Consider the following 54,209-nt stretch of genomic DNA (forward strand, 5'->3'; position numbering starts at 1 on the left):
CTCGACAGCTCCACTCCACAACCGGAGGCCTTCGTCCTCTCACAGATTCAGACCGTGTCGTCGCACAAACTCGACCAACCTGGCTGGGCAGTACAGCTAGGCCTTCGTCAGGGTCGCCTCGGCGGCGGGACCGGGCAGGTCGGCCCCGGCCTCCGGCCGTTCCCGCAGCGACAGCACCACCCGCAGCACCCAGATCCACATCACGGCCGAGCCCAGCATGTGCGCGCCGACCAGGATCTCGGGCAGGTCCGTGAAGTACTGGACGTAACCGATGACGCCCTGGGCGAGCAGGATCAGGAACAGCTCGCGGGTGCGGTTCAGCGGGTTGCGCGGCGCGTCGACCGCCTTCAGGACGAACCACAGGGCGAAGGTCAGCGTCACCACGATCCACGCCAGCACGGCGTGCAGCTTGCTCACCGTCTCCCAGTCGACCGGCATCCGCTCGACCTCGCTGGAGTCACCCGCGTGCGGTCCGGCGCCGGTGACGACCGTGCCGACCAGGATGAGCAGGACGGCCGCCGCGACCAGGGACCACACCAGCTGCTGCACGGCCCTGCCGACCAGCGGCCGCGGCGCCCCGTCGCCCTCACGGGTGCGCTGCCACATCACCGTGGCGACCGCGATCAGCGCGGACGTCGCCACGAAGTGCGCCGCGACCGTGTACGGGTTGAGACCGACCAGCACCACGATGCCGCCGAGGATCGCGTTGCTCATCACGATCCAGAACTGTGCCCAGCCCAGCCGGACCAGGCCCCGCCGGTACGGCTTCTGCGCACGCGCGGCGATGATCGCCCAGCCGACGGCGGCGCACAGCACGTAGGTCAGCATGCGGTTGCCGAACTCGATGGCGCCGTGGAAGCCCATCTCGCTGGTGGCGGCGAGCGAGTCGTCCGTGCACTTGGGCCAGGTCGGGCAGCCCAGGCCCGAGCCGGTCAGCCGGACGGCGCCGCCGGTGACGACGATGATCACCGACATCAGCACAGCGGTCAGGGCCGCGCGCCGGACCGTCCGGGGTTCCGGGGTCCAGCGCTCGGCGATGAAGGCGAGCGGGTTGCGCAGGGCGGCCTGGGCGTCGGCGCGGGTCACGTGTGGCACGCGAACCATCGTAGGCCGCCGCTTGTGCATGCGTTCACGAGGGTCGGTCACAGGACACCCTCCCTACTCCCAGCGGAAGAACTTCCCGGCCGCCGCCAGACCCACGACCGCCCACACGGCCAGGATCGCCAGATCGCCCCACGGCATCCCGGCGCCGTGCTGGAGCACGTCCCGCAGCCCGTCGGACAGCGCCGAGATCGGCAGCAGGCCCAGCACGTCCTGCGCGCCGGAGGGGAACTTGTCGAGCGGCACGACGACCCCGCCGCCCACGAGGAGCAGCAGGAACACCAGGTTGGCGGCGGCCAGCGTCGCCTCGGCCTTCAGCGTCCCGGCCATCAGCAGGCCCAGGCCCGAGAAGGCGGCCGTGCCGAGGATCAGGAGCAGCAGGACGGCGACCGGGTTGCCCTGCGGCGACCAGCCGAGGGCGAAGGCGATCACCGTGAGCAGGGTCACCTGGAACACCTCGGTGACCAGCACCGAAACCGTCTTCGCCGTCATCAGGCCCCAGCGCGGCAGGGGCGAGGAGGCGAGCCGCTTCAGCACGCCGTAGCGGCGCTCGAAGCCGGTGGCGATGGCCTGCCCGGTGAACGCGGTCGACATCACCGCGAGCGCGAGGATGCCGGGCGCCAGGAAGTCGACCGCCTCGCCGGCGCCGGTGTCGACGATGTCCACGGTGCTGAACAGCACCAGGAGCAGGGTCGGGATGACGACGGTCAGCAGCAGCTGCTCGCCGTTGCGCAGCAGCATCTTCGTCTCGAGCGCGGCCTGGGCCGCGATCATGCGGGGGAGGGGCGCCGCGCCGGGTTTCGGCGTGTACGTCCCGGGGCCGGTGGCGGTCACGAGCGCAGCTCCTTGCCGGTGAGCTCCAAGAAGACGTCCTCCAGGGTGTGCCGCTCGACGGAGATCTTCTCCGGCATCACGCCGTGCTGGGCGCACCAGGAGGTGACCGTCGCGAGCAGCTGGGGGTCGACCTTGCCGGCGACCCGGTAGGAGCCGGGCGTCAGCTCGGCGGCCGAGCAGTCGGCGGGCAGTGCCTTCAGCAGTGAGCCCACGTCGAGGCCGGGCCGGCCCGTGAAGCGCAGCGTGTTCTCGGCGCCGCCGCGGCACAGCTCCTCGGGGGAGCCCTGGGCGATGACCCGGCCGGCGTCGATGATCGCCACGTCGTCCGCGAGCTGCTCGGCCTCGTCCATGTAGTGGGTGGTGAGGACGACGGACACGCCGTCGGCGCGCAGGTCCCGCACGAGGTCCCAGGTGGCGCGGCGGGCCTGCGGGTCGAGTCCGGCGGTCGGCTCGTCGAGGAAGACCAGTTCCGGCCGCCCGACCACGGCCATGGCCAGCGCCAGCCGCTGCTGCTGCCCGCCGGACAACCGCCGGTACGCCGTACGGCCGCAGGAGCCGAGGCCCAGGCGCTCGATCAGCGCGTCCACGTCCAGGGGGTGCGCGTGCAGCCTCGCCACGTGGCGGAGCATCTCGTCGGCCCGGGAGCCCGAGTAGACGCCGCCGGACTGGAGCATCACGCCGATGCGGGGCCGCAGGTCCCCGGACTGTCTCACCGGGTCGAGGCCCAGGACGCGCACCGTGCCGGAGTCCGGCTTCCGGTACCCCTCGCAGGTCTCGACCGTGGTCGTCTTGCCCGCCCCGTTGGGGCCGAGCACAGCGGTCACGCCCGGGTGGGCCACCAGGTCGAGCCCGTCCACCGCGGTCTTCGTGCCGTACCGCTTCACCAGGGCCTGGACCTGGATCACGGGCTCACTTCGCATGGGTCCAGAGTCTAGGTAGGCGGGTCGCGGCTCAGACCGGCGGGTGCGGGAATTCCTCATCACGGGGCCGGTGGACCGCCAGCCACCGCTCGGCGTAGGCCACCGCGTCCGCCACCGGGAACAGCCGCACCTCGGCCGCGCCGGCCTTCCCGCGGACGACGGGGCGGTCCCGTTCGAAGTCGTAGCCCAGCTCGTCGAAACGGTCCGAGCTGATCGACACCTCGGTCACGGTCTCCCAGCCGTCCGGCCCGGGCCTGCCGACGGCGACGTGCGGGGACGGTATCCGGTACTCGGCGAGGTGGAAGCTCGTGCAGGAGGCGTAGCCGGCGCCCAGCAGCAGCACCCGGGCGCCCATCGCCTCCAGCTTCGCCAGCGGGCTGCGCTCCCCGAGCCGGCAGTCGGGCGCGTGCCCGTCCAGGACCTCCGCCGCGCGGGGGCCGAGCGCCGCGAAGGAGGTCTGCGGATGCGCGCTGCGCAGGGCGCCGGGCCAGGTGCGCACGGTCTCCGGGACGACGCCGACGCCGCGGCTGGGCGTGATCAGCGGGTCGTAGGCGGGCATGGTGGCGCGGACGGCCGCCCACCACTCCCGGGGCACGGGCGGGTTGCTCCACAGGGCCGGGTCGGACAGGTCGCCGGTCTGGGTGGGGACCACGAGCGTCCCCTCCGGGCCGAGCGCGTCGAGCAGCCCTTGCACGACCGCGACGGCGCCGCCGTTGACCCATCCGAGGGCACGGAGCGAGGAGTGCACGAGGAGGGTCTCGCCGGGGCGCACGCCCAGCTCTTCGAGCTGCGTCCGAAGCGTCTCGCGGGTGACAAGAGGGCCGGTCGGAGGGGGTGTGGGCATGGTTGTGGAGTGTCCCCGATACGGCCGCCGACTGCCACCCGTTTGATCGATCAGAGATCGTTTCCGCAGGTCGGATTAGGTTTACCTAAGTGACGCAGGGCACCGTGGGCCGGCGTGAGCGCGGCTTGCCCGGTCCGGAGGAATTACGCAACAATGGCGTTGTGAAAAACGTCGGCGAGGCATCCCACGAGGAGCTGGCGACCGGGGAGCGGTCCACCCGCAACCGGGTCGCGCGGTCCATCCTGGACCACGGACCCTCGACCGTCGCCGAACTCGCCGAGCGGCTGGGCCTCACCCAGGCGGCCGTACGCCGGCACCTCGACGCCCTCACGGGTGACGGTGTCGTGGAAGCGCGTGAGCGGCGCGTGTACGGGGCGCGGACCCGCGGCCGGCCGGCCAAGGTGTTCGCCCTGACGGACTGCGGCCGGGACGCCTTCGACCAGTCGTACGACACGCTCGCCGCCGACGCCCTGCGCTGGATCGCCGACCGCGAGGGCGGCAACGAGGCGATCGCCGCGTTCGCCCGCGCCAGGATCGCCGCACAGGCCGGCGCCTACCGCCGCGCGGTCGAGGGCGCCGCGCCCGAGAAGCGGACCGAAGCGCTGGCCAAGGCCCTGAGCGCCGACGGGTACGCTGCTACGGCGCGCAGCGCGCCCCACCCGCAGCAGGGTGAGCAGCTCTGCCAGCACCACTGCCCGGTCGCCCACGTCGCCGAGCAGTTTCCGCAACTGTGCGAGGCGGAGACGGAATTTTTCGCCGAGCTGCTCGGTACGCATGTACAGCGACTCGCCACCATCGCGCACGGCGACGGCGTCTGCACGACGTTCATCCCCAAGATTTCCCACAACGCATCTGCAAGCACGGCCGGGAGGAACCCCGCATGACTCTCCCCACGGAGACTGCCCACCCCGAGCTGGAGGGCCTGGGCAAGTACGAGTACGGCTGGGCCGACTCCGACACGGCCGGCGCCTCCGCCAAGCGCGGCATCAACGAGGACGTCGTCCGGGACATCTCCGACAAGAAGAGCGAGCCGGAGTGGATGACCAAGCTCCGCCTCAAGGGCCTGCGCCTGTTCGAGAAGAAGCCCATGCCGAACTGGGGCTCGGACCTCTCCGGCATCGACTTCGACAACATCAAGTACTTCGTGCGCTCCACGGAGAAGCAGGCGGAGTCCTGGGAGGACCTGCCCGAGGACATCAAGAACACGTACGACAAGCTCGGCATCCCCGAGGCGGAGAAGCAGCGCCTCGTCGCCGGTGTCGCCGCGCAGTACGAGTCCGAGGTCGTCTACCACCAGATCCGTGAGGACCTGGAGGAGCAGGGCGTCATCTTCCTCGACACCGACACCGCGCTGAAGGAGCACCCGGAGCTCTTCAAGGAGTACTTCGGGACCGTCATCCCCGCCGGTGACAACAAGTTCGCGGCCCTGAACACCGCCGTGTGGTCGGGCGGCTCCTTCATCTACGTGCCGAAGGGCGTGCACGTGGAGATCCCGCTCCAGGCCTACTTCCGTATCAACACGGAGAACATGGGCCAGTTCGAGCGGACCCTGATCATCGTCGACGAGGGTGCCTACGTGCACTACGTCGAGGGCTGCACGGCCCCGATCTACAAGTCGGACTCCCTGCACTCCGCGGTCGTCGAGATCATCGTCAAGAAGAACGCCCGCTGCCGCTACACGACCATCCAGAACTGGTCGAACAACGTCTACAACCTGGTCACCAAGCGCGCCGTCGCCTACGAGGGCGCGACCATGGAGTGGATCGACGGCAACATCGGCTCCAAGGTGACGATGAAGTACCCGGCCGTCTACCTGATGGGCGAGCACGCCAAGGGCGAGACCCTGTCCATCGCCTTCGCGGGCGAGGGCCAGCACCAGGACGCCGGCGCGAAGATGGTCCACATGGCGCCGAACACCTCCTCCAACATCGTCTCCAAGTCGGTGGCGCGAGGCGGCGGCCGCACCTCCTACCGCGGTCTCATCGAGATCGGCGAGGGCGCCCCGGGCTCCAAGTCGAACGTCCTCTGCGACGCGCTGCTGGTGGACACCATCTCCCGCTCGGACACCTACCCCTACGTGGACGTCCGCGAGGACGACGTGTCCATGGGCCACGAGGCGACCGTCTCCAAGGTCTCCGAGGACCAGCTCTTCTACCTGATGAGCCGCGGCCTGAGCGAGGACGAGGCCATGGCGATGATCGTGCGCGGCTTCGTCGAGCCCATCGCCAAGGAGCTCCCGATGGAGTACGCGCTGGAGCTCAACCGGCTGATCGAGCTGCAGATGGAAGGCGCGGTCGGCTGACGCCCCCGACCGCCCGTCCCATCAAGCCCCTCCCGTAAGAAAGCGAGCACTACGACAGCCATGGCTGAGGCCCAGAACTCCCCCACTCTCGGCTCCGCTCGAGTGGGGGGACCCCCACCGGTGGGGTCCACCACCGCCGGCTCGATCGCGGTCGCCGCGGAGTCGACCGTCGCCACGCGCATGAGCGCGCCGCCGTCCTTCGACGTCGCGGACTTCCCGGTCCCGCACGGCCGGGAGGAGGAGTGGCGGTTCACCCCGCTGGAGCGCCTGCGCGGGCTGCACGACGGCACCGCGGTCACCACCGGCAACGGCGTGAAGGTCGAGGTCAAGGCCCCCGAGGGCGTCACCGTCGAGGCCGTCGGCCGTGACGACGCGCGCCTCGGCAAGGCCGGCACCCCGGTGGACCGCGTCGCCGCCCAGGCCTACTCGGCGTTCGAGAAGGCCTCGGTCGTGACCGTCCCCAAGGAGACCGTCCTCACCGAGCCCATCCGCATCGGGGTGCACGGCGAGGGCGGCACCGCCTTCGGCCACCAGGTGATCGAGCTGGGCGCCTTCGCCGAGGCCGTCGTGGTCATCGACCACACCGGTGACGCGGTGCTCGCCGCCAACGTCGACTATCTCCTGGGCGACGGCGCCAAGCTCACCGTCGTCTCCGTCCAGGACTGGGACGACAAGGCCGTCCACGTCGCGCAGCACAACGCGCTCGTCGGCCGCGACGCCTCCTTCAAGTCGGTCGTGGTCACCTTCGGCGGCGACGTCGTCCGGCTGCACCCGCGCGTGAGCTACGCGGGCCCCGGCGGCGAGGCCGAGCTGTTCGGCCTGTACTTCACCGACCAGGGTCAGCACCAGGAGCACCGCCTCCTGGTCGACCACAACGTCCCGCACTGCAAGTCCAACGTCGTCTACAAGGGCGCGCTCCAGGGCGAGGACGCGCACGCGGTGTGGATCGGTGACGTGCTCATCGAGGCCAAGGCCGAGGGCACGGACACGTACGAGATGAACCGCAACCTGGTCCTCACGGACGGGGCGCGCGTGGACTCCGTACCGAACCTCGAGATCGAGACCGGCGAGATCGTCGGCGCCGGCCACGCCTCGGCGACCGGCCGCTTCGACGACGAGCAGCTCTTCTACCTCATGGCCCGTGGCATCCCGGAGTTCGAGGCCCGGCGCCTCGTGGTCCGCGGCTTCTTCGCCGAGCTGGTCCAGCAGATCGGCCTCCCCGACATCGAGGAGCGCCTGATCGCCAAGATCGAGGAGGAGCTGGAGGCGGCGGTCGCATGACCTTCGTACGCGCCTGTGGACTGGGCGAGCTGGAGGAGGACACCCCGAAACGGGTGGAGCTCGACGGCACGCCCCTGTCCATCGTGCAGACCGGGGGCGAGGTGTTCGCGATCCACGACATCTGCTCGCACGCGAACGTCTCCCTGTCGGAGGGCGAGGTCGACGACTGCCACATCGAGTGCTGGCTGCACGGCTCGCGCTTCGACCTCCGCTCCGGCAAGCCCGACGCCCTCCCGGCGACGCGCCCCGTCCCCGTATACCCCGTAAAGATCGAAGGGGACGACGTGCTCGTCTCCCTCACCCAGGAGTCCTGAGGCACCCATGGCAACGCTTGAAATCCGAGACCTGCACGTCACCGTCGAGGCCGACAACGCCACGAAGGAGATCCTCAAGGGCGTCGACCTCACCGTGAAGCAGGGCGAGACGCACGCCATCATGGGCCCCAACGGCTCCGGCAAGTCGACCCTCGCCTACTCCCTCGCGGGTCACCCGAAGTACACGATCACCTCCGGCACGGTCACGCTCGACGGCGAGGACGTCCTGGAGATGTCCGTCGACGAGCGCGCCCGCGCCGGCCTGTTCCTCGCCATGCAGTACCCGGTCGAGGTCTCGGGTGTCTCCGTGTCGAACTTCCTGCGCACCTCCGCCACCGCCGTCCGCGGCGAGGCCCCCAAGCTGCGCACCTGGGTGAAGGAGGTCAAGGAGGCCATGGAGCGCCTCAACATGGACCCCTCCTTCGCCGAGCGCAACGTCAACGAGGGCTTCTCCGGCGGTGAGAAGAAGCGCCACGAGATCCTCCAGCTGGAGCTCCTCAAGCCGAAGATGGCGATCCTCGACGAGACCGACTCCGGTCTGGACGTCGACGCCCTGCGCGTGGTGTCGGAGGGTGTGAACCGCGTCCGCGAGACGGGCGAGGTCGGCACCCTGCTGATCACGCACTACACGCGCATCCTCCGCTACATCAAGCCCGACCACGTGCACGTCTTCTCCGGCGGCCGGATCGTCGAGTCCGGCGGTGCCGAGCTCGCCGACAAGCTGGAGAACGAGGGCTACGAGGCCTACGCGAAGCACGACGGGGCCGACACGAAGGGTGGCGCATCCGCGTGACATTGCTGCCGGGCCTCCTCGACACCGAGGCGATCCGCAAGGACTTCCCCATCCTGGACCGCCAGGTCCACGAAGGCCGGAAGCTCGTGTACCTGGACAACGCGGCGACCAGCCAGAAGCCGCGCCAGGTGCTGGACGCCCTGAGCGAGTACTACGAGCGCTACAACGCCAACGTCCACCGCGGTGTGCATGTGCTCGCCGAGGAGGCCACGGCGCTGTACGAGGGCGCGCGCGACAAGGTCGCCGAGTTCATCAACGCGCCCAGCCGCGACGAGGTGATCTTCACCAAGAACGCCTCGGAGTCGCTCAACCTCGTGGCGAACATGCTGGGCTGGGCCGACGAGCCCTACCGCGTGGACTCCGAGACCGAGATCGTCATCACGGAGATGGAGCACCACTCCAACATCGTGCCGTGGCAGCTGCTCGCGCAGCGCACGGGCGCGAAGCTGAAGTGGTTCGGCCTCACCGACGACGGCCGCCTCGACCTGTCGAACATCGAGCAGATCATCACCGAGAAGACGAAGATCGTCTCCTTCGTGCTGGTCTCCAACATCCTCGGCACCCAGAACCCCGTCGAGGCGATCGTGCGCCGCGCCCAGGAGGTCGGTGCGCTGGTGTGCGTCGACGCCTCCCAGGCCGCCCCGCACATGCCGCTGGACGTCCAGGCCCTGCAGGCCGACTTCGTGGCCTTCACCGGTCACAAGATGTGCGGCCCGACCGGCATCGGCGTCCTCTGGGGCCGCCAGGAGCTGCTGGAGGACCTGCCTCCGTTCCTCGGCGGCGGCGAGATGATCGAGACGGTGTCGATGCACTCCTCGACCTACGCCCCGGCGCCCCACAAGTTCGAGGCGGGCACGCCCCCGATCGCCCAGGCGGTCGGACTCGGCGCGGCGATCGACTACCTCGACTCGATCGGCATGGACAAGATCCTCGCCCACGAGCACGCACTCACCGAGTACGCGGTCAAGCGGCTGCTGGAAGTTCCCGACCTGCGCATCATCGGCCCCACCACGGCCGAGGAACGCGGCGCGGCGATCTCCTTCACCCTCGGGGACATCCACCCGCACGACGTGGGCCAGGTCCTCGACGAGCAGGGCATCGCGGTCCGGGTCGGCCACCACTGCGCGCGGCCGGTCTGCCTGCGCTACGGAATTCCTGCGACCACGCGAGCGTCGTTCTATCTGTACTCCACGCCGGCCGAGATCGACGCACTGGTCGACGGCCTGGAGCACGTACGGAACTTCTTCGGCTGAGGGGCGTGCTAGACGGTGAAACTGGACTCCATGTACCAGGAAGTCATCCTGGACCACTACAAGAACCCGCACGGGCGGGGCTTGCGGGATGGCGACGCCGAGGTGCACCACGTCAACCCGACGTGCGGTGACGAGATCACGCTGCGCGTGAAGTACGACGGCACCACGATCGAGGACGTCTCGTACGAGGGCCAGGGCTGTTCGATCAGCCAGGCGAGTGCGTCCGTACTGAACGACCTCCTCGTCGGCAAGGACCTCTCCGACGCGCGGAAGATCCAGGAGACCTTCCTGGAGCTGATGCAGTCCAAGGGGAAGCTCGAACCCGACGACGCGATGGAGGAGATCCTGGAGGACGCGGTCGCGTTCGCCGGGGTGTCCAAGTACCCGGCCCGGGTGAAGTGCGCCCTGCTGAGCTGGATGGCCTGGAAGGACGCGACGGCCCAGGTGCTGGGCGGAGCCGACGCCGAGAAGGAGACGACGGCATGAGCGAGACCGTTGAGATGAAGCCGGCCTCTGAGGAAGAGGTCCGTGAGGCGCTGTACGACGTCGTCGACCCCGAACTGGGCATCGACGTCGTCAACCTCGGCCTGATCTACGGCATCCACATCGACGAAGCGAACATCGCGACGCTCGACATGACCCTGACGTCGGCGGCCTGCCCGCTGACGGACGTCATCGAGGACCAGGCGAAGTCCGCCACGGACGGCCTCGTGAGCGAGCTGCGCATCAACTGGGTCTGGATGCCCCCGTGGGGCCCCGACAAGATCACGGACGACGGCCGCGAGCAGCTGCGTGCGCTCGGGTTCAACGTCTGAGATCCGCTGAACGCGCCTGAGGGGCGGCACCCGGTCCGGGTGCCGCCCCTCACGCATGCTCAGTCCCGTCCGGACACGATCTGGAACGACGCGTCCGCGCAGTACTGGTGACTGTTCTCGAAGGGGTCCAGGCGGAGCTGAAAGTTGCGGTGGCGCAGGAAGCGGCCCGGGTAGTTCACCGACTCCAGCGAGAGCGTTCCCGAACGGGACCAGACCCGGGGGCAGAACGTGGCGTCCTGCCGGAACAGGGACGAGCCGTCGTCGCCGTCGGCGACCAGGACGAAGCTGCGGTGGCGCAGGTAGCGGCCGTCCGCGGTGGTGAAGGAGTAGCAGGAGGAGTCCGAGAGACCGGCGACGCGCTGGAAGGTGGCGTCATCGCGCTGCCCGTCGGCGATCCGGTCCAGCCGTACATAGCCGTCGCTGACCCGCCAGTGGCGGTCGGGGAAGTTGACCGAGCGTATGGATATGCCGGTGGAGGCGGGGGGCTTCGGGTGCTTCGACGGGGCCGCGGAACCCTTCGGCGGCTTCGGGGCCTTCGCCGGGGGCTTCTTGGGGCTCGGTGAGGCGGTGGGAGTGCCGGTGGTGGGGGTGGGGGACGGCTCGGCGCGGTCCGCGCCGGGCTTCGCGGTACCGCCCTTGGAGGGGGTCGCGAAGGAGATCAGGCCACCCGGGGCCGAACTGCTCAGCGTGTTCGGCTCGGCCGCCCGCCGGTCCGGCTCCTTGGACTCGCTGTTCATCACGGTGACGGCCGTGACGCAGGCGGTGATCGTCGCCAGGGCCAGCGCACCCGCCAGCCAGAGGCGCCGTGTGCCCGGCGTGCGGGTGGTGTCCGGTGCCCAGCCGCTCTCCCAGGGATGGTCCTGGGGCGGCCGGGACTTGTCTGCTGCCATGCGCTGTTCCTCCGGCGGGGCACCCTTGACGGCGGCGCAGTTGTGGTGACCCGGTGTTCGACCGGTGACACCGTAGTGGACGTCCGAGGCGCCTGTGACGCGTTTGATGAGAGCGGTTTCTCTCCGTTGCCGGAGCGGTCTCCGCTTGTGATCAAGCTGTGGTTGTGTACGGGTGTACATAGTGTTGTGTACGCTCGTACATATGGGATATCTGCTGCTGGCCGGGGCCATAGCCGCCGAAGTCGGTGCGACCACCGCCATGAGGTACAGCGACGGCTTCAGCAGACTCGGACCGTCCTTGGTCACGGTCCTCGGATACGTCGTCTCCTTCGCACTGCTCGCGCAGACCCTCAAGACCGTGTCGGTCGGCACGGCGTACGCGATCTGGGCCGGCGTCGGCACCGCCGCCATCGCCACGATCGGGATCGCCTTCCTGGGGGAGGGGATGACCCTCGCCAAGGCCGCCGGCATCGCGCTGATCATCGCCGGGGTCGTGGTGCTGAACCTGGGCGGAGCCCACTGATGGCCCGGCGCCACGACCCCGAGCGGCGGCAGCGGATCATCGACGCGGCGATCCGGGTCGTCGGGGCGAAGGGGATCGCCGGGCTGAGCCACCGCAGCGCCGCCGCGGAGGCCGACGTGCCGCTCGGTTCGACGACGTACCACTTCAAGACCCTCGACGAACTGCTGGTCGCCGCGCTGCGGCAGGCCAACGAGGGCTTCGCCAAGGTGGTCGCCTCACGCGGCGGCCTGGAGGACCCCCGCACCGATCTCGCCTCCGAACTCGCCGCGTTGATGGGGGAGTGGCTCGCGGGCGACCGCACGGGGGTGGAGCTGGAGTACGAGCTGTACCTGGCCGCCCTGCGCCGCCCCGCGCTGCGCCCCGTCGCCGCCGAGTGGGCCGCCGGCGTCGCCGAGGTGCTGTCCCGGCGCACGGATCCGGCGACGGCCCGGGCACTGGTGGCGGTCGTCGACGGCATCTGCCTCCAGGTGCTGCTGACGGGGGTGCCGTATGACGAGGAGTATGCGCGGGAGGTGTTGAGGCGGGTGCTGGCGGGGGCGGGCGGGTGATGCGGTCGGGTGGGTGGTGCCGTCGGGCGGGTGGTGCCGTCGGGCGGGTGGTGCCGTCGGGCGGGTGATGCCGTCGGGCGGGTCGTGCCGTCGGGCGGGTGCCGGGACGGTGGCCGGTGGGGTGTCGGGCGGATACCGCCCGTCCCGTGAGATGCGCCCGCACCGGTTCGCCTCCACCGGTGTCCGCCGGTTAGGTTGCCCTCATGACCGACACGACTGCTCCTCGCACGACCGGCGCCGTGGCCGCCGGCCTCGCCACGATCGCCGCCGACGGCACCGTTCTCGACACCTGGTTCCCCGCGCCCGAACTGGCCGACCAGCCCGGCCCGTCCGGCACCGAGCGGCTGTCCGCCGACCGTGCCGCGGAGCTGCTCGGCGGCGGCGCGACCGCGGCGATCGGCCCCGACGCGCGCCGCGGCGTCGAGGTGGTCGCGGTCCGCACGGTCATCGCCTCGCTCGACGAGAAGCCGATCGACGCGCACGACGCCTACCTGCGCCTGCACCTGCTCTCCCACCGCCTGGTCAAGCCGCACGGCCAGAGCCTGGACGGCATCTTCGGCTTCCTCGCCAACGTCGCCTGGACCTCGCTCGGCCCGGTCGCCGTCGACGACCTGGAGAAGGTACGCCTGAACGCCCGCGCCGAGGGCCTGCACCTCCAGGTGACCTCCGTCGACAAGTTCCCGCGCATGACGGACTACGTGGCCCCCAAGGGCGTCCGGATCGCCGACGCCGACCGGGTCCGCCTCGGCGCCCACCTCGCCGAGGGCACCACCGTCATGCACGAGGGCTTCGTCAACTTCAACGCCGGCACGCTCGGCACGTCGATGGTCGAGGGCCGCATCTCCGCCGGTGTCGTGATCGGCGACGGCTCGGACATCGGCGGCGGCGCCTCCACGATGGGCACCCTCTCCGGCGGCGGCAACGTCATCATCTCCATCGGCGAGCGCTGCCTGATCGGCGCCGAGGCGGGCGTCGGCATCGCCCTCGGCGACGAGTGCGTCGTCGAGGCCGGCCTCTACGTGACCGCCGGCACCCGCGTCACCATGCCCGACGGCCAGATCGTCAAGGCCCGCGAGCTGTCCGGCGCCTCCAACATCCTCTTCCGCCGCAACTCGGTCACCGGCACGGTCGAGGCCCGCCCGAACAACGCGGTCTGGGGCGGACTGAACGAGATCCTCCACAGCCACAACTGAGCCCACGGCCCGAGCCACGACAGGCGGCCCCGGCATGATCCCGACGACGGCCCACACGACCGGCGGCCCCGGCATGATCCCCATGACGGCCCACACGACCGGCGGCCCGGCATGATCCCGTACGGATGACCCGGCGTGACCTCGCGGTGGTTTCGGCGGATGAACGAGTGGACGCAGTGTCCGATCATTTGCCGAACCGACGAAACGAGGACCGGGGCATGAGGAACGAGCGGGGGCGGGCCGGGGTGCGCTTGCTGGTGGGGGCCGTCGTGGCACTGGGGGTGTGCTGGCTGCCGGCCGGGGCCGCGCACGCCGACGAGACCACCACCGGCTCCCACAACGGTCACCGGGTCGGTCTGATCAACGTCAACGTCGGACAGATCGACGACCCGGCGGAGGACGTGCTGGAGCACACGCTGCTGTTCGGGGACGGTTACGCCTGGAACTGAACGGCCGGAGCGGACGGGACGGCACGCACCGCGGTTCTCCGCGGTGCGGGCCGTCCCGCTCTTGTTCTCCCCGGGCTTCTCCCCGGGCTCCGGGAGCCGGCGTTTCGTCGCGTGGTGATCACGTGCCGAGCAGGTCGGCGTGGAGTGAGAGCAGTGCCTCGGCCGTGCCGCGGTCGGCCGGCTGGAGAGGCCTGCGGACCGGGCCCGCCGGGAGGCCCAGGGCGTTCATGAGCGCCTTCGCCGTGACCGTGCCCGGCAGGCCCGCCGACATGACCGCCTCGATGAGCGGGGTGGCCCGCTGCTGGAGACGGGCCGCCCGGGCCGTGTCGCCCGCGTCGAACGCGTCCAGGACCGCGCGCAGATGGTTCGGGATCACGTTCGCGACCGTACTGACGTAGCCCGTGCCGCCCACGGCGTACAGCGCGAGGTTGTGCTCGTCGCAGCCCGCGTAGTACGCCAGGGCCGTGCGGGACAGCACCTTCTGGGCGCCCAGGAAGTCCTGGGAGCAGTCCTTGACCGCGATGATCCCGGGGTGCTCGGCCAGGCGGAGGAGCGTCTCCGGTGCGATACGGGTGCCGGTGCGGGCGGGCACGTCGTAGACCATGAGCGGGAGGCCGCCGGCGTCCGCGATCTCCCGGAAATGCGCCTCGATCGCCTCCTGCGGGGGTCTGCTGTAGTACGGCGCCACCACCAACAGGCCGTCCGCGCCCGCCTTTTCGGCTTCCCTGGCCAGCTCCGCGGTGTGGCGGGTGTCGGGGGTGCCGACCCCGGTGACGATCTTCGCCCGGTCGCCGATCGCCTCGCGGACGGCTCGGACGAGGTCGGACTTCTCGGCGTCCGAGGTGGTGGGGGACTCGCCCGTGGTGCCGGAGAGGACCAGGCCGTCGCAGCCGTTCGCCACGAGGTGGCGGGCGAGGTGCTGGGCGCCGTCGAGGTCCAGGGTGCCGGACGGGGTGAAGGGAGTGATCATGGCGCAGAGGGTGCGGCCCAGGGGCGGGGCGGCCGGGTGCGTGGTCATGGACGTAGTCTCGGCGGCGTATTTGTGTAGCTCCACTTAATTTTGCTACCGATTATTTGTAAGTGTTGCTTCAGTGTGGGGGGTGTCGGGGCTCAGGGTGTCGCGTTCGCGGCGGGGGCGTTCGGGTACCCGGTGTTCCTGACGTCGGGAGGAGGCACCGTGACCGGAACCATCGATCATCGGGCCGTGCACGACGAGCGCCGTTCCGTGGGCGAGCTCGTCGGGCAGGCCACGGAGCAGCTCTCCACGCTCATGCGGCAGGAAGTGGCTCTCGCCAAGGAGGAGCTCGCGGAGAAGGGGCGGCGTGCGGGGCGCGGCGGCGGGTTGCTCGGGGCGGCGGGCGCCGTCGCGTACGCCGGGCTGCTCGTGCTGTCCGGGGCCGGTGTCGCCGCGCTCTCGCTGGTCCTGCCGGTGTGGGCCGCGGCGCTGATCGTGACGGGAGTGCTGTTCGTGATCGCGGCCGTGCTGGCGGCGACCGGGCGGGCGCAGTTGAGGAAGGCCGCTCCGCCCACACCTGAGCAGGCTCTCGGCAGTGTCAGGGCGGACGTGGAGGAGATCAAGGAGAGGGCGCACCGATGACGGACGCGACGGGTGGGGCGAAGGGGCCCGATGAGCTGCGGCGGCAGATCGAGCGGACCCGTACGGAACTGGGCAACACGGTGGAGGAGTTGGCCGGCAGGGCGGACGTGAAGGGGCGTGCGCGGGCGCGGGCCGCTGATCTGCGGGACAAGGCCGGGGCGATGACGGTGCAGTTGCGCAGCACTGCGGCGCAGGCGGGGCACACCGTGCAGGACCGGGCGTCGCACGCGGGGCCGCGGCCGGTGCGGACCGTTGTGCAGGCCGGGATGCGGCACCCGAAGCCGGTGCTGGTGGCCGGGGCGGCGGGGGCCGTGGTGGCGGTCGGGGTGCTGCGGTGGAGGTACGTGCACGGGCATCACTGAGTGCCGCGGCTGCTGCTGGGCGGGGGTGCGCGTCTTCGCCTGCCGTCGGGCGGTGGGTCGGGGCCGTGTCGCGGGGTGTCCGTCCTCGGAACGGCGCGATGGGGTCTGACGCCGACCGACTGTTCGTCGACGCGCCAACCGCTGCGGGCGGACACCCCCCGACCCGTCCCCTTCTCGCCGTGCGCGGGTGCGAGTGCGTCGTGGCTCGCGCCCGCGCGCGTGTGAGTGCAAGGTGAGGTCGCTTGCCGTGAGGGTCTTCGGGAAGTGGGGCGCGGTAGTGCCCCCAGTGAGCAAGCGGGCAAGCGTCAGGGGCGCCCGTAGGGCGCCACAGGGCAGAGCTGCAAGACGTCTGGGGATGGGTGCCGGGCGGAGCCCGGCTACAGCGCGGAGCTACTTACCGCTTGCTCTCGCCGTTGCCCGCGACGGACTGCGTCTGTCCGTGCGCAGACTCCCCCAGGAGTCGAGCACGACAGTGCTCTGACTCTGGCCAAAACTTCTCAGCAGGTAGGGGCTCTTACTCTGGCCAAAACTTCTCAGGCGGCATCGTCGAGCCGGTCGTCAGCGCGCCCCAGCCAAGCCGCTCCGTCGCTCGGTCTCCGGGCTCCAGACTGAACGTGGTCTTCGCTCCGCGCTTGACGCCGATCGTCTCGACCGTCAGCCAGCCGGCGTCGACGAGCACCCGTACGCCTCGCTCGGTGTACGCGCGCTCTCTACCGGCGCTGTCCCGGACGCCCACCGCATCGGCCAGTGAGCGCCACGGCACAGTCACGCGGGAGTCGCCGCCGCAGAGCCGGGCAAGCTGCTTCGCCACCCGTTGGCCGCTGCGAGGTACGCACTGGATGACGTCGGCGTACCACTGGGCAGCCTGACCGTTCGGCGGGTAGTGCTCGGCCGCCAGGGCGTATCCGCGCTTCCGTAGCTTGGTCCGATTCTCCTCGATCTTGGGGAACAGGTCTTCCAGCACGGGTCACCGCACCGGCCGGGCGAGCTGTCAGGTGTCGTAATGGAGTTGCCGAAGTCAGCCCTCCTCTTGCAGGGAGCGGAGACCGGACTCGAACTCGGCTGCGGGTATCGAGCACTTCCGGGCCAGCTTCCGAGGGGAGAGCCGGAACGGCTCGCTCGCGGGGAGCGTGAGGTAGCGGGACGTGTAGCCGACCCAGGACAGGGCGGCGGGGTTGGTCTCGGGCACGGGTGTGCGACCTCCTTCTGTGGATGGGAGATCGCGCGTACGGTTCGCGCTCGGGGTGCCCTCGGCTTCCCCTGCCAGCCCTCCCTCGGGATGGCGGACTCTCGCGGTGTGCCCAGCTCAACCGCCGTCGAGCGGCGGGAGCTACGGTGCGCCCCGGATGGGGTGGTCGTTCCGGGAGATCGTTTTCCTCCGAGGTGAGCGGTGCTGTAGCCACGGCTCACGTTCAGAACTCCCAGATACATTGGGCTGGGGTGGGTAAACTCAGCTTGCTCAAAGGGGACATGTAGTTCGGGAGCGGATCGGCAACAAGGCAGTGCCATGGCCTTGCGAATGGGGTGCAAGCCCGTGGCTGCGCGACACGGTGCGCGCAATGCCGTGTCGGTCCCCCTCGAAAGGAGCTACATGGAACTGGCGGGCTGGGTAACCGTCGGAACGGCGGCCGTCGTTGGGTGTTTCACGGTTGTGGGACATCTCTTCGATCAGGTTCCGACGCTCTCCCAAAAGATGATCACTGCGATTCGCTCTCTTCGCGCGGTGCGCGACGAAGTGAAGGCCGACCGCAGGTGACCAACCGGCCGCGCCGGGCGACTTACCCATGCCGCCCGGCGCGGCCGAGCTTGGTGAAGGCCGAGCCGAACGCTGGCACTCGATCCCCACTGAACCGAGGGGGCCGTGACTCAGCTTCTCTCGTCCCACCACGGCGCACCGAGGGCGTTCCGGCGCTTCCCGCCGTGCCCCTTCGGACGATCCCGTGATGCCGGGCAGTGAAGCCAGGACGCACCTGCCCACAGTGGCGGATGATCGGGGTAGTCGCTTCCTGCTGCGCCCGGTCACCGGTTGTGACCCCGAGTTTCCGAGCGCTCTCGGAGGCGAGTTGCACGGAGACGGTCTGCGCGTCGGTGTCGACGGAGACAGCGACGATCTCCCGCTCCTCGCGCATGGTGTTGGTCGTGACGATCATGCCGGGCTTCAGGTCACGGGCGGAGAGCAGCTCCCACTCACCCTCGCCGTAGATGCGCTCGATGTGGCGGGCGGTCAGCTCCTTGCAGTCCATTAGGCGACGGCCGCCGAAGGTGAAGCCGAAACCGGCCCCCGTCCCGATCCACGCACTTGCGCGCCGAGGTGATGCGCTGTCCGTTGGCGTTGGTGGCGTAGTAGCTACCCGCCGAGTCCTTGTGCCAGGTGAGGTGGTCCACTGCCTTGCCCTCCGGTCCTGGTCAGAGCCCCTGTGGCTCCGATCTGTACTTGGACTGCCCCGCTGGGGCGGCACGGGTGGGCGTGGGGGTTCCCCCTGTGTGAGCGGAGCCGAGAGCTTGGGGGTGGCACCCCGTCACGCCGGGCTGCGGGCTCAACGGGGCTCGGTCGCGCGCCGGGTGCTTGACCTCAACCTTGGTCGAGGTTGAAAAGTGGGGTGTGTTCGCGACCGGCGCTACGACTGGAGTGTTCATGACCCGTCGAACCGAGCTGCACCCTGATCCGACCGACCCCCGCATCGGTGCTCCCTTCTTCAGCACATGGCGCGTGGGGACGCCCGAGCGGCAGCGGCAGGCGGTGGAGGCGATCGGGCGGGCCTGGGAGCGGAGGCCCTGGCCCGCCGGGGACCTGCTGGGTTATCACGTGTACGCGGGGCAGAACGGGTCCACCCTGATGCACTACTCGCAGTGGACCGCGGAGCAGGCCTACGAGTCGTTCGTGAAGGCCCACCGGCAGGAACGGGTCGACGAGATCGACACGGCCGTGCCGGGGATCGAGCGGGTGGGGCTCGGGCGGTACCGGCGTTACCGGAGCCGGGAGCGCGCCGTCGGGGACGCACGGGTGCCGGGTCTGATCGTCACCGTGCGGATCGACTTCGAGGACGGGGCGCGGGACCGCCGGGAGGAGTGGGTCGACCTCGTGCTCAAGGGGCTGGGCGACGATCCGGCGGGGCACGCCGGGCTGATGTCCGCGCACTTCCATCTCGGTACGGACGGCGGACACGTGCTGAACTACGCGGAATGGGAGAGCGCCGGGGCCTACGAGGCGGCGATGGCCGCGCCGTCGACGGACTCCTGGGAGCGGGTGCGGACGTATCCGGGCCTGGGGAAGGTCACCGGCAGCCGGTACGAGCACGCTCTGGGGCTGGTGCCGGACTGATCCGTGCGCGTGGGCCCGGCCGGAGGGACGTCCGGCCGGGCCCACGGGGTGTCACGGGCGGAAGCGCAGGACCTGCGGGTCGTGGTCGCTGATCTGGTCGTTGAACTCCGCGTTGACGTGCACGCTGTCGTACTCGATGTCGCAGTCGCGGCGGATCGACGGGCTGACCAGGATCTGGTCGAGGACCTGGCTGTTGCCCTGGTAGACGTACGAGTAACGCTCGCTGCGCGGGAGCGACTTGATCGCCGACCAGAGTTCGCCGCGGCCCTCCAGGAGCTTCGCGGTCTGCGAGAACTCGAAGTCGTTGATGTCGCCCAGCGCGATGACGTCCGCGTTCCTCTGCGTGTCGAGGATGTCCTTGGCGAAGGCGTTCACCAGCGTGGCCTGCTGGTGGCGCTGCGTCTCGGAGCTGCGGGACGGCGGCTGGTACTGGGAGGTCAGGCCCTGGTCGCCGCCCTTGGAGTTGAAGTGGTTGGCGATCACGAAGACCGTGCGGCCGCGGAAGACGAACTCGCCGGCCAGCGGCTTGCGGCTGTTCTTCCAGGCCTCGTCGGCGGGGGCGATGCGGCCGGGGCTGAGGGTGAGGTGGGCCTTGCCGCGGATCTTCGTCACGGCGGTGGCCGTCGTGGCGTCGCCGCCCGCGCGGTCCGCGAAGGAGACGCGCTCGGGGTTGAAGAGGAACACCTGGCGGATGTTGCCGCCCGGCTCGCCGCCGTCGGTGTTGTTCACCGGGTCGATCGAGCGCCAGTCGTACTTCGGGCCGCCGGCCGCGACGATCGCGTCGATCAGCTTGGTGAGGGTCTGGTCGGCGGCGACCGTGCCGTCGTTCGTCGCGCCGTTGTTGTCCTGGATCTCCTCCAGGGACACGATGTCCGGCGACTTCAGGTGGTTCACGATCGCGGCGGCGTGCGCGGCGAACGTGTCGTCGGACGGGTCGAGGTTCTCGACGTTGTAGGTGGCGACGGCGAGTTCGGAGGAACGCTGCTTGCGGGTCGTCTCGCGCTCCAGGCCCGCGCTCTTCAGCGTGCCGAGCTCGCTCGCTACGAGGGTGTAGCCACCGAACTGGTTGTAGTCCAGGGGGCCCGCGGTGGTGCCGGTGAGGGTGTCGCCCACGTTCGCCTTGGGGAAGTCCGCCGTCGCGCCGAGGGACTGGATCTGGAGGCGGCCCGTGTTCTGGTCGTCGTAGGAGCCGTAGACCGTGCCGCCGTGGCGGTTGCGGTTCTCGTGCGGCTTCACCGTCACCCACAGCTCGGTGTACGGGTCGGTGGCGCCGACGACGCGGGTGTCGGTGACCCGTACGGACATGCCCTCCAGCGCCTCGTAGTGGTCGAGCGCGTACGTCGAGGGCTTGAGGGGGAGCGCGTTGACCGAGCCGCCCGCGGCGGTGTCGCCGGTGGGCGCGTAGGCGGCGGGGACCGAGCGGGAGGTGATCGCCGTGGCGGCGGGGAGCGCGTTGCCGCTGGAGACGACCGTGGTCGCCGGCTTGGTGATCTCCGTCACCGACTGGTTGCCGGAGGTCGCTCCGCCGGGGACGTACTCCGTGACCGTGCCGCCGACCGTGACGGCGTCACCGACGGCGACCCCCTTCGGTGCCGAGCCGGTGAAGACGAAGACGCCTTCGCTGGTGGCCGGGTCGGCGTCCGGGTTCGGGTCCTGGATCCAGAAGCCGCGGGACGAGCCGTAGGTCCGGATGCCGGTGACGATTCCGGCCACATCCGTGACCTGCTTCCCGGCGTACGGGGACATCCGGGTGCTGCCCTGGATGTCGTGGATGCGGACCGACTCCGCGTGCGCGGGGCTGGTGAGGACGATCGTGGATGCCGCGGAGCACGCGGCGGCGACGGTGAGCGCGGCGAGACGCGCGGACGACTTGCTCGGCAACGGGATTCCCTCCGGGGACGTGACAGGGCGCCGGGACGAGGGCGGAGACGTGTGGAAAGGCTGGACTGTCGCTACCTGTGGGGCGGATGCGGTGACGCGCGTAGAACGGTCTGGACGGGTGGGCCTGGTGGGGCCGGCCCGGTGAACAACTGTCCGCCGACTTCTACGCGCGTCAATCTCCAGCCTGTGCATGTCACTTGTCAAGGTTTCGGCCATGGACGGCAGTCGACGGGGAGATGAAGTGGGCGGCATGGGTGGATATCCGTCTAGGCTGAGCGGTTGAGTCACATGAGGCGCGCTAGGAGAACCAGCCGATGTCAGACAGCTCCCCCCTGCCGCCGGTGCGGCTGCACCACGAAGCGGAGCTGGCGCGCGATGCGCTGTCCACGCCGTTGCTGTCCCGGGCCGCCCGGCTCGCCCGCTGGGCCGGGCCGGACACCCGCGTCGACGCCGGGGGAGGGCTCGTGGACGAGCAGCTGCCCGCGGCCGCCGAGGTGCTCGGGCTGACCGGGGAGGACGCCGCCGCCGACGCGAGCGAGGCCTGGCGGGTCGCCGTGGACGCCGGGCTCGTCGAGGTCGTCGACGAGCAGGAGGGCACGGTGACCGCCGGCGCGGACCTGGCCGTGCTCACGGGCGGTTCGCCGCAGGACGTGCTCGCCGTGTGGCTCGCCGCGCTGGAGACCGTGCTCACCGACGCGAGCGTCCCCGACCTGGACGGACTCGTCGACGAGGACGGCGAGGTCGATCTCTCCGCCCTCGACTGGGACCCCGAGGGCGAGGCCGAGTTCCTCGACGGCGTGCTGGGCAACCTCTATCTGCTGACGGCCGGCGAGGACGCGCCCGACGCCGCCCCGGTGCCGCTGCCCGCGCTGGCCGCCTCGGTGATCGTGCCCAGCGACATGGGCGAGCCCACCAACGACGTCCTGGAGCAGGTGTCCGACGCGATGATGCGGCTGGACGACCAGTTCCGGATGCTGGAGCCCGCCGGATTCGTCGAGTACCAGCCCGTGGACGAGGCGCTCATGGCCGACGCCGACGAGGAGCCCGCGGCACCCGTCGACGACACCGACGTCTCCCGCTACGGCATGGTCCGGCTCACCCCGCTCGGGCTGTACGGCATGCGCGCGCGGCTGCTGGAGGCCGGGTTCGACGCCCCGGCCGTCGGGGACCTCGCCGACAAGGGGGCCGACGCGCTGCTCGACGGCACGGCGCAGTTCCCGCCGGGTGCGGCGCAGGCCGAGACCGAGCAGTGGCTCCGGCGGCGGGAACCGCTCTCCGCGGCGCGGGAGTTGCTGGCGGCGGCCCGGGGCGCCGACGCCGGGGCGCCGTTGCGGCGGTTGCGGTGCCAGCAGGCCCTGTCGCTGGTCGGTGCTTCCGCCGAGCCCGCCCTGCGGGAGGTGCTCGACGATGCCGAGCTGGGCGGGCTCGCCCGGGTGTGGCTGACCGAGCACGGTGCGGCGGACGTGCCCGCGCCGTCCGAGGCGATGGTGTACTGGCTGACCATCGACACGGTGGCCGCGCAGCTCGCCGCGGAGGGGAACTCCGAGGAACTGCGGGCACTGGTGGAAGGGCTCGCGCGGCAGCACGGCGGGTTCTTCGAGGCCGTCTGGCGGGTCGACCACCCGGCGACCGCCGATGTGCTGGAGGCCATGGGGCGGCTGCATCCCGACAAGAAGGTGGCGAAGGAAGCGCGGAAGGCGGCGTTCAAGGCGCGATCCCAGCAGGGGGGTTGATCCCGTCTCGCGGGCGCGGGCGTCGTCTCGGCTTGTCGCGCAGTTCCCCGCGCCCCCGGGGTGTTGTTCAACTGGTGTTCACGGATGAGCGGGACGGTTTCGCCGAACGAGGTCCGCCACCTCCCACGGCATACTCACCGTCTCAGGAGACACACCATGTCGCTCACCCGCAGGGACTTCGCCAGAACCTCCGCGATCACCGGGGCCGGTGTCGCGCTGGCGGGCAGTGTCGGCGCCCTCGCCACCGCGCCGAACGCCCTCGCCTCCGACGACACCCTCAGCGCGGCGGACGGGGCGGCGGACGCGCGGCACGGAGTCGGCTACGGACCGCTCGTCGCGGACCCCGAGGGCATTCTCGCCCTGCCCGCCGGCTTCACCTACACGATCGTGACTTACAGCGGCCGCACCAAGCTGGAGTCCGGCGAGTTCACGCCCTCCAACCACGACGGAACCGCCACCTTCGACGGCCCCCGCGGCACCACCCTGCTCGTCAACAACCACGAGCTGAAGGGCCCGCGCGCCAACTGGCAGTACCCGGTCCCGCTCACCGAGGGCCTCGTCTACGACCCGGCCGCCGCCGGTGGCTGCACGGTCGTGGAGGTACGCCCCGGCGGACGCGTCGCCGAGTGGGTGGGCATCGCCGGCACCTCCACCAACTGCGCCGGCGGCCGCACCCCCTGGGGCACCTGGCTCACCTGCGAGGAGAACTCCGACAAGGCCGGCGTCAACGGCATGACCAAGGACCACGGCTATGTGTTCGAGGTCGACCCCTGCGACCGGCGCGCCAACCGCGACCCCAAGCCGCTGAAGTTCTTCGGCCGCTATGACCACGAGGCCGTCGTCATCGACCCCAAGCGCGGCCACGCCTACCTCACCGAGGACGCCGCCGGGCCCAACGGCCTGTTCTTCCGCTGGACCCCGCCGCGCGGCTTCGAGTACGGCCCCGGCAAGTTCCGGAAGCTCGCCGACGACGCCGGCGTCCTCCAGGCGCCCAAGTGCTTCGACTCGGGCGGCACGTTCGTCGACGACCTGTCCCGCGCCACGAAGATCGGCACCGTGTACGGCGTCGACTGGGTGGACGTCCCCGACCGCGACGCCCGCACCACCCCCGTGCGCAAGCAGTTCAAGGACGGCGAGGTCACCCGCGCCCGCAAGCTGGAGGGCATGTGGTGGGGCGACGGCGGCGCCTACATCGTGTCCTCCTTCGCCCGTGCGGAGAGCCCGGTCCAGCACGACGGCCAGGTCTGGTTCTACGACCCCAAGCGCCGCACGCTGACGCTGAAGGTCCTCCTCGGCGTGAACCCCGACCCGTCGAAGGACGGCGCGTTCGACGGCCCCGACAACATCACCGTCTCGCCGTACGGCGGCCTCGTCATCGCCGAGGACGGGGAAGGGGTTCAGCACCTGTTCGGCGCCACCGACAGCGGACGCACCTACCCGATCGCCCGCAACGAACTCAACATCGGCACCGAAGAGGAGCCGGAGTACAGCGAGTTCACCGGCGTCACCTTCTCTCCCGACGGCCGCACCCTCTACGCCAACATCCAGACGCCCGGCATCATGCTCGCCATCACCGGGCCCTGGAAGCGGCAGAAGCGGTCGTAAATTCGCTCGCAGTTCCCGAGTTGCGCCTCCTACAGTGAGATCACAACGTCACGCACCTCCCGGTGCGATGGCAGCGGCTACTTCTCTTCCAAAGAATCCGACGCCGCCGCCGACTTGATCTCGGGAGGCGCAGCATGTGGTGGGTGCCCGGTGCGAAGGCAACGGTTACTTCCTGGATCGGACGGTTGCGGGTTCGAGTCCCGTCAGCGACTTCGGGTCGCTGTAGCTCAATGGGTAGAGCATCTGAATGATTCCGTCGCCGACTTCTGTCCTCGGGCGCCCACTTCTTTTCCCGCATGCAGCGTCTTCCCCGAAACACGTATGAATTCGGGGGAATTCACCATGGCGCGATTCAATTCCAAAGCGGCCCGCGCGCGTCCCGTCTCGCGCGTGACGTCCACCGGGCGTGTGCTGCGCACCTACGAGGGCGGCCGGGGCCGTGAGCGGGACGTCCGCTCCGAGCTCTTCCTGCTCGCCGTCTCCCACTTCGTCTCTCAGCAGACCTTCTACGAGACCGGCGCCGACCGTGACGACCGGTTCCAGCGGCTCGTACGCGAACTCGCCGTCAGCGAACCGGAGTGGACGGCCGGCCTGCTCGGCTGGTTGCGCGGCCCGGGCAATCTGCGCACGGCCTCGGTCGTCGGCGCCGCCGAGTACGTCAGGGCCCGCCTGGACGCGGGCGTCATCGACGGCCCGTCCAACCGGCAGGTCATCGCCTCCGTCCTGCAGCGCCCCGACGAGCCCGGTGAACTGCTCGCGTACTGGACCGCGATGTACGGGCGGAACGTGCCGAAGCCGGTCAAGCGCGGTGTCGCCGACGCCGTGCGCCGCCTGTACCACGGCAGGGCGCTGCTGAAGTACGACACCGCGTCCAAGGGCTACCGCTTCGGCGACATCCTCAACCTCGTGCACGCGGCGCCCGACCCGGACAAGCCGTGGCAGGGCGAGCTGTTCCGGTACGCCCTCGATCGCCGGCACCACCCGGACACCGCCGTGCCGCCCGCGTCCGACCCCGTCCTCACCGCGCACGGCGCACTGATGGCGCTGCCGGTGGAGGACCGGCGTGCGGTCGTCACCGCCGAGGACGGCGCCGAGCGGCTGGCAGCGGCAGGGATGACCTGGGAGGCGCTGGCGGGCTGGCTGCAGGGACCGATGGACAAGGCGGCCTGGGAGGCCGTCATCCCCTCCATGGGGACCATGGCGCTCGTGCGCAACCTGCGGAACTTCGACGAGGCCGGGGTCTCGGACGAGGTGGCCGAGCGGGTCGCCGCGCGGATCAGCGACCCGGCCGAGGTCGCGCGCTCGCGGCAGTTCCCCTTCCGGTACCTGGCCGCCTACCAGCACGCGCCCTCGCTGCGCTGGTCGTACGCGCTGGAGCAGGCCCTCGGCCACTCGCTGGCCAACGTGCCCGCGCTGCCCGGCCGGACGCTGGTGCTCGTGGACCGCTCCGGCTCGATGTTCTGGTCGCGGCTGTCCGACCGCTCGGAGCTGACCCGGGCCGACGCGGCGGCGATCTTCGGCACGGCGCTCGCGCTGCGGGCCGAGCGCGCGGACCTGGTCGAGTTCGGCTCGACGAGCGGACGCGTGCCGTTCCGTGCCGGTGAGTCGGTGCTGAAGGTCCTCGGGCGCTTCGGCGACCTGGGCGGCACCGACACCACGGAGGCGGTGCGCCGGCACTACAAGAAGCACGACCGGGTGCTGATCGTCACCGACGAGCAGTACACACACGACCACCGGGGCGACCCGACCGAGCAGGTACCGGCCGACGTGCCGGTCTACACCTGGAACCTCGCGGGCTACCGGGCGGGCCACGGCCCGTCGGGCACCGGTAGCCGGCACACGTTCGGGGGGCTCTCGGACGCGGCGTTCCGGATGGTTCCGCTGATCGAGGCCTCCCGGGACGCCGACTGGCCCTGGGCGGCCTGAGCGACCGTGGCCCGCACCGCGTGGGGAGTGCGGGCCACGGTAACTGTGGTGGTTCGGCCTCGTGGGTGGAGCGGCCTGGTACGCGCATTCGCGGGCCGTGGTGCCGTGCGCGCACGTGGTGTCGTGCGCGCATCTTGTTGAGCGGTGTACTGACATCTAACATGTCAGTTCATGGAAGCCATCCGGCCCGTGCCCCGCACCCTGCTCCGGGACCGGGCGTACGCGGCGATCCGGGACGCCATCGTGGCCGGGGAGATCGAGCCCGGCGCGGTGGTGCGGGACGCCGACCTCGCGGAGCGGCTCGGGCTGTCCCGGGCACCGGTGCGGGACGCGTTCTCCCGGCTGGTGGACGAGGGGCTGCTGGAGAGCAAGCCCCAGAGCTACACCCGGGTGACCCCGCTGGTCGCCGCCGATGTCCGGGACGCCGCCGCCGTGGTCGGTGCCCTGCACGAACTCGCGACGCGAACGGCCGTCCCCCGGCTGGATGCCGCCGACCTCACGACCATGCGCGCCGCCAACGAGCGGTTCGCCGCCGCCGTCGCGGCAGGGGACGTGGACGCGGCGCTGCGGGCCGACGACGAACTGCACGACGTCCTCGTCCGGGCGAGCGGCAACCGCGCGGCCGCCGCCACCGTCGCCCGCTACACCCCGCTCATCCGCCGCCTGGAGCGGAGGCGCTTCGGCGAGGGCGGCAGCTGCCGGTCCGCCGGGCTGCACGAGCGGCTGATCGAGGCCTGCGCGGCCGGTGACGTGGACGGGGCGGTCCGTGTCACGGCGGAGATCTGGCGGGGGCTCGAAGAGCTCGCCGACTGAGGCCGGGCCCCGCCCCCGGCCCTCACCCCGACCCGACCCCGGGAGGACCCGTGCCCCTTTCCGCCTACGAGCGTTACCCCCTGCTCTTCGGGCCCTCGCCCGTCCACCGTCTCGAGCGGCTCACCGCACACCTCGGTGGGGCCTCCCTGTGGGCCAAGCGCGAGGACTGCAACTCCGGTGTCGCGTACGGCGGGAACAAGACCCGCAAACTGGAGTACCTGGTCGCCGACGCGCTCGCCCAGGGGTGCGACACCCTCGTGTCGATCGGTGGCGTGCAGTCCAACCACACCCGCCAGGTCGCGGCCGTCGCCGCCCGGGCCGGACTCAAGTGCGTCCTGGTGCAGGAGAGTTGGGTGGACTGGCCCGACGCCGTGTACGACAAGGTCGGCAACATCCTCGTCAGCAGGCTCGCCGGGGCCGATGTGCGGCTGGTGAAGGCCGGGTTCGGCATCGGGTTCAAGGAGAGCTGGGAGCAGGCGCTCAGGGAGGTCGAGGAGGGCGGCGGGAAGCCGTACGCCATTCCGGCCGGTGCCTCCGACCATCCCCTCGGCGGGCTCGGCTTCGCCGCCTGGGCGCACGAGGTGGTGCAGCAGGAGCGGGAGCTGGGCGTCTTCTTCGACACCGTCGTGGTGTGCTCGGTGACCGGGTCGACCCAGGCCGGCATGGTCGCCGGGTTCGCCGCGCTGGTGGAGGCGGGCGGACGGCCCCGGCGTGTGCTCGGCATCGACGCCTCCGCGAAACCGGCCACCACCCGGGCCCAGATCGCCCGGATCGCTCACCGCACCGGCGGCCTCATCGGTCTGAAGCGCGAGCTGGCCGAGTCCGACGTCGAACTCGACGAGCGGTACCACGCGGGCGTCTACGGCGTCCCCGACGAGACGACACTCGCGGCGATGCGGCTCGCGGCCCGGACGGAGGGGATGGTGACCGATCCCGTCTACGAGGGGAAGTCCATGGCCGGGATGATCGACCTGGTGTCGAACGGTGAGATCGGGCGTGATTCCACGGTGCTGTACGCCCATCTGGGCGGGCAGCCGGCGTTGAACGCGTACAGCGCGTTGTTCTGAGTACAAGCGCGTTGTTCTGAGTACAGCGCGTCGTTCTGAGTGCGGTGCGGTGCGGTGCGGTGCGGTGCGCGGCGGTGGCAGTGCTGGAACCGCCCGTGCGGGAATCATCCGGTGGGGTGCCGGGTTGTGCCGGACACCCTACGGCCTGGAGGTGCCGCATGTCCGACGAGCCCGCTGTCCGTGAACTCCGCCTGGTCGTGACCGCCGAGGACTACGACGCCGCGCTGCACTTCTACCGGGACGTGCTCGGTCTGCCCGAGCAGGGCGCGTTCGCGTCGGAGGGCGGGCGGGTCACGATCCTCGACGCCGGGCGGGCCACGCTGGAGCTGACCGATCCGAACCATGCCGCGTTCATCGACGAGGTCGAGGTGGGGCGGCGGGTGGCCGGGCACATCCGGGTCGCCTTCCAGGTGGACGACTCCGCCGCCACGACGGCGAAGCTGGCGGAAGCGGGGGCGGAGGTGGTGGCCGAGCCGACCCGGACACCTTGGAACTCCCTGAACGCACGCCTCGAAGCTCCGGGTGCGCTGCAGCTGACGCTGTTCACCGAGCTCGGCGGCTGAGGGTGTGCGTCTTCGCCTGACGCCGGGTGGGGGTCGGGGCCGCGTCGGGGGGTGTCCGTCCTCGGAACGGCGCGATGGACGTGCGTGCCGACTGACTGTTCGTTGACGCGCCAACCGCTGCGGGCCGACACCCCCCGACACGTCCCCTTGCGTCGCCGGCGGCTGCGGCTGCGTCGTGGCTCGCCCCTGGCTGCGGGCATGCGTGCCGCACCGGGGGCGATGCCCCTTGCCTCAGGCGCGCGGCAGCGTGCTGTTGCGCGCCGGATACAGTGCTGGACGTGCGGACGGACAATCAGCCTGCGGAGTCGGGTGCCGAGCGGCCCGACGGTGTCCGGCGCCGGGCCACGATCCATGATGTGGCCCGACTGGCCGGAGTGTCTCGGCAGACGGTCTCCCGGGCGGTCAACGACAAGGGTGAGATCGATCCCGGCACCAAGGAGCGGGTCCTGGAGGCGGCGCGGCTCCTGGACTACCGGCCCAGCCGGTTCGCGCGCGGGCTCGTGCAGAAGGGTGCCGTGACGGCCGGCCTGGTCATCCCGGACCTGCGCAACCCCTTCTTCCCCGAGGTGGCCGCCGGTGTGCTGGAGGCGGCTGAGGCGCGCGGCTGGCAGGTCGTCGTCTGGGACTCCCGGATCGACGAGGCCCGGGAGCGTGAGGCGCTCGACGTGCTCTCCCACCAGGCGGACGCGGTGGTGGGCTACTTCAAGGACCCGGACGACGTGCTCACCCGGCATCTCGGGGGCGTACCGCTGGTGTTGCTGGAGCGTGGCCCGCAGCAGACCCGGTTCGCCGCCGTCGGGATCGACGCCGGTGCCGGTGTCGAGCAGGGCATGAACCATCTGTTCCGGGCGGGGCACCGCCGGATCGGCATGCTGGACGGCGTGCACGGACCCGGGCCCCGCAGACAGGCCTTCCTGGAGCAGGCGCGGCGGCTCGGTCTGGCGGTCGACGAGGACTGGGTCGTGACGTGCCCCGAGCACAGTGTCGCGGGCGGCGAAGCCGGCACGGAACGGCTCCTGGCCCGGCGGCCCGAGGTCACCGCGGTCTTCGGCTTCAACGACCTCATCGCGATCGGGGCGATGCGCACCGCCCGCCGGCGGGGCCGCCACGTCCCGGACGACCTGGCCGTGCTCGGCTTCGACGGTCTCTCGCTGGGCGAGCTGGTCGAACCCGCCCTGACCACCCTGCACATCGACAAGCGGCAGCTGGGGCGGCTGGCCGTGGAACAGGTGGCCCGGCTGCGCGCGGGCGAGGAGCCGCTGCGCGGCGCGGACGCGTGGGTGACACCCGAACTCGTGGTGCGCGGCTCCGCCTGAGGGGCGGGTCCCCGCACGGGCCCGGGGCCGGCCCGCGCGGCTGGGTAGAGTGCGCGGTGGATTCCCGGTCGGTGAGGAGGGGGCGCGTGGCGCAGGTCAGGCCCATGCGGGCGGACGCCCGGCGCAACCACGAGCGGCTGCTGAGGGTGGCCGTCGAGGCGTTCGCCGAGCACGGGGAGGGCGCCTCGCTCGACGACATCGCCAAGCGCGCCGGAGTCGGCTCCGGCACGCTCTACCGGCACTTCCCGACCCGGCAGGCGCTGCTGGAGGCCGCGTACCTGGACCGCGTGGAGGCGATCGCGGCCCGGGCCGGGGTGCTCGCGAGCGAACTGCCGCCGGGGCGCGCGCTGCGGGAGTGGCTGTACGAACTGGGCGTCGGAATGATCCGGATGCGGGGTCTGAAGGCGCTGCTGGGCCCGGCCGTCACGGATGCGGGGCCCCTGGTGAACCCGGCCTGCGGCGACTCGGTGAAGGCGGCGGCGGGGCGGCTGGTGCGGGCGGCGCAGGCCGAGGGGACGCTGCGGGCGGACGTCGAGGCGATCGACGTGCTGCGGCTGGCTCACGGGGTGGCGACCGCGTCGGAACTCGCGGACGGGCAGGACCGGCACCTCCGGCGGTATCTGGCGCTGCTGGTGGAGGGACTGGGAGCCGCGCCGGCCACGCGGTGATCCGGACGCCCCCGGTGCGGGGGCGCCCTGGTGTCCGGTGCGGTGGCTTACAGGGCCTGGGCCGCCGGCTTCACCATCCCCCTGACCGTGCGGGACTTGACGAAGTCGCCCATGGCCGTCATCTCCCACTCGCCGGAGAACTGGCGGATCAGCTTGGCCATCAGGACGCCCGTCTGGGGCTCGGCGGAGGTGAGGTCGAAGCGGACCAGTTCCTCGCCGGTGGTGCCGTCCAGGAGGCGGCAGTAGGCCTTGGCGACCTCCGTGAACTTCTGGCCCGAGAACGAGTTGACCGTGAAGACCAGGCCCGTGACCTCCTGGGGCAGGCGGCCCAGGTCGACCATGATGGTCTCGTCGTCCCCGCCGCCCTCACCCGTGAGGTTGTCGCCGGAGTGGCGGATGGCGCCGCCCACGATCTGGAGCTTGCCGAAGTAGCAGCTGTCGATGTGGTTGCGCTGCGGTCCGTAGGCGATGACCGAGGCGTCCAGGTCGATGTCCTTGCCGCGGTACGCCGGCTCCCAGCCCAGACCCATCCTGACCTGGGAGAGCAGCGGGCGGCCGCCCTTGATCAGGGAGACCGTCTGGTTCTTCTGGAGGCTGACGCGGCCCTTGTCGAGGTTGATCTTCCCGGTGCCCGGCGCGGGCGGGGGAGGTGTGGCCGGGGCCGGAGGAGCGGCCGGGGCGGAGACGGGCGGGGCGGGCGGCTGCACGGGGGCCGGCGGGGTCACCGGCTGGGGCGCGGCGGCCGGCTCCTCCACGGTGACTCCGAAGTCCGTGGCGATGCCCGCCAGGCCGTTGGCGTATCCCTGGCCGACGGCGCGGGCCTTCCACTGACCGCCTCGCTGGTAGATCTCCACGATCACCAGGGCCGTCTCGCTGCCGAGCTGCGGCGGCGTGAAGGAGGCCAGGACGGAGCCGTCGTCCGCGTTGCGGATGGTGGCCGTCGGTTCGATGCCCTGGAAGGTCTGGCCCGCGGCGTCCGGGCTCGCCGTGACGACGATCTTCTCGATGCCCGGGGGGAGGGCCGTCGTGTCGACGACGATCGCGTCGGGGGCGCTGCCGCCGCCCGAGCGGTACGTCACGCCCGGGCCCGACGGCTGGTTGTAGAAGATGAAGTCGTCGTCGGAGCGCACCTTGCCGTCGGCGGTGAGCAGCAGGCCCGATACGTCGAGCCGCACCGGGGCGGCGACGTCCACCGTCACGCGGGCGGCGGACAGGGGGATGTTCGAGCCGGGGGTCATAGCTGTCATGCCGGGTGAACGAGCGAGGCGACTTTGCCGTTCCCTTACCCTGCGGCCAATCGGGTCAGCGGCGGTTGCGCGGGTGGTTGCGGGCGGTGCGTTCGTTGCCGCGCTTGTAGTTGCCGGTCCAGCGGGCTATGACGAGCTGGGGGTCGGAGGTCTCGACCTCGGCGAGGAACTGCGCGGCCCGGGGGCCGTTCAGGGTGGTGGCGGGGCGGCCGTGGTGGCTGATGCGGATCGTTCCGCCCGTGTGCTGCTCGTAGGTGAATCCATGAGGTCTCGGCATGCCGTGAGGGTACGAGGCGGGAGGCGGGCGCCCCAGCGAATTTCGCCCGCCCCCGCCGCCGGACCCCCGGGCCTGGCCTTACGGCACGACGACGATCTTCCGGCCCACCCCTGCCGCGAACTGCTCCAGCGCCTGCGGGTACCGCTCCAGCGGAATGCGGTCGCTGATGAAGATGTCCGGGTCGAGGACGCCGCCCGCGAACAGCTCCGCCGCCCGCTCGAAGCTGTGCAGCACCGCCATCGAGCCGGTGATGGTGATCTCCTGGTTGTAGATGCGGTACGGGTCGATCGTCACGCGGGTCGCGTAGTCGGCCACGCCGAACTGCAGGAACGTGCCCGCCTTGGCCACCCGGTCCAGACCGTCCTGGATCGCCGCCGCGTTGCCCGTGGCGTCGACGACCAGGTCCCAGCCCTGCGGGCGGTCCAGTTCGTCGGGGTTCGCCGCCGACGCCGAGACGCCGAGGCGGCGGGCGGTCTCCAGGCGGGCCGGGTTCACGTCGACGACGTCCACGCTCGCCGCACCGGTGCGCTTGGCCAGCTCCAGCATCATCAGTCCCATGGTGCCGGAGCCGTAGATCAGCACGTGCGCGCCGAGGCGGGAGCGGAGCACGTCGTAGCCGCGCACCGCGCAGGAGAGGGGCTCGACGAGCGCCGCGTCCTGCGTGCGGACGTGCTCGGGGAGCCGCACGCAGTTGGCCACCGGGGCGACCGCGTACCGTGCCGCGCCTCCGGCCGTGGTCACGCCGATCGCCGCCCAGCGTTCGCAGAGGTTGTTGTGGCCGGTACGGCAGTGGCGGCATTCGTAGCAGTACAGGGACGGGTCGACCGCGACGCGGTCACCCACCGAGAGTTCCGTGACCCGGGTGCCCACCCCGACCACCTCGCCGGCGAACTCGTGACCGGGCACGATCGGCAGTTCCGGGGCGAACTCGCCCTGGAGGATGTGCAGGTCGGTTCCGCACAGGCCGCAGGCCGCGACCTCGACCACGACCTCGCGCGGGCCGGGCGTCGGGTCGGGGACCTCGGCGACGACGGCCTTGCCCACGGACTCGATGACGGCGGCCTTCATTTCACGGCTCCCAACGACAGGCCCTGGACCAGCTTGTCCTGGGCGGCGAACCCCGCGGCGAGCACCGGCAGGGAGATGACGAGCGACGCGGCGCACACCTTCGCCAGGAACAGGCCCTGGCTGGTGATGAAGCCGGTCAGGAAGACGGGGGCGGTCTCGGCGACCACGCCCGTGAGCACCCGGGCGAACAGCAGCTCGTTCCAGCTGAAGATGAAGCAGATCAGGGCGGTGGCGGCGATACCGGGGAGGGAGATCGGGGCGACCACGCGCGTGAGGACCGTGGGCAGCCGGGCCCCGTCCACCCTGGCCGCCTCGATCACCGCGACCGGGATCTCGGCGAGGAAGGACTGCATCATCCACACCGCGATCGGCAGGTTCATGGAGGTGTAGAGGATGACCAGCAGCCAGATGTTGTCGAGCATCCCGGCGTTCTTGGCGAACAGGTAGATCGGGAGCAGGCCCGCCACGACCGGCAGCATCTTGGTGGACAGGAAGAAGAACAGCACGTCCGTCCACTTGCGGACGCGGTTGATGGACAGCGCGTACGCCGCCGGGAAGGCCAGCAGCAGGACCAGCAGGGTCGAGGCCACGGACGCGACGGTGGAGTTGATCAGGGCCGGCCAGGGGCTCGCGCCGCCGCCGGCGCCGAAGAACTCGCGGTAGCCGTCCAGGGTGAGGGCGGCCGCGAAGGAGGGCGGGTTGGTGGCGGCGTCGGACTCCGAGTGGAACGACGTCAGCGCCATCCACGCGATGGGCAGGAAGAACACGATCCCGGCCAGCCAGGCCAGCAGGCCCAGGCCGTTGCGGCGTACGACGCTCATGCGCGGGACACCTCCTCGCGGAACAGGGACGACACCACGCGCAGGGCGAAGGTCGCGATGACGATCGAGCCGATGACCACCAGGACGCCCGCGGCCGAGGCGAGGCCGTTCTCGTGGGCCTGGTAGAAGCTCTGGTAGACGGTGTAGGGGAGGTTGGCGGTGCCGAGGCCGCCGGACGTGATCGTGAAGACCGCGTCGAAGTTCTGGACGATGTAGATCGAGCCCAGCAGGGCGCCCAGTTCGAGGTAGCGGCGCAGGTGCGGCAGCGTGAGGTGGACGAAGATCTGCCAGTCGTTCGCGCCGTCGACCCGGGCCGCCTCGATCTGCTCGTGGTCGCGGCTCTGCAGTCCGGCGAGCAGGATCAGCATCATGAACGGCGTCCACTGCCACACGAGGGACGCCTCGACCGCGAGCAGCGGGGTGTTCGAGATCCAGTCGGGCTGTGGACCGCCCACATAGTGCAACAACCCATTGAGCAGGCCGTATTCAGGGTTGTAGAGCACATGTTTCCAGAGCAGGGCCGCGGCGACGGGCACCACCAGGAAGGGCGCGATGAGCAGGGTGCGGACGATGCCCCGGCCGCGGAACCTCCGGTCCAGCAGCAGGGCGAGCACGAGCCCCAGCACCAGGCTGGCCAGCACCACGGCCACCGTCAGCAGGACGGTCGTCCACACCGAGTGGCGCAGGTCCGGGTCGGTGAGGACCTCCTGGTAGTTGTCGACGCCGGTGAAGTGCCGGGCGTCGGGGTAGAGGGCGTTCCAGTCGAAGAAAGAGATCACCAGCGTGGCCACGAAGGGCAGCTGGGTGACGACGATCATGAAGATCAGGGCGGGCAGCAGCGGGGCCCGGGTGGCCCAGGCGCGCAGCCGGGCGGAGGGCCTGCGGACGGGGCGGGGTACCTCGGGGGAGGCCACGGGGGCCGTTGCGGTGGCGGTCATCGTCCCTCGTACTCCTCGGAGATCTTCTGGGCGAGCGCCTGGGACTTCGTCAGGGCCGACTCGACGGACTGGCGTCCGGCGATGGCCGCGCTGATCTCCTGGGAGACCTTGGTGCCGAGGTCGGTGAACTCGGGGATGCCGACGAACTGGATGCCGGGCGCGGGCCGCGGCTGGACGCCGGGATCCTCGGGCCGGGCGCCTTCGATGGCCTGCTTGGTCATCTCCTGGAAGGCGGCGGCCTCTTTGCGGTAGTCGGCGTTGGCGTAGGTCGACGCCCGCTTTCCGGCCGGGACGTTCGACCAGCCGGCCCGGTCGCCGACCAGCTGCTCGTAGCCCTTGCCGGACGCCCAGGAGACGAACTTCCAGGCGTTGTCCGGGTTGCGGGAGGCCTTCTGGATGCCCCAGGCCCAGGTGTAGAGCCAGCCGGAGGACTTCGTCTTCTCGACGGGGGCGGGGGCGTAACCCACCTTGCCCTTGACCGGGGAGTTCGCCGCCTCCAGGGACCCGGCTGCGGAGGTGGCGTCGTACCACATGGCGACCTTGCCCTGGGTCATGTTGTTGAGGCACTCGGCGAAGCCGGACTGGGCGGCGCCGGACTCGCCGTGCTCACGCACCAGGTCGACATAGAACTTCGTCGCCTTCCGGAAGGCCGGGGAGTCGAGCCGCGCCTTCCAGTCCTTGTCGAACCAGGTGCCGCCGAAGGTGTTGACGACCGTGGTGAGCGGGGCCATGACCTCGCCCCAGCCGGGCAGGCCGCGCAGGCAGATGCCCTTCATGCCCGGTTCGGCGCCGTCCGTCTTCGCCGCGAGGTCCGCCACCTGCCGCCAGGTGGGGTGCGCGGGCATCGTCAGGCCGTTCTTCTCGAACACGTCCTTGCGGTACATCAGGAACGACGACTCGCCGTAGAAGGGCTGGCCGTAGAGTTTGCCGTCGTCCGCGGTGAGGGACTGGCGCATCGGCTTGAGGACGTCCTGCTCGTCGTAGGCGGGGTCCTCGGCGACGTAGCCGTTCATCGCGTGCAGCCAGCCGTTGCGGGCGTAGATCGGTATCTCGTAGTTGGACAGGGTGGCGACGTCGTACTGGCCGGCCTGGTTGGCGAAGTCCTGGCTGATCTTGTCGCGGACGTCGTTCTCGGGCAGGACGGTGAAGTTGACCTTGATGCCCGTCTCCTCGGTGAAGTGGGCGCGGGTCAGCTTCTGCAGCTCGACCATCTGGGGGTTGTTGACCATGAGGACGTTGATGGCGTCGCCGCCGGATCCGGCCCCGCCCGCGCCGACCCAGCAGCCGGAGAGCAGCGGGGCGAGCAGCGTCCCTGCGGCGGCCAGGGCGAGCGGGGCTCGCGGTGGCCGTCGTCGGCTCTGGGTTCGCATGGATCGCTCCTGGGAGATATGGGGAGATATGGGGAGACAAAGGGCGCACCAGGGCACGGCTGTGCCCGGTGGGACAGGGGGAGGGGTGGGTCAGACGCGGATGACCTGAGGTCCGAGCAGTGAGTAGCGGTGGGCTTCGGAGGCCGGGAGCAGGGTGCTCGTCACGATCGTCTCCAGCGCGCCGACCTCGGCGAACCGGCAGAAGCTGACCGCTCCGAACTTGGTGTGGACGCCCGCGAACACCACACGCCGGGCGGCCCGGATGGCCTGGGCCTTGACCTCGCTGACGGCCGGGTCGGGGGTGGTGAGGCCGTGTTCGCGGGAGATGCCGTTGGCGCCGATGAACGCCAGGTCGACGACGAAGCCGGACAGCATCTTCGTCGTCCAGTGGTCGACGGTGGCGAGGGTGCCGCGCCGCACCCGGCCGCCGAGCAGCAGCACGGAGACGTGCTCGGCCTCGGCGAGGGCGCCGGCGACCGGCAGGGACGCGGTGACCACGGTCAGCGGCCGGTCCTGGGGGAGTGCCTCGGCGATGAGCTGCGGGGTGTAGCCCTCGTCGACGAAGACGGTCTCGGCGTCGCCGAGGAGTTCGGCCGCGGCGGCCGCGACCCGGCGCTTCTCCGGGACGTGGCTGGTGGCGCGGAAGGCGAGCGTCGTCTCGAAACCGGCGCTCTCCACGGGATAGGCGCCGCCGTGGGTGCGGCGGAGCAGGCCGTGGTCCTCCAGGACGCGCAGGTCCCTGCGTACGGTCTCCTTGGCGACGCCCAGTTCGGTGGCGAGGGTCGTGACGTCGACCGAGCCGGTGGTGCGGGCGGTCCGTACGATTTCCCGCTGGCGTTCTTCCGCGGTCCTGGTCATGGCTCACCCGCCTTGCTGTGCTGTCTGCCCGTTCGGGCCTCCTGGGGGAAAGTTCTACAGCGGGCGGGGCGGGGTGACCAGGCCTGATCCGGGCCCGATGCTGCCCGCGTGTGCCCGTTCGGGCGGGGCGGGCCCCTCGGCTCGGGTGGTGTGGTGGTGCGGCGGCCGCGGGTGTGTCGTGGCTGGTCGCGCGGTTCCCCGCGCCCCTGGCGTGGCGCTGTCGCGCCTACGGCCGGGACACGGTCCGTGCCCGGACAGGGCTGCGGTCGGGCCCGTTCTCTGCCCGACCGCCCCGGTGGCGGCTCTTTCCGGTCAGTACGGCCAGATCGGCGGGTCCGTCACGAACTGGCCGCCGAGGTAGGCGTGGGCCTCGTTGCCGTCCTGCAGTTCGCCCTGCTCGGCGATGAGCTTCTCGGCGTAGGGCTCGGAGTCGTCCTGCGGTTCGTAGCCGAGGGCCCGGGCGGTGCCGAGGTCCCACCACAGCCGGGTGTTGGCGGAGGAGCCGTGCACGACGGTGTGGCCGACACGCTCGGCGGTCAGGGCCGCGTGGAAGAGGCGGGCGCCGTCGGCGGGGCTCATCCACACCGAGAGCATGCGCACGCTGGTCGGCTCGGGGAAGCAGGAGCCGATGCGCACCGAGACCGTCTCCAGGCCGTGCTTGTCCCAGTAGAGCTGCGCGAGGTCCTCGCCGAAGCACTTGGACAGGCCGTAGAAGGTGTCCGGGCGGCGCGGGGTGTCGACCGGGATGAGGGGGTCGTCGCCCCGGGGGCGCGGGGTGTAGCCGACGGCGTGGTTGGAGGAGGCGAAGACGATCCGGCCGACGCCCTCCTCGCGGGCGGCCTCGTACAGGTGGTAGGTGCCCTCGATGTTGGCCTTGAGGATCTTCTCGAAGGGGGCTTCCAGCGAGATCCCCGCGAGGTGGAGGATCGCGTCGACGCCCCGGACCGCCTCGCGCACCGCGTCCCGGTCGGCCAGGTCGGCGGTGATCGCGTCGGGCTCGCCTTCGATCGGCCGCAGGTCCAGCAGGCGCAGGTCGTACCCGTAGGCCGGGAGCAGGTCCCGCATCAGCGTGCCGAGGCCGCCGGCGGCTCCGGTGAGCAGGACGGTGCGGGGAGCGGGCATCCTCGGATCTCCTTGATCGCGGGCCGTGCTGATCGCCATCGTGCACATGAGCGCACGGTATTCATATGCGTGGACACGCTAAGGAGGCGGGACGGAACCCGTCAAGGGGGCCGCGGAGGGGTGAATCCGCAGGTGTGTCCGGGGTGTGCGCGCTTGACCGGCGCCGACGGGGCGCCTTAGCGTGGAGATGTTCAGAAATATAGACGCCAATCATGAATATGGAACCGGGAGAGCTCGTGACGTCAGCCCCTCTCGCCGCTCGACTCGACATCCCCAGCGGACCGCTGTTCTTCCCGGTCACCGCCTACGGCTCCGACGGCTCCGTGGACCTCGACACCTTTCGCACGCACGTCCGGCGCGGTGTGGAGGCCGGAGCCGCCGCCGTGTTCGCCTGCTGCGGCACCGGCGAGTTCCACGCCCTGACACCCGAGGAGTTCGAGGCCGTTGTACGGGCCGCCGTCGAGGCCACCGGCGGGCGCGTGCCCGTGATCGCCGGCGCCGGGTACGGCACCGCGCTCGCCGTGCGCTACGCCCGTCTCGCCGAGGCCGCCGGGGCGGACGGCCTGCTCGCCCTGCCGCCCTACCTCGTCGTCGCCGGGCAGGAGGGCCTGCTGCGGCACTACCGCGAGGTGGCCGCCGCGACCGCCCTGCCGGTCATCGTCTACCAGCGCGACAACGCCGTGTTCACCCCGGAGACGGTCGTGGAGTTCGCCCGCACGGACGGGATCATCGGCCTCAAGGACGGGCTCGGCGACCTCGACCTCCTACAGCGCGTCGTCAGCGCCGTGCGCACCGAGGCCCCGGGCGACTTCCTCTACTTCAACGGCCTGCCGACCGCCGAGCAGACCCAGCTCGCCTACCGCGCCCTCGGCGTCACGCTCTACTCGTCCGCCGTGTTCTGCTTCGCGCCGGAGATCGCCCTGGCCTTCCACCAGGCTCTCAGGAGTGGTGACGACGCCACCGTCCAGAAGCTGCTGGACGGCTTCTACGGTCCGTTCGCCGAACTGCGCGCCCGGGGCCGCGGCTACGCGGTCGCGCTGGTCAAGGCCGGTGTACGGCTGCGTGGCCTGGACGTCGGGGAGGTGCGCCCCCCGCTGCACGAACCGGACGAGGACCATGTGAAACAGCTCGCCGGCCTGATCGAGCGGGGCCGCGCGCTGCTGGAGGAGACCGAGTGAAGCTGCCGGAGGAGAGCAAGTGAAGGCGTCGGCATTCGTCTACCCCTGGGACGTCAACGGCGACCCGGACGCACCCGCGCGGATCGCCGCGCTCGGCGTGGCGCAGGTGACGCTCGCCGCCGCCTACCATTCCACGCGCGCCCTCACCCCCCGCCATCCCCGCCACCGCATCGTCACCGCCGAGTACGCAGCCGTGCTGTACCCGGCGGACGACCGCTGGGAGGGCCGGGAGCTGCGCCCCCGCCCGGCCGGTGACTGGGCCCCCGGCGACGCCTTCGGGGAGGCGGCCACCGCCCTCGCCGGAGTGGGTCTGGAGGTGCACACCTGGGTCGTCCTCGCGCACAATTCCCGACTGGGCGCCGAGCACCCCGGCACGTCGGTCGTCAACGCCTACGGCGACCGCTACCCCTGGGCCCCGTGCATCGCGCAGCCCGCCACGCGCGCGTACCTGACCGACCTGGCGGCCGAGGCGGCCGTCCGGCCCGGGGCGCGCGGCACCGAGCTGGAGTCCCTCGGCTGGTACGGCCTGGAGCATCTGCACGCCCACGACAAGACCGGCGGCGTCGCGCTCGGGGAGGCCGGGCAGTACCTGATGGCGCTGTGCTTCTGCCCGTCCTGCCGCGAGGGCTACGGCCGGCACGGCCTGGACCCCGACGAGCTGGCGACCGCCGTACGGGCCGCGCTGGAGCCGGTGTGGCAGGGGGTGGCGCCCTCCGACGGGGGCTGGCAGGGCATCGAGAAGCTCCTCGGCGAGACCCTCGCGAACACCACGCGCGCCTACCGCGACGACACCGCCCGCACCCTCCAGGAGCAGGCCGTGGCGGCGGTCCGGGCGGCCGCTCCCGACGGTTTCCAGGTGCTGCTGCACGCGGACCCGGTGTCGTACCACGTCGGCGCCAACCCGGGCGTCGACCCGGAGCACATCCTGTCCGTGGCCGACGGCGTGGTGGTGCCCTGCGCGGGCGGCACCGGCACCCTGACGCCGTTCGCGCGGCAGGACCGCGAGGGCGCCGTCGTCGCCGCCAGCCTCCCCGTCGTCGCGGGGATGGGCGGCAGCCCCGGCACCCTCGCCGCCGACGCCGCCGAGGCCCGTCGGCGGGGCGCCACCGAACTGCGGCTCTATCACGTCGGGCTGGCGTCCGACGACGACCTGGCGGCCGTCCGCTCCGGCCTCGCCGGGCTCTGACCCAGCACGGCCGCCGTCACCAGCAGGGCCACGCCCAGGGCCACCAGCACCAGCCGGTGGCTCACCAGCTCCACCAGGGCCGCTCCGGCGGCCAGCCCGACCACGTTCGGCGCGTACACCAGGGTGTGGGCGGTGGCCGTGGCCCGGCCCAGCAGCGCGCCCGGCGTCTCGCGCTGCACGGACGTCAGCGCGGCGATCAGCACCGCGGGCAGCCCCATGCCGATCGCCGCGCCGCACACCAATGCCACCGGGTCGGACGGCACCGCCCGCAGCGCCGTCGCCAGAGCCAGCAGGGCGATGCCGGACGCCGCGAAGCGCCGCGCCCCCAGCCTGCGCAGGCCGGGGCCGCAGAGCAGGCCGGCCATGACCGAACCGGCGCCCTGCACGGCGTACAGCACACCGGTGTACGCGGGGGAGTGCCCGAGGTCGTCGACGACGGCGTACACCATGGCCCCGTTCAGGCCGGCGCACAGCATCGTGACGCCGCCCGCCAGGACCAGCGGGCGCAGCACGGGGTGCGCCCACAGGTGCCGGGCGCCCTCCGCGGTGTGCTGCCTCCGGCTGCCGGTGGGCGGCGCCGGCCTGCTCTCCCGCACCCGCAGCATCGCGTACAGCCCAGCGGCCAGCACGAACGTCGCCGCGTCCAGGAGGGCCACGCCCGCGCCGCCGTACGCCGTGTAGAGGCCCGCGCCCGCCAGCGGGGCCAGGAGTTTCATGCCCTCCTGGGCGGCCATGCGCAGGCCGCCCACGTCGCCGAGCAGGGACGGCTCGATCGCGGTCGCCACGAGCGCCGACTCGGCCGCGTCGTGGACGACGCCCGCAGCGCCGTACCCGAACAGCACCGCGTACAGCAGCCACAGGTCGTCCGCGGTGCCGACGCCGAGGAGGGTGAGCAGGAGGGCGGCCGGCAGCAGGTTCGCGCCGATCAGCAGGGGTTTGCGGCGGCAGCGGTCGGCGAGGGTGCCCAGCAGCGGCCCGGCCAGGGTCGGCAGCCACAGGGCGAGCAGGCACAGCGCGGCCAGGCCGTCCGAGCCGGTGAGGTCCTTCACCCACACCCCGGACGCCAGCCACAGGGCGGAGGTGCCGAAGCCGGAGACCACCACGCCGGACAGGTAGAGCCCGGCGGCGCGGTCGCCCAGGACGCGCACGAGGGGCCAGGTCGTCTTGGTCGTCATACCTGGCCATCGTGGGGCTAAGGGCCGTACTCGAGGATCGGGCAGGTGCCCTGGTTCCTGACGGAACGGGCCGGGTGGGAGGCGGTGATCAGTCCGCTCGGGAGGCGAGCATCTCCCCGAGCTTGCCGAGGCTCTGGGCCCAGCCTTCCTCGTGCAGAGCCAGCCGCCGCTCCGTGACGAAGTCGCCCTGGTCGAGGATGAGCCGGGACCGCCGGACGCCGGTGCCGACCAGCGAGAGCGTCACCACGGTCTCCCGGTCCTCGGGATCGGGATCCTCCCAGCGGAAGGTGTACGCCAGGCCCGCGGGCGGATCGACGTCGATGTACTCGCCGACCAGGTGGAAGAGCTCGCCCTCCGGGGGCTGCATCGCGATCCGGTAGGCACCACCGGGACGGAGGTCGATCTCCGCGCTCGGGGTGCTGAACCCGTCCGGGCCCCACCAGCGAGCCAGTTCCACAGGGTCGGTCAGCTCCCGGAACACCCGCGCGGGCTCATCCGCCAGCTCGTACTCCAGATGCAGTCTCAGCTCGCCGTCCTGCGCCATGACGCACCACCCGCCACCGAAGGTGCCCGCAACAGCCCCTCCGCACGATTCTAGGAAGGCCGGCCACGGACCACGACCCGGCGGCGATGAGTTCCGCGGCCGGCGCCGGTCTGTCTCCCAGGACCGCACTACCGAGGAGCAGGCATGACCGACACCACCGGGACGACCCTCGACCTCGGCCCCCAGACGGAGGCCGTCGCGCAGCTCGTGGCGGGCATCACCGACGAACAGCTGGCCGATCCGACGCCCTGCCCCGCGTACGCGGTGCGGCATCTGCTCGGCCACCTGGCGGGGCTGGCCGCCGCCTTCCGGGACGCCGCCCGCAAGGACCTCGGCGCCACGACCGACACCAGCCCGGGCTCCAACCTGCCGGAGCTGTCGCCCGGCTGGCGCGAGGAACTCCCCGAGGTCCTCGCCGAACTGGGCGAGGCCTGGCGCGACCCGGCCGCCCGGACCGGCATGACCCGGGCCGGCGGCGTCGACCTGCCCGGCGACGTCGCCGGCCTCGTCGCCACCGACGAACTGGTCGTGCACGGCTGGGACCTGGCCCGCGCCACCGGACAGCCCTACAGCCCCGACCCGGCCGCGCTGCGCGTGTGCCACGACTTCCTCGCCGCCTCGGTCGACGACCCCCGGCGCGACGCCATCTTCGGCCCGGTCGTCACCGTCGACGCGGACGCGCCCCTGCTGGACCGCGCGATCGGGCTGAGCGGCCGGGACCCGGGGTGGACGCGCTCCGCGTAGCACGCACCCTCCTGTCCCCCCTTGGCAGAAAGCGATTTCACCTTCCTCCGCCGGAAGCATTGACGAACCTCACGCGCCCTCCTACCGTCATCGCGTCGTACTTCGTACGTCATATATGAGACGCGATACGCGAGATCCGATACGCGATCCCCCTCCGGGGCGCGAGATCCGAGAGGCGCGCATGACCTCTGTGCCCACGCCGATTCCCTCCCGCACGCAGTACGTGCTGGAGGGGATCAAACACCGCATCCTCACCGGGCAGCTGACGCCCGGGCAGGCGCTGGTCGAGACCGAGCTCGCCGCGCAGTTCGGGGTGTCGAAGACCCCGGTGCGCGAGGCGCTCAAGACCCTCGCCGGAACCGGCCTGGTCGTGATGAGCCAGTACAAGGGCGTCACCGTGCGCCTGGTGGACGCGGACATGGCGCGCGAGGTCTACGACGTCCGGCTGCTGCTGGAGCCCGAGGCGCTGCGGCGGGCCGTGCGCCGCGGGGCCTCCCTGGACGCCGCCCGCGAGGCGCTGACCCGGGCCGACGCCGCCACCGACACCGCCGAACGCTCCCTCGCCAACCGGGAGTTCCACCGCGCCCTGTACCTGCCGTGCGGCAACCCCCTGCTCGGCCGGATGCTGGATGAGGTCCGCGACCAGGCCGCCCTGGTCTCCGCCGTCGCCTGGGCCGCCTCGCCCTCCTGGGAACGGGAGGCCGGCGAGCACCGGGAGATCCTCCGGCTCGCCCTCGACGGCGACGCCGACGGCGCGGCGCGCGCCCTGCACGCCCACATCGCGTCCTTCGTGCGGCGCGCCTACCCCGAGGCGGCACGGGAACAGGAAGGCCGGGCATGAGCAGCGTGGCGTTCGAGACCCAGCGGGCGGCCCTGGCCGACGTGGTGGCGATCCCGGTGACCCCGTTCGCCGAGGACGGCTCCGTCGCGCAGGGCACCCACCGGGCCCTGCTGCGCCGCCTGCTCGACGGCGGCATCACGACCCTCACCCCGAACGGCAACACCGGCGAGTTCTACGCCCTCACCCCCGAGGAGCGCCGGCTCGTCACAGAGCTGACCATCGAGGAGGCCGGGGAGCGGGCCGTCGTCCTGGCCGGTGTCGGACACGACGTCCCGACCGCCGTCGCCTCCGCCCGGCACGCCCGGGACCTCGGCGCCCGGATGGTCATGGTCCACCAGCCCGTCCATCCGTACGTCTCGCAGGCGGGCTGGGTCGACTACCACCGTGCCGTCGCCGAGGCCGTGCCCGAGCTCGGCGTCGTGCCGTACATCCGCAACGCCCGGCTCACCGGTGCCCGCCTGGCCGAACTCGCCGACCACTGCCCGAACGTCATCGGCGTGAAGTACGCCGTCCCCGACGCGGCCGGGTTCGCCGCCTTCGCCCGGGACGCGGGTCTGGAACGGTTCGTGTGGGTCGCGGGACTCGCCGAGCCGTACGCCCCGTCCTACTTCTCCGCCGGTGCCACCGGCTTCACCTCGGGGCTGGTGAACGTCGCCCCGGCCGTCTCCCTGAACATGATCGAGGCCCTGCGCGCCGGCGACTACCCGGCCGCCATGAAGGTCTGGGAGCAGATCCGCCGCTTCGAGGAGCTGCGCGCCGCCGACGGCTCCGCCGACAACGTCACCGTCGTCAAGGAGGCCCTGGCCTCCCTCGGACTGTGCCGCCGTGAGGTCCGCCCGCCGAGCCGCACCCTCGCGCCCGAGCAGCGTGCCGAGGTCGCCGCGATCGCCGCGGGGTGGTCGATATGACCGGCCGCCTGTCGCCCGAGGAGCTCAGGAGCCACCAGTGGTACGGCGCCGAGGGCCAGTTGCGCACCTGGTCGCACAACGCCCGGATGCGCCAGCTCGGTTACGAGGCGCAGGAGTACCGGGGCCGCCCGGTGATCGCCGTCCTGAACACCTGGTCCGACATCAACCCCTGTCACGTCCATCTGCGCGAGCGGGCACAGGCGGTCAAGCGGGGGGTGTGGCAGGCCGGCGGTTTCCCGCTGGAGTTCCCGGTCGCCACGCTCTCCGAGACGTACCAGAAGCCGACCCCGATGCTCTACCGCAACCTGCTCGCCATGGAGACGGAGGAGCTGCTGCGGTCGTACCCGATCGACGCGGCGGTGCTGCTCGGCGGCTGCGACAAGTCGACGCCCGCGCTGCTCATGGGCGCGGCCTCGGCCGACGTGCCGTCCCTCTTCGTGCCCGCGGGGCCGATGCTGCCCGGCCACTGGCGCGGGGAGACCCTCGGGTCCGGCACCGACATGTGGAAGTACTGGGACGAACACCGCGCCGGCAACCTCACCGACTGCGAACTGCGGGAACTGCAGGGCGGCCTGGCCCGCTCACCGGGCCACTGCATGACGATGGGCACCGCGTCGACGATGACCGCGGCGACGGAAGCCCTCGGCATGACACTGCCGGGCGCCTCCTCGATCCCGGCCGTCGACTCCGGGCACGAGCGGATGGCCGCCGCCTCCGGGCGGCGTGCCGTGGAACTCGCCTGGACCGCGCTCAAGCCGTCCCGGATCCTCACCCGCCAGGCCTTCGAGGACGCCGTCACGACGGTGCTCGGACTCGGCGGCTCCACCAACGCGGTGATCCACCTGATCGCCATGGCGGGACGGGCCGGCGTCGAGCTCACCCTCGACGACTTCGACCGCATCGCCCGCGCGGTGCCGGTGCTCGCCGACGTCCGCCCCGGTGGACGGACGTACCTCATGGAGGACTTCCACTTCGCCGGTGGCCTGCCCGCCTTCCTCTCCCGGATCACCGACCTGCTGCACCTGGACCGGCCCACCGTCAACGGGACCCTGGGGGAGCAGATCGAGGGCGCCGTCGTCCACGACGAGGACGTCATCCGCCCCCGCGGCAACCCGGTCGCCCCGGAGGGCGGAGTCGCCGTGCTGCGCGGCAACCTCTGCCCGGACGGTGCCGTCATCAAGCACATCGCCGCCGAGCCCCACCTGCTGAAGCACACCGGTCCCGCGGTCGTCTTCGACGACTACAAGACCATGCAGCGCACCATCGACGACCCCGAGTCGCCCATTACCGCCGACAGTGTGCTCGTGCTGCGGAACGCCGGACCCAAGGGCGGCCCGGGCATGCCCGAGTACGGCATGCTGCCCATCCCCGACCGACTGCTGAAGCAGGGGGTGCGGGACATGGTCCGGATCTCCGACGCCCGGATGAGCGGCACGAGTTACGGAGCCTGCGTGCTGCACGTGGCCCCCGAGTCGTACGTGGGCGGCCCGCTCGCCCTGGTCCGCACCGGCGACTCGATCACCCTGGACGTCGAGGCGCGGACCCTCCGACTGAACGTGAGCGAGGAGGAGCTGGAAAACCGCCGCAAGGACTGGGCGCCACCGCCCCTGCGCTACGAACGCGGCTACGGCGCCCTGTACAACGACCAGATCACCCAAGCTGACACCGGCTGCGACTTCGAGTTCCTGGCCAGGCCGGGCAAGGCCCCGGATCCCTACGCCGGCTGACCGGCCCCCTCCAGGGGTGCGGGACTGTATCGACATGCGGCTCCGCCGCGTGTTCGCCACAGAGCACGACGAGTCCGCACGCGCCACACCACCGCAAGAGGCACCCCGTACCGCGCTTCCGGGCGGACTCACGCACCATGAGAAAGCGCTTCCCGAACGGCCGTACCGAGATCGGAGACCCTGTCATGGCCCAAGCCGCAGCCGTGGCGAAACCGCCCGCGCCACCCCGGCGGCGCCGGGCCTCCGCCACGCCGCGCAGGCTCCCGTACCTGCTGATCGCGCCGGCCGCCCTGCTCATGCTGGGCTTCATCGCCTACCCGGTCCTCAGCGTCTTCTACTACAGCCTGCGGAACTACAACCCCACCAAGCCGTGGCGGAACGGCTTCGCCGGCTTCGACAACTTCGTCCACGCCTTCACCGAGGACCCCGTCTTCTGGGACACGCTGGTCTTCAGCGCCGAGTGGGTCGTCGTCGAGGTCGGTCTGCAACTGCTGTTCGGCCTCGCGCTGGCGCTCATCGTCAACCAGACCTTCGTCGGCCGGGGGCTCGGACGCGCCCTGGTGTTCTCCCCGTGGGCCGTCTCCGGTGTGCTGACCTCCGCGATCTGGGTGCTGCTCTACAACTCCCAGACGGGCATCACCCGTTACCTCGCCGACATGGGCATCGGCTCCTACGGCACGAGCTGGCTGTCGGACACCTCCACGGTGTTCCCGGCGGCGGTCGTGGCGGACCTGTGGCGCGGGGTGCCGTTCTTCGCGATCCTCATCCTCGCCGACCTCCAGTCCGTCTCCAAGGACCTCTACGAGGCCGCCGAGGTCGACGGCGCCGGCCGCATCAAGCAGTTCTGGCACATCACCCTGCCGCACCTGAAGGACGCCATCATCCTGTCCACGCTGCTGCGCGCGGTGTGGGAGTTCAACAACGTCGACCTGCTCTACACCCTGACCGGCGGCGGGCCCGCGGGCGAGACGACCACGCTGCCGCTGTACATCGCCAACACCTCCGTCGACGCCCACAACTTCGGCTACGCGTCGGCCCTGACCACGGTGGCGTTCGTGATCCTGCTCTTCTGCTCGATGGTCTACCTGCGGCTGAGCAAGTTCGGAGGCGAGGGCAAGTGAGCGTCGAGGAAGCCACCAGGACCGCGCCCGCCCCCGCGCGTGCCACCCCCGAACCCACCGGGCCCGTGCGGAGGAACCACGCCTGGGACGAGGCCCCCCGCTGGCAGATCTACTTGCCCCTGGGCATCTACCTGATCTTCACCCTCATCCCGTTCTACTGGATCCTGCTGTTCTCGCTGCGCCCGGCCGGGTCGACCTCGCTCGTCCCCTGGCCGATCACCTTCGATCACTTCGAGAAGGTCTGGACGGACCGCGGCTTCGGCACCTACTTCACCAACAGCGTCCTCGTCGGCGTCGCCACCCTGCTCATGACGACGCTCGTCGCGCTGGCCGGCGGCTACGCCCTCGCCCGCTTCGACTTCACGATCAAGCGCGGGTTCATGCTGGCCCTGCTGTGCTCCCAGTTCGTCCCGGGCGCGCTGCTGCTGGTGCCGCTGTTCGAGATCTTCGCCGAGCTGAGGATGATCAACTCGCTGGGCAGTGTGATCCTCGCCGAGACGGTCTTCCAGCTGCCGCTGTCGATGATCCTGATCAGCAACTTCATCAAGAACGTGCCGTACTCCCTGGAGGAGGCGGCCTGGGTCGACGGCTGCGACCGCATGACGGCCTTCCGGATCGTGGTGCTGCCGCTGCTGCGGCCCGGCCTGATCGCCGTCGGCTCGTTCGCCTTCGTCCACTCCTGGAACCACTTCCTGTTCGCGCTGATGTTCCTCAACAACCAGGACAAGCAGACGATCCCCGTCGGCCTCAACTCCCTGATGAGCGCCGACAGCGTCGACCTGGGCGCGCTCGCCGCGGGCGGCATCATCGCGGCCGTGCCGGTGGTGATCGTGTTCGCCTTCATACAGAAGTGGCTGATCACCGGGTTCAGCGCCGGGGCGGTGAAGGGATGAGACCGCTTCAGGCGGCCCTGACGGGCCGGCTCCCGGGCATCCCGGGCATTCCCACCCGGGCCGAGCCCCGCGACCTCGGCGACACCCTCCCGGCGCACGACGGCCGGGCCGCCCACGGCACCCTCCCGGCGCACGACGGCCGGGCCGCCCACGGCCCGGGCACCATCGGGGGCACCGCCGCCGGCGCGGAACACGTCGACTCGGCCGTCCTCCGGGGCGCCGGTCTCCAGGTGCCCGTGCCGCACGGGCGGAGCGACGGTGCCCGGCACGCCGGCCGGGCGGTGGCCCGCGGCGCGGGTGTGGGGAGGCTCCGGTGACCGGCCCCATGATCGACGTCATGAGCACCCCCATGAGCACCCCCATGAGCACCCCCGTTAGTACCCCCATGAGCACCCCGCTGCCCCTCGTCCTCGCCGGTGCCCGCGGCCACGGCCGCTGGCACATGGAGAACATCCGCCGCCTCCAGCAGCAGGGCCTCGTACGGCTCGTCGGCGTCTGCGAACTGACGCCGCTGAGCGAGCAGGAGCTCGGCGACCTGGGCACGCCCGCGCAGTCCGCCGACTTCGGAGCCCTGCTGGACTCCACCGGCGCGCGGATCGCCGTGATCTGCACCCCCATCCCGACCCACACCGACCTCGCGCTCACGGCGGCCGCACGCGGGGTGCACCTGCTCCTGGAGAAGCCGCCCGCCCCCTCCTACGCCGAGTTCCGCCGGATGGCCGACGGGGTGGCCGCGGCCGGAGCCGTCTGCCAGATCGGCTTCCAGTCGCTGGGGTCGCACGCCCTGACGGCCGTCCGCGAGCTGATCGAGAAGGGCGCGATCGGACGGCTCGTCGGCCTCGGCGGGGCCGGTGCCTGGGTGCGCGACGAGGACTACTTCAAGCGGGCCCCCTGGGCGGGCAAACGACGTCTGAACGGCGTCGACGTGATCGACGGGGCGCTGACCAACCCCCTCGCCCACGCCGTCGCCACCGCCCTCGCCCTGGGCGGCAGCACCCGCGCCGAGGACGTCACCGGCATCGAGACCGAACTGCTGCGTGCCAACGCCATCGAGTCCGACGACACTTCCTGCGTCCGGATCACCACCGCACAGGGCCACCCGGTCACCGTCGCCGCGACCCTGTGCGCCGAGGAGGCCGACGAGCCGTACGTCCTGGTGCACGGCACCAGCGGCCGCATCACCTTCTGGTACAAGCAGGACCGCGTACTGCTCCAGCGCGCGGGGCACGGCCCCGAGGAGTCCGAGCACGGCCGCACCGACCTGCTGGAGAACCTCGTCGACCACCTCACCACCGGCGCGGACCTGCTCGTCCCGCCGGAGGAGACCGGCGCGTTCATGAAAGTCGTCGAGGCCATCCGCACCGCCCCCGACCCGGAGACCCTGCCGGACATCGCCTGGCACCGCGTCCCCGGCGAGAATCGCCGGGTCGTCCCCGGCATCGACGGGCTCGTCGCGGCCGCCGCGGACACCCTCTCCCTCTACTCCGAGCTCGACGCCCCCTGGACCCGTCCGTCGAACGAGGTGAGCACCCCATGAACGGCAACGGCACGACGGTCCTGCGCGTCGCGGGCCGGCCGGTCGGCCGCTACGTCACCCGGCCCGAGCTACCGGCCCGGCTCTCCCCGCGCCCCTACCTGCACCCCGTCACCACCCTGGCCGGCACGGCGGTCACCGAACTGAGCCCCGCCGACCACCCACACCACCTCGGCGTCGGTGTCGCCGTTCCCGACGTCGAGGGGTTCAACTTCTGGGGCGGACGCACCTATGTCCGCGACCGGGGCCCGACCGAGCTCGACAACCACGGCGCGCAGCGGCACGTCACCTTCCAGCTGCGCGACCCGGACGGCTTCGTCGAGGAGCTGCGCTGGGTGGCCGCGGGCGGCGAACTGCTGCGCGAACGCCGTACCGTCGCCGCCATCGAACTCACCGACCTGGCCTGGGCCCTGGACCTCACGTTCTCCCTCACCAACGTCACCGGGAACCCGCTGTCGATCGGCAGCCCCGCGACCAACGGGCGCCCGGGCGCGGCCTACGGCGGGTTCTTCTGGCGGGCCCGCAAGGAACCCTCCGCGCCGGAGGTCCTCACGGCCGGGGCCGACGGCGCGGAGAAGGCCCACGGCCGCCCCGCCGACTGGCTCGCGCTGCGGGGCGGCACCTGGACGCTGGTCTTCACCGGAGCCACCGGACAAACCCGGCGCGACCCGTGGTTCGTGCGCAGCGGCGAGTACCCGGGTGTCGGCTCGTCCCTGGCCCACGACGCGCGTGTGCCGCTCCCGCCGGGCGACACCCTGGTGCGCCGGGTGGTCACCGTCGTCGCCGACGGCCGTCTCGACCGGGGCGACGCGGCGGCCCTCGTCCGCAGGGCGGTGAACCCGTGATCCACCCCCACGACGTCACGTATCCGTTTGATCCGGAAGAGAGAGCCGACCAATGAAGAGCAGCATCCGCAGAAGCAGGCGTGCCGCCGTGGCGGTCGCCCTGGGTTCCGTCCTCGCTCTGACCGCGACCGCCTGCGGCGACGACGGCAGCGGCGCCGGCGGTGGCAAGGGAGACGACGGCAGCGGCAAGGGAAGGATCGTCTTCTGGGACAACAACGGCGGTGTCCGCACCGAGATCTGGAAGGAGATCATCGCCGACTTCGAGAAGGCCAACCCCGACATCGAGGTCGAGTACGTCGGCATCGCCGCCACCGAGTACCAGTCCAAGGTCGACACCGCCCTCCAGGGCGGAGGGCTGCCGGACGTCGGCGGGGTGGGGGCGGCGATGCTCGCGGGCTTCGCGGCGCAGGGCGCGCTGGAACCGCTCGACGAGCGGCTCGGCTCGTCCTTGCTGAACGGCAAGCTCAACAAGGACATGGTCGAGTCGCTGAAGGCGGCCGGCGGCGGGGACGGCAAGCTGTACTCGATCCCGACCTCCGCGAACAACGGTGTGCTGTACTACCGCACCGATCTGTTCGAGAAGGCGGGTCTGCCGGAGCCGACGACGTGGGACCGGTTCTACGAGGCCGCGAAGAAGCTGACGAACCCGGGCAAGAACGAGTTCGGCTACACCATCCGCGGCGGTGCGGGGTCCATCGCCCAGGCACTGGACGCCATGTACGGGCAGTCCGGCATCACGTCGTTCTGGGATTCCAGCGGTGAGAAGACCACGGTCAACGACCCGAAGAACGTGGCCGCGCTGGAGAAGTACGCGGCGCTGTACAAGAAGGTCACCCCCGCGGCCGACCTCAACAACGACTTCACCAAGATGGTCGCGCAGTGGGATTCCGGCACGATCGGAATGCTGAACCACAACCTCGGGTCGTACCAGGATCATGTGAAGGCGCTCGGCGTCGGGAAGTTCCGGGGCATTCCGCAGCCGGCCGGGGCCGGTGGCAAGCGGGTGCAGGTGTCCAACCCGGTGGACGGGCTGGGCCTGTTCAGGAGCGGCAAGAACAAGGACGCGGCCTGGAAGTTCATCGAGTTCGCCATGTCCGAGGCGGAGAACTCGAAGTTCAACGAGGCGGCGGGGCAGGTGCCGTCGAACACGGACGCGGCGAAGGACACGTGGATCGCGAAGGCCGAGCCGACGAAGCTGGCCGCTGACGCGTTGTCGGACGGGTCGACGACGATCGTGCAGCTGCCGTACTACCTGCCGGACTGGAACACGATCTCCAAGGCGGACAACGAGCCGAATTTCCAGAAGGTGCTGCTCGGGAAGATGAGTGCGAAGGAGTTCCTGGACACGATGGCCGGGCAGCTGAACTCCGCCCAGGAGGAGTGGGACCAGCAGAACGGATAACTCTGCTTGGCGCCGTGGGGCGGGCTGGGGAGGGCAGTCCGCGGGCCGTCCCGTGGTTGTTCGCACGGTTCCCTGGATCACCTGGCCGAAGGCCCCCGCGCAACACCCTTCCCCTCTGGAATCCGGAAAAGGAGATCCGCACCATGCGCTCACGTGAATGGCATGGCCATGCCATAACTCGCCGGGCCGCGGCCCTCGCCGGCTGCACCGCGCTGGCGCTGTCCCTCACCGCCACCTCCCCCGCCCACGCCGACGCCCGCGATCTCACGCGGCAGACGCTCGGGGCGAAGGACGGGTGGGGATCGCACGGCACCGGGACCACCGGCGGGTCCGCCGCCGACGCCGAGCACGTGTACACCGTGACCACCTGGGCACAGTTCAAGTCCGCCTTGGCCGCGGGCGGCAGCGCGCCGAAGATCATCAAGGTGAAGGGGACCGTCGACGCGCTCTCCGCGGGGTGCGACGCCTTCGCCGCGCCCGGCTACGACTTCGACGCCTATCTGAAGAAGTACGCCCCCGGGACGTGGGGGCGGGACAAGGACCTGAGCGGGGAACCGGACGGCAGCCCCGAGGGCCTGCGCCGCGCCTCCGCCGGCAACCAGGACCGGACCATCAAGGCCGATGTGCCCGCCAACACCACCGTCATCGGGGTCGGGAAGAACGCGGGCTTCAAGGGCGCCAGCCTCCAGATCAAGGGCGTGGACAACGTCATCGTCCGCAACCTCACCTTCGAGAGCCCCCTCGACTGCTTCCCGCAGTGGGACCCGACCGACACCGCCACCGGCGCCTGGAACTCCGAGTACGACGCCGCCGTCGTCCACGGCTCCACCCACGTCTGGATGGACCACAACACCTTCACCGACGGCAGCCGTCCCGACAGCGAGGCACCGACGTACTTCGGCGCGCTGTACCAGCAGCACGACGGCGAGCTGGACATCGTCCGGGGAAGCAACCACGTCACCGTGTCCTGGAACGTCTTCGCCGACCACGACAAGACGCTCATGATCGGCAACAGCGACAGCGAGTCCACGGCCGCCGGCGACCGGGGCAAGCTCAAGGTGACGCTCCACCACAACCTGTTCCGGAACGTCGTCGAACGCGCTCCCCGGGTCCGCTTCGGGCAGGTCGACTCGTACGACAACCACTTCGTGGCCGGCCGGGACTACGCCTACAGCTTCGGCATCGGCAAGGAGTCCCAACTCGTCGCCGAGCACAACGCCTTCACGCTGGCGAAGGGCATCAGCCCGGCGAAGATCCTGAAGAAGTGGGCGGAGGCACCGGTCACCGCGGCGGACAACCACGTCAACGGCAGGAAGACCGACCTGATCGCCGTGCACAACGCGGAGATCCCGGAGGAGACCCTCCAGCCGGGCGCCGGCTGGACGCCGGCCCTGCGCGCGGACGTCGACCCGGCGAAGGCCGTACCGGGCATCGTCGGCGCCCGCGCGGGCGCCGGCCGCCTCAGCAGACGCCCCACACAACCGGCCCGGCCCGGGG

The 54,209-nt window shown here is 71.2% G+C and carries 57 protein-coding genes; 37 read left to right on the top strand and 20 right to left on the bottom strand.

What is annotated here, in order from left to right; translation table 11 throughout:
* Window positions 1-96 precede the first annotated feature (96 nt).
* The 4 genes from ACFV20_RS27345 to ACFV20_RS27360 are packed head-to-tail and all read right to left on the bottom strand — an operon-like array spanning window position 97 to window position 3,699.
* Window positions 97-1,104, bottom strand: a complete 1,008-nt coding sequence (locus ACFV20_RS27345; protein WP_385660839.1) for a heme A synthase — start codon at window positions 1,102-1,104, stop codon at window positions 97-99.
* 54 nt (window positions 1,105-1,158) lie between these two features.
* Window positions 1,159-1,875, bottom strand: a complete 717-nt coding sequence (locus ACFV20_RS27350; protein WP_385661110.1) for an ABC transporter permease — start codon at window positions 1,873-1,875, stop codon at window positions 1,159-1,161.
* A 56-nt stretch (window positions 1,876-1,931) separates the two neighbouring features.
* Complete coding sequence (locus tag ACFV20_RS27355) at window positions 1,932-2,855, bottom strand: ABC transporter ATP-binding protein (RefSeq protein ID WP_385660841.1); 924 nt, start codon at window positions 2,853-2,855, stop codon at window positions 1,932-1,934.
* A 31-nt stretch (window positions 2,856-2,886) separates the two neighbouring features.
* Entirely contained in the window at window positions 2,887-3,699 is an 813-nt protein-coding gene (locus ACFV20_RS27360) for an aminoglycoside N(3)-acetyltransferase (RefSeq protein ID WP_385660843.1), read from the bottom strand.
* Window positions 3,700-3,860: 161 nt separating this feature from the next.
* On the opposite strand from ACFV20_RS27360, the gene ACFV20_RS27365 reads away from it, so the two are divergent.
* The 8 genes from ACFV20_RS27365 to ACFV20_RS27400 are packed head-to-tail and all read left to right on the top strand — an operon-like array spanning window position 3,861 to window position 10,457.
* On the top strand, window positions 3,861-4,583 hold the full coding sequence (locus ACFV20_RS27365; protein ID WP_385660846.1) for a helix-turn-helix transcriptional regulator: 723 nt from the start codon (window positions 3,861-3,863) through the stop codon (window positions 4,581-4,583).
* Window positions 4,580-6,001, top strand: a complete 1,422-nt coding sequence (sufB, locus tag ACFV20_RS27370) for a Fe-S cluster assembly protein SufB (protein ID WP_234850421.1) — start codon at window positions 4,580-4,582, stop codon at window positions 5,999-6,001. Before ACFV20_RS27365 ends, sufB begins: the two co-directional genes overlap by 4 nt.
* A gap of 60 nt (window positions 6,002-6,061) precedes the next feature.
* Window positions 6,062-7,282 carry a Fe-S cluster assembly protein SufD gene (gene sufD, locus ACFV20_RS27375; protein ID WP_385660849.1) on the top strand — a complete coding sequence of 407 codons (1,221 nt, stop codon included), beginning with the start codon at window positions 6,062-6,064 and terminating at the stop codon, window positions 7,280-7,282.
* Window positions 7,279-7,596, top strand: coding sequence for a non-heme iron oxygenase ferredoxin subunit (locus ACFV20_RS27380; protein WP_385660852.1), 318 nt, complete (start codon window positions 7,279-7,281; stop codon window positions 7,594-7,596). Before sufD ends, ACFV20_RS27380 begins: the two co-directional genes overlap by 4 nt.
* A 7-nt stretch (window positions 7,597-7,603) precedes the next feature.
* Window positions 7,604-8,389, top strand: coding sequence for a Fe-S cluster assembly ATPase SufC (gene sufC, locus ACFV20_RS27385; protein WP_385660855.1), 786 nt, complete (start codon window positions 7,604-7,606; stop codon window positions 8,387-8,389).
* Complete coding sequence (locus ACFV20_RS27390; protein ID WP_385660857.1) at window positions 8,386-9,642, top strand: cysteine desulfurase; 1,257 nt, start codon at window positions 8,386-8,388, stop codon at window positions 9,640-9,642. Before sufC ends, ACFV20_RS27390 begins: the two co-directional genes overlap by 4 nt.
* A gap of 15 nt (window positions 9,643-9,657) precedes the next feature.
* On the top strand, window positions 9,658-10,128 hold the full coding sequence (gene sufU, locus ACFV20_RS27395; RefSeq protein WP_030852662.1) for a Fe-S cluster assembly sulfur transfer protein SufU: 471 nt from the start codon (window positions 9,658-9,660) through the stop codon (window positions 10,126-10,128).
* The gene (locus tag ACFV20_RS27400) at window positions 10,125-10,457 is read left to right on the top strand and encodes a metal-sulfur cluster assembly factor (protein WP_053670670.1); all 333 of its coding nucleotides are present in this window, start codon (window positions 10,125-10,127) and stop codon (window positions 10,455-10,457) included. The genes sufU and ACFV20_RS27400 overlap by 4 nt, the downstream gene beginning before the upstream one ends.
* Window positions 10,458-10,516: 59 nt before the next feature.
* Here ACFV20_RS27400 and ACFV20_RS27405 read toward each other — a convergent pair whose 3' ends face one another.
* A complete protein-coding gene (locus ACFV20_RS27405) occupies window positions 10,517-11,347 on the bottom strand; it encodes an AbfB domain-containing protein (RefSeq protein ID WP_385660861.1) in 831 nt (276 codons plus the stop codon).
* A gap of 202 nt (window positions 11,348-11,549) precedes the next feature.
* Between ACFV20_RS27405 and ACFV20_RS27410 the strand changes: the two genes are divergently transcribed.
* The 4 genes from ACFV20_RS27410 to ACFV20_RS27425 all read left to right on the top strand — a co-directional run bounded on the left by ACFV20_RS27410 (window position 11,550) and on the right by ACFV20_RS27425 (window position 14,060).
* The gene (locus tag ACFV20_RS27410; RefSeq protein WP_385660863.1) at window positions 11,550-11,870 is read left to right on the top strand and encodes a DMT family transporter; all 321 of its coding nucleotides are present in this window, start codon (window positions 11,550-11,552) and stop codon (window positions 11,868-11,870) included.
* The gene (locus ACFV20_RS27415) at window positions 11,870-12,418 is read left to right on the top strand and encodes a TetR/AcrR family transcriptional regulator (protein WP_385660866.1); all 549 of its coding nucleotides are present in this window, start codon (window positions 11,870-11,872) and stop codon (window positions 12,416-12,418) included. Before ACFV20_RS27410 ends, ACFV20_RS27415 begins: the two co-directional genes overlap by 1 nt.
* A gap of 203 nt (window positions 12,419-12,621) precedes the next feature.
* Window positions 12,622-13,611, top strand: a complete 990-nt coding sequence (gene dapD / locus ACFV20_RS27420) for a 2,3,4,5-tetrahydropyridine-2,6-dicarboxylate N-succinyltransferase (RefSeq protein ID WP_385660869.1) — start codon at window positions 12,622-12,624, stop codon at window positions 13,609-13,611.
* Between the two features lie 218 nt (window positions 13,612-13,829).
* Window positions 13,830-14,060: a hypothetical protein gene (locus tag ACFV20_RS27425; protein ID WP_385660872.1), complete on the top strand. Its 231-nt coding sequence runs from the start codon at window positions 13,830-13,832 to the stop codon at window positions 14,058-14,060.
* Between the two features lie 118 nt (window positions 14,061-14,178).
* Here the strand turns inward: ACFV20_RS27425 and dapA are convergent, their stop codons facing one another.
* On the bottom strand, window positions 14,179-15,078 hold the full coding sequence (dapA, locus tag ACFV20_RS27430) for a 4-hydroxy-tetrahydrodipicolinate synthase (RefSeq protein ID WP_385660875.1): 900 nt from the start codon (window positions 15,076-15,078) through the stop codon (window positions 14,179-14,181).
* A gap of 159 nt (window positions 15,079-15,237) precedes the next feature.
* Between dapA and ACFV20_RS27435 the strand changes: the two genes are divergently transcribed.
* Window positions 15,238-15,657, top strand: a complete 420-nt coding sequence (locus ACFV20_RS27435) for a phage holin family protein (RefSeq protein WP_234850480.1) — start codon at window positions 15,238-15,240, stop codon at window positions 15,655-15,657.
* Window positions 15,654-16,019: a DUF3618 domain-containing protein gene (locus tag ACFV20_RS27440; protein ID WP_385660879.1), complete on the top strand. Its 366-nt coding sequence runs from the start codon at window positions 15,654-15,656 to the stop codon at window positions 16,017-16,019. Before ACFV20_RS27435 ends, ACFV20_RS27440 begins: the two co-directional genes overlap by 4 nt.
* A gap of 514 nt (window positions 16,020-16,533) precedes the next feature.
* Here ACFV20_RS27440 and ACFV20_RS27445 read toward each other — a convergent pair.
* Window positions 16,534-16,983, bottom strand: coding sequence for a hypothetical protein (locus ACFV20_RS27445; protein ID WP_385660883.1), 450 nt, complete (start codon window positions 16,981-16,983; stop codon window positions 16,534-16,536).
* A 54-nt stretch (window positions 16,984-17,037) separates the two neighbouring features.
* A complete protein-coding gene (locus tag ACFV20_RS27450; protein WP_385660886.1) occupies window positions 17,038-17,208 on the bottom strand; it encodes a hypothetical protein in 171 nt (56 codons plus the stop codon).
* 402 nt (window positions 17,209-17,610) lie between these two features.
* Between ACFV20_RS27450 and ACFV20_RS27455 the strand changes: the two genes are divergently transcribed.
* Window positions 17,611-17,775 (top strand): hypothetical protein, encoded by a 165-nt coding sequence (locus ACFV20_RS27455; protein ID WP_385660889.1) that lies wholly within the window; start codon window positions 17,611-17,613, stop codon window positions 17,773-17,775.
* 22 nt (window positions 17,776-17,797) lie between these two features.
* Here the strand turns inward: ACFV20_RS27455 and ACFV20_RS27460 are convergent, their stop codons facing one another.
* Window positions 17,798-18,262, bottom strand: coding sequence for a hypothetical protein (locus ACFV20_RS27460; protein ID WP_385660892.1), 465 nt, complete (start codon window positions 18,260-18,262; stop codon window positions 17,798-17,800).
* Window positions 18,263-18,654: 392 nt separating this feature from the next.
* Between ACFV20_RS27460 and ACFV20_RS27465 the strand changes: the two genes are divergently transcribed.
* A complete protein-coding gene (locus tag ACFV20_RS27465; RefSeq protein ID WP_385660895.1) occupies window positions 18,655-19,341 on the top strand; it encodes a hypothetical protein in 687 nt (228 codons plus the stop codon).
* Between the two features lie 51 nt (window positions 19,342-19,392).
* On the opposite strand, the gene ACFV20_RS27470 is transcribed toward ACFV20_RS27465, so the two are convergent.
* Window positions 19,393-21,222: an endonuclease/exonuclease/phosphatase family protein gene (locus ACFV20_RS27470; protein ID WP_385660897.1), complete on the bottom strand. Its 1,830-nt coding sequence runs from the start codon at window positions 21,220-21,222 to the stop codon at window positions 19,393-19,395.
* Between the two features lie 314 nt (window positions 21,223-21,536).
* Between ACFV20_RS27470 and ACFV20_RS27475 the strand changes: the two genes are divergently transcribed.
* The 8 genes from ACFV20_RS27475 (at window position 21,537) to ACFV20_RS27510 (ending at window position 30,913) form a co-directional block, all read left to right on the top strand.
* Window positions 21,537-22,955: a hypothetical protein gene (locus ACFV20_RS27475; protein ID WP_385660900.1), complete on the top strand. Its 1,419-nt coding sequence runs from the start codon at window positions 21,537-21,539 to the stop codon at window positions 22,953-22,955.
* 156 nt (window positions 22,956-23,111) lie between these two features.
* On the top strand, window positions 23,112-24,560 hold the full coding sequence (locus ACFV20_RS27480; RefSeq protein WP_385660902.1) for an alkaline phosphatase PhoX: 1,449 nt from the start codon (window positions 23,112-23,114) through the stop codon (window positions 24,558-24,560).
* Between the two features lie 342 nt (window positions 24,561-24,902).
* Window positions 24,903-26,486: a TROVE domain-containing protein gene (locus ACFV20_RS27485; RefSeq protein WP_385660905.1), complete on the top strand. Its 1,584-nt coding sequence runs from the start codon at window positions 24,903-24,905 to the stop codon at window positions 26,484-26,486.
* Between the two features lie 171 nt (window positions 26,487-26,657).
* Window positions 26,658-27,299, top strand: coding sequence for a GntR family transcriptional regulator (locus ACFV20_RS27490; protein WP_385660908.1), 642 nt, complete (start codon window positions 26,658-26,660; stop codon window positions 27,297-27,299).
* A gap of 50 nt (window positions 27,300-27,349) precedes the next feature.
* Window positions 27,350-28,366: a 1-aminocyclopropane-1-carboxylate deaminase gene (locus ACFV20_RS27495; RefSeq protein ID WP_385660911.1), complete on the top strand. Its 1,017-nt coding sequence runs from the start codon at window positions 27,350-27,352 to the stop codon at window positions 28,364-28,366.
* Window positions 28,367-28,524: 158 nt separating this feature from the next.
* The gene (locus ACFV20_RS27500; RefSeq protein ID WP_385660914.1) at window positions 28,525-28,929 is read left to right on the top strand and encodes a VOC family protein; all 405 of its coding nucleotides are present in this window, start codon (window positions 28,525-28,527) and stop codon (window positions 28,927-28,929) included.
* A 278-nt stretch (window positions 28,930-29,207) separates the two neighbouring features.
* Window positions 29,208-30,245 (top strand): LacI family DNA-binding transcriptional regulator, encoded by a 1,038-nt coding sequence (locus ACFV20_RS27505; RefSeq protein ID WP_385660917.1) that lies wholly within the window; start codon window positions 29,208-29,210, stop codon window positions 30,243-30,245.
* Window positions 30,246-30,331: 86 nt separating this feature from the next.
* Window positions 30,332-30,913, top strand: a complete 582-nt coding sequence (locus tag ACFV20_RS27510) for a TetR/AcrR family transcriptional regulator (protein ID WP_385660920.1) — start codon at window positions 30,332-30,334, stop codon at window positions 30,911-30,913.
* Between the two features lie 47 nt (window positions 30,914-30,960).
* On the opposite strand, the gene ACFV20_RS27515 is transcribed toward ACFV20_RS27510, so the two are convergent.
* The 8 genes from ACFV20_RS27515 to ACFV20_RS27550 all read right to left on the bottom strand — a co-directional run bounded on the left by ACFV20_RS27515 (window position 30,961) and on the right by ACFV20_RS27550 (window position 38,614).
* On the bottom strand, window positions 30,961-32,151 hold the full coding sequence (locus tag ACFV20_RS27515; protein ID WP_385661113.1) for a TerD family protein: 1,191 nt from the start codon (window positions 32,149-32,151) through the stop codon (window positions 30,961-30,963).
* Between the two features lie 64 nt (window positions 32,152-32,215).
* The gene (locus tag ACFV20_RS27520) at window positions 32,216-32,437 is read right to left on the bottom strand and encodes a hypothetical protein (protein ID WP_385660922.1); all 222 of its coding nucleotides are present in this window, start codon (window positions 32,435-32,437) and stop codon (window positions 32,216-32,218) included.
* A 78-nt stretch (window positions 32,438-32,515) separates the two neighbouring features.
* A complete protein-coding gene (locus tag ACFV20_RS27525) occupies window positions 32,516-33,505 on the bottom strand; it encodes a zinc-dependent alcohol dehydrogenase family protein (RefSeq protein ID WP_385660925.1) in 990 nt (329 codons plus the stop codon).
* A complete protein-coding gene (locus tag ACFV20_RS27530) occupies window positions 33,502-34,326 on the bottom strand; it encodes a carbohydrate ABC transporter permease (RefSeq protein ID WP_385660928.1) in 825 nt (274 codons plus the stop codon). The genes ACFV20_RS27525 and ACFV20_RS27530 overlap by 4 nt, the downstream gene beginning before the upstream one ends.
* Window positions 34,323-35,264, bottom strand: a complete 942-nt coding sequence (locus ACFV20_RS27535; protein WP_385660931.1) for a carbohydrate ABC transporter permease — start codon at window positions 35,262-35,264, stop codon at window positions 34,323-34,325. The genes ACFV20_RS27530 and ACFV20_RS27535 overlap by 4 nt, the downstream gene beginning before the upstream one ends.
* A complete protein-coding gene (locus ACFV20_RS27540) occupies window positions 35,261-36,634 on the bottom strand; it encodes an ABC transporter substrate-binding protein (protein ID WP_385660933.1) in 1,374 nt (457 codons plus the stop codon). Before ACFV20_RS27540 ends, ACFV20_RS27535 begins: the two co-directional genes overlap by 4 nt.
* Before the next feature lie 90 nt (window positions 36,635-36,724).
* Complete coding sequence (locus tag ACFV20_RS27545) at window positions 36,725-37,492, bottom strand: DeoR/GlpR family DNA-binding transcription regulator (protein ID WP_385660936.1); 768 nt, start codon at window positions 37,490-37,492, stop codon at window positions 36,725-36,727.
* A gap of 312 nt (window positions 37,493-37,804) precedes the next feature.
* Window positions 37,805-38,614 carry an NAD-dependent epimerase/dehydratase family protein gene (locus ACFV20_RS27550; protein ID WP_385660939.1) on the bottom strand — a complete coding sequence of 270 codons (810 nt, stop codon included), beginning with the start codon at window positions 38,612-38,614 and terminating at the stop codon, window positions 37,805-37,807.
* 236 nt (window positions 38,615-38,850) lie between these two features.
* Between ACFV20_RS27550 and ACFV20_RS27555 the strand changes: the two genes are divergently transcribed.
* Both ACFV20_RS27555 and ACFV20_RS27560 read left to right on the top strand, forming a co-directional pair.
* On the top strand, window positions 38,851-39,792 hold the full coding sequence (locus ACFV20_RS27555) for a 5-dehydro-4-deoxyglucarate dehydratase (RefSeq protein WP_385660942.1): 942 nt from the start codon (window positions 38,851-38,853) through the stop codon (window positions 39,790-39,792).
* A 19-nt stretch (window positions 39,793-39,811) separates the two neighbouring features.
* The gene (locus tag ACFV20_RS27560; RefSeq protein ID WP_385660945.1) at window positions 39,812-40,978 is read left to right on the top strand and encodes a hypothetical protein; all 1,167 of its coding nucleotides are present in this window, start codon (window positions 39,812-39,814) and stop codon (window positions 40,976-40,978) included.
* On the opposite strand, the gene ACFV20_RS27565 is transcribed toward ACFV20_RS27560, so the two are convergent.
* Together ACFV20_RS27565 and ACFV20_RS27570 are read right to left on the bottom strand one after the other, a co-directional pair.
* Window positions 40,915-42,153 (bottom strand): MFS transporter, encoded by a 1,239-nt coding sequence (locus tag ACFV20_RS27565; RefSeq protein WP_385660947.1) that lies wholly within the window; start codon window positions 42,151-42,153, stop codon window positions 40,915-40,917. The genes ACFV20_RS27560 and ACFV20_RS27565 overlap by 64 nt on opposite strands.
* A gap of 88 nt (window positions 42,154-42,241) precedes the next feature.
* Window positions 42,242-42,697: an SRPBCC domain-containing protein gene (locus ACFV20_RS27570; protein ID WP_385660949.1), complete on the bottom strand. Its 456-nt coding sequence runs from the start codon at window positions 42,695-42,697 to the stop codon at window positions 42,242-42,244.
* A gap of 144 nt (window positions 42,698-42,841) precedes the next feature.
* On the opposite strand from ACFV20_RS27570, the gene ACFV20_RS27575 reads away from it, so the two are divergent.
* The 11 genes from ACFV20_RS27575 to ACFV20_RS27625 form a co-directional block, all read left to right on the top strand.
* Window positions 42,842-43,441, top strand: coding sequence for a TIGR03086 family metal-binding protein (locus ACFV20_RS27575; protein WP_385660951.1), 600 nt, complete (start codon window positions 42,842-42,844; stop codon window positions 43,439-43,441).
* Between the two features lie 181 nt (window positions 43,442-43,622).
* Window positions 43,623-44,282: a GntR family transcriptional regulator gene (locus tag ACFV20_RS27580; RefSeq protein WP_385660954.1), complete on the top strand. Its 660-nt coding sequence runs from the start codon at window positions 43,623-43,625 to the stop codon at window positions 44,280-44,282.
* The gene (locus ACFV20_RS27585) at window positions 44,279-45,190 is read left to right on the top strand and encodes a dihydrodipicolinate synthase family protein (protein ID WP_385660957.1); all 912 of its coding nucleotides are present in this window, start codon (window positions 44,279-44,281) and stop codon (window positions 45,188-45,190) included. The genes ACFV20_RS27580 and ACFV20_RS27585 overlap by 4 nt, the downstream gene beginning before the upstream one ends.
* A complete protein-coding gene (araD, locus tag ACFV20_RS27590; protein ID WP_385660960.1) occupies window positions 45,187-46,917 on the top strand; it encodes an L-arabinonate dehydratase in 1,731 nt (576 codons plus the stop codon). The genes ACFV20_RS27585 and araD overlap by 4 nt, the downstream gene beginning before the upstream one ends.
* Window positions 46,918-47,102: 185 nt before the next feature.
* On the top strand, window positions 47,103-48,038 hold the full coding sequence (locus ACFV20_RS27595; RefSeq protein WP_385660963.1) for a carbohydrate ABC transporter permease: 936 nt from the start codon (window positions 47,103-47,105) through the stop codon (window positions 48,036-48,038).
* The gene (locus tag ACFV20_RS27600; protein WP_385660966.1) at window positions 48,035-48,931 is read left to right on the top strand and encodes a carbohydrate ABC transporter permease; all 897 of its coding nucleotides are present in this window, start codon (window positions 48,035-48,037) and stop codon (window positions 48,929-48,931) included. The genes ACFV20_RS27595 and ACFV20_RS27600 overlap by 4 nt, the downstream gene beginning before the upstream one ends.
* The gene (locus ACFV20_RS27605; RefSeq protein ID WP_385660969.1) at window positions 48,928-49,248 is read left to right on the top strand and encodes a hypothetical protein; all 321 of its coding nucleotides are present in this window, start codon (window positions 48,928-48,930) and stop codon (window positions 49,246-49,248) included. The genes ACFV20_RS27600 and ACFV20_RS27605 overlap by 4 nt, the downstream gene beginning before the upstream one ends.
* Window positions 49,249-49,268: 20 nt before the next feature.
* Entirely contained in the window at window positions 49,269-50,468 is a 1,200-nt protein-coding gene (locus tag ACFV20_RS27610) for a Gfo/Idh/MocA family protein (RefSeq protein ID WP_385660972.1), read from the top strand.
* Entirely contained in the window at window positions 50,465-51,310 is an 846-nt protein-coding gene (locus ACFV20_RS27615; protein ID WP_385660975.1) for a PmoA family protein, read from the top strand. The genes ACFV20_RS27610 and ACFV20_RS27615 overlap by 4 nt, the downstream gene beginning before the upstream one ends.
* A gap of 52 nt (window positions 51,311-51,362) precedes the next feature.
* Complete coding sequence (locus tag ACFV20_RS27620; RefSeq protein ID WP_385660978.1) at window positions 51,363-52,712, top strand: ABC transporter substrate-binding protein; 1,350 nt, start codon at window positions 51,363-51,365, stop codon at window positions 52,710-52,712.
* A gap of 143 nt (window positions 52,713-52,855) precedes the next feature.
* Window positions 52,856-54,209 (top strand): polysaccharide lyase family 1 protein (locus ACFV20_RS27625; RefSeq protein WP_385660981.1); only part of this gene is annotated, 1,354 nt, incomplete at its 3' end.

Origin of the sequence: Streptomyces sp. NPDC059696 (assembly GCF_042733745.1) — a bacterium.
Taxonomy (GTDB): domain Bacteria; phylum Actinomycetota; class Actinomycetes; order Streptomycetales; family Streptomycetaceae; genus Streptomyces.

Coding starts and splice junctions, on each gene's coding strand:
- ACFV20_RS27345 (WP_385660839.1), bottom strand. CDS start 1,104: ATGGTTCGCGTGCCACACGTGACCCGCGCCGACGCCCAGGCCGCCCTG.
- ACFV20_RS27350 (WP_385661110.1), bottom strand. CDS start 1,875: ATGATCGCGGCCCAGGCCGCGCTCGAGACGAAGATGCTGCTGCGCAAC.
- ACFV20_RS27355 (WP_385660841.1), bottom strand. CDS start 2,855: ATGCGAAGTGAGCCCGTGATCCAGGTCCAGGCCCTGGTGAAGCGGTAC.
- ACFV20_RS27360 (WP_385660843.1), bottom strand. CDS start 3,699: ATGCCCACACCCCCTCCGACCGGCCCTCTTGTCACCCGCGAGACGCTT.
- sufB (WP_234850421.1), top strand. CDS start 4,580: ATGACTCTCCCCACGGAGACTGCCCACCCCGAGCTGGAGGGCCTGGGC.
- sufD (WP_385660849.1), top strand. CDS start 6,062: ATGGCTGAGGCCCAGAACTCCCCCACTCTCGGCTCCGCTCGAGTGGGG.
- ACFV20_RS27380 (WP_385660852.1), top strand. CDS start 7,279: ATGACCTTCGTACGCGCCTGTGGACTGGGCGAGCTGGAGGAGGACACC.
- sufC (WP_385660855.1), top strand. CDS start 7,604: ATGGCAACGCTTGAAATCCGAGACCTGCACGTCACCGTCGAGGCCGAC.
- ACFV20_RS27400 (WP_053670670.1), top strand. CDS start 10,125: ATGAGCGAGACCGTTGAGATGAAGCCGGCCTCTGAGGAAGAGGTCCGT.
- ACFV20_RS27405 (WP_385660861.1), bottom strand. CDS start 11,347: ATGGCAGCAGACAAGTCCCGGCCGCCCCAGGACCATCCCTGGGAGAGC.
- ACFV20_RS27410 (WP_385660863.1), top strand. CDS start 11,550: ATGGGATATCTGCTGCTGGCCGGGGCCATAGCCGCCGAAGTCGGTGCG.
- ACFV20_RS27415 (WP_385660866.1), top strand. CDS start 11,870: ATGGCCCGGCGCCACGACCCCGAGCGGCGGCAGCGGATCATCGACGCG.
- dapD (WP_385660869.1), top strand. CDS start 12,622: ATGACCGACACGACTGCTCCTCGCACGACCGGCGCCGTGGCCGCCGGC.
- ACFV20_RS27425 (WP_385660872.1), top strand. CDS start 13,830: ATGAGGAACGAGCGGGGGCGGGCCGGGGTGCGCTTGCTGGTGGGGGCC.
- dapA (WP_385660875.1), bottom strand. CDS start 15,078: ATGACCACGCACCCGGCCGCCCCGCCCCTGGGCCGCACCCTCTGCGCC.
- ACFV20_RS27440 (WP_385660879.1), top strand. CDS start 15,654: ATGACGGACGCGACGGGTGGGGCGAAGGGGCCCGATGAGCTGCGGCGG.
- ACFV20_RS27455 (WP_385660889.1), top strand. CDS start 17,611: ATGGAACTGGCGGGCTGGGTAACCGTCGGAACGGCGGCCGTCGTTGGG.
- ACFV20_RS27460 (WP_385660892.1), bottom strand. CDS start 18,262: ATGGACTGCAAGGAGCTGACCGCCCGCCACATCGAGCGCATCTACGGC.
- ACFV20_RS27465 (WP_385660895.1), top strand. CDS start 18,655: ATGACCCGTCGAACCGAGCTGCACCCTGATCCGACCGACCCCCGCATC.
- ACFV20_RS27475 (WP_385660900.1), top strand. CDS start 21,537: ATGTCAGACAGCTCCCCCCTGCCGCCGGTGCGGCTGCACCACGAAGCG.
- ACFV20_RS27480 (WP_385660902.1), top strand. CDS start 23,112: ATGTCGCTCACCCGCAGGGACTTCGCCAGAACCTCCGCGATCACCGGG.
- ACFV20_RS27485 (WP_385660905.1), top strand. CDS start 24,903: ATGGCGCGATTCAATTCCAAAGCGGCCCGCGCGCGTCCCGTCTCGCGC.
- ACFV20_RS27490 (WP_385660908.1), top strand. CDS start 26,658: ATGGAAGCCATCCGGCCCGTGCCCCGCACCCTGCTCCGGGACCGGGCG.
- ACFV20_RS27500 (WP_385660914.1), top strand. CDS start 28,525: ATGTCCGACGAGCCCGCTGTCCGTGAACTCCGCCTGGTCGTGACCGCC.
- ACFV20_RS27515 (WP_385661113.1), bottom strand. CDS start 32,151: ATGACCCCCGGCTCGAACATCCCCCTGTCCGCCGCCCGCGTGACGGTG.
- ACFV20_RS27520 (WP_385660922.1), bottom strand. CDS start 32,437: ATGCCGAGACCTCATGGATTCACCTACGAGCAGCACACGGGCGGAACG.
- ACFV20_RS27525 (WP_385660925.1), bottom strand. CDS start 33,505: ATGAAGGCCGCCGTCATCGAGTCCGTGGGCAAGGCCGTCGTCGCCGAG.
- ACFV20_RS27530 (WP_385660928.1), bottom strand. CDS start 34,326: ATGAGCGTCGTACGCCGCAACGGCCTGGGCCTGCTGGCCTGGCTGGCC.
- ACFV20_RS27535 (WP_385660931.1), bottom strand. CDS start 35,264: ATGACCGCCACCGCAACGGCCCCCGTGGCCTCCCCCGAGGTACCCCGC.
- ACFV20_RS27540 (WP_385660933.1), bottom strand. CDS start 36,634: ATGCGAACCCAGAGCCGACGACGGCCACCGCGAGCCCCGCTCGCCCTG.
- ACFV20_RS27545 (WP_385660936.1), bottom strand. CDS start 37,492: ATGACCAGGACCGCGGAAGAACGCCAGCGGGAAATCGTACGGACCGCC.
- ACFV20_RS27550 (WP_385660939.1), bottom strand. CDS start 38,614: ATGCCCGCTCCCCGCACCGTCCTGCTCACCGGAGCCGCCGGCGGCCTC.
- ACFV20_RS27565 (WP_385660947.1), bottom strand. CDS start 42,153: ATGACGACCAAGACGACCTGGCCCCTCGTGCGCGTCCTGGGCGACCGC.
- ACFV20_RS27570 (WP_385660949.1), bottom strand. CDS start 42,697: ATGGCGCAGGACGGCGAGCTGAGACTGCATCTGGAGTACGAGCTGGCG.
- ACFV20_RS27575 (WP_385660951.1), top strand. CDS start 42,842: ATGACCGACACCACCGGGACGACCCTCGACCTCGGCCCCCAGACGGAG.
- ACFV20_RS27580 (WP_385660954.1), top strand. CDS start 43,623: ATGACCTCTGTGCCCACGCCGATTCCCTCCCGCACGCAGTACGTGCTG.
- ACFV20_RS27585 (WP_385660957.1), top strand. CDS start 44,279: ATGAGCAGCGTGGCGTTCGAGACCCAGCGGGCGGCCCTGGCCGACGTG.
- araD (WP_385660960.1), top strand. CDS start 45,187: ATGACCGGCCGCCTGTCGCCCGAGGAGCTCAGGAGCCACCAGTGGTAC.
- ACFV20_RS27595 (WP_385660963.1), top strand. CDS start 47,103: ATGGCCCAAGCCGCAGCCGTGGCGAAACCGCCCGCGCCACCCCGGCGG.
- ACFV20_RS27605 (WP_385660969.1), top strand. CDS start 48,928: ATGAGACCGCTTCAGGCGGCCCTGACGGGCCGGCTCCCGGGCATCCCG.
- ACFV20_RS27610 (WP_385660972.1), top strand. CDS start 49,269: ATGAGCACCCCCATGAGCACCCCCATGAGCACCCCCGTTAGTACCCCC.
- ACFV20_RS27615 (WP_385660975.1), top strand. CDS start 50,465: ATGAACGGCAACGGCACGACGGTCCTGCGCGTCGCGGGCCGGCCGGTC.
- ACFV20_RS27620 (WP_385660978.1), top strand. CDS start 51,363: ATGAAGAGCAGCATCCGCAGAAGCAGGCGTGCCGCCGTGGCGGTCGCC.